This window comes from Rhodococcus sp. B7740 (genome assembly GCF_000954115.1).
In the GTDB taxonomy this organism is placed as follows: Bacteria; Actinomycetota; Actinomycetes; order Mycobacteriales; family Mycobacteriaceae; genus Rhodococcoides.
Map to the genome: position 1 here is coordinate 2,361,017 of NZ_CP010797.1, position 57,671 is coordinate 2,418,687.

A 57,671-nucleotide genomic window follows, 5' to 3' on the forward strand; every position below is an offset into this window, starting at 1 on the left:
CCACAACCGGATTCCGACGCTGTAGGAACCGCGGGTTGTCCGAGCGATGCCTCCCCATTTGACCAGCTCTGCCAGATACCGGTGCGCGGTGGCGTACGGAAGGCCGGTGGTCGCGACGATCTGCGCCAGAGTCTGCTCCGGCCGTTCCTCACTGAAGGATTCGAGGATGGACAACGCTCGGGCCAACGAGCTGGGGCTGGGCGTCATCGCGAGTCCTCTCGATCGGGCCGACAGTGTCGAGTTTTCCATATGCCGAGAGGTGGCTTTCTTCCGGGACTGGCCGAACAGCAGAGTGGTCCATGACACACACGAGGGCCAGCTGTGACGAGCATCTGCTCGCGCGCCCCGACCGATTCGGGAGAATCATGACCAAACCGACCAGCACACCACGCCTCGGCGACCACTCCGTCGTCGATGCGAACACTGCCGCTCCAGTCCGCAAGAACCTCATGCGAGCAGCATCGGCGTTCCTGCTCCTGATGGCAGTCACTCTGACCACACTGTTCACACCGATCTTCGACGGCCACATCGGCGGTGTCGGCATCGCGTACATCGTCGGTTTCCTCGACTTCGTCGTGGTGCTCGTGATCGCCGCGGTGCACTGCGTGGAGAACAACAAGCAGGCAGCGGAGGCGACACGATGAACGACAGTGGAATGTCGCTCGCGGTTGTCGCAGGAATCGTCCTCGCGACGCTCGGCTTGGCGGCCTACGCGGCACGACGAAATTCCGGCACCGGAGACCATTACGTTGCAGGCCAACGAGTCAGCGGATTTCAGAACGGCTTGGCACTGGCCGGTGAACAACTCTCGGCCGCATCGCTTCTCGGTATCACCGGAGCAGTTGCACTGACCGGGTTCAGCGGCTTCTACCTTGCGATCGGAATTCCAACGGCATTCCTGTTGGTATTGCTGGTCGTGGCCGAGCCGCTGCGCAACCTCGGGAAGTACACCTTGGCGGACGTCGTGTCCTTCAGATTCGAGGGGCGGTTGCTCAGAGGGTCGATCGCCGTGACCACCCTACTGATCAGCACCATTTACATGATGATCCAGTTCGTCGGAGCAGGCGTGCTGGCGGAACTTCTTCTCGACGTTCCGTTCTCGGTCGCCGTTGTCGTTCTCGCAGTACTGATGACGATCTACATGCTGCTGGGTGGGATGGTTGCGGCGACATACATCCAGGTATTCAAGAGCATGTTGCTCTTGATTCTCGTGTTCGTTCTGTTGCTGTTCGTCATTTCGCGCACAGGGTGGAATCCCCTGGGTCCGCTTGCCCAGGCGGCGGACAGCTTCGGAATCCAGACCGTCAGTTCGCATCGACTCGACGGCGTGTCCGCGTGGAACAACGTATCGCTCATGATCGGCCTGTCCCTCGGCGTCATGGGTTTGCCGCACGTGATGCTGCGGTTCCTGACCACGAAGAATGCAAAGGCTGCGCGGACGTCGGCGCTGATCGCGATGATCATCTTCTCGTTCTTCTTCTTGGTATTGCCCATCTTCGGTTACGCAGCACTCAACACGGTCGGTCGGGACACCATCGTTGCCGACAACAAGGGCGGAAACCTCGCCGTCGCCAGATTGGCCGAAGCAGTCGGCGGGAACGTGCTGCTGGCGGTTCTCGCAGGCGTGGTCATAGCCACTATCCTGGCCGTACTCGCAGGCATTGCGATTGCGGCTTCGGGAGCCGCAGCACACGATCTGTACACCAACGTCATCAAGCGAGGCGATGTCACTCCCGAGCGTCAGCTTCTCGTCGGACGTGTTGCAGGCGTTGCCATATCGATCATTGCCATTCTGCTCGCGCTCGGTGCCCAGAATCTGAACATCGGATTTCTTGCGAACGTCGCGTTCGCCTTGGCCGCAAGTACTTTGACGCCGGTCCTGGTGCTCACCATCTACTGGCGAGGATTCAATCGAGTTGGAGCACAAGCAGCAATCACCGGCGGCTTGCTGTCCAGCGTCGTTCTGGTGATCATCGGCCCCAACGTGATGGGTGACAGTGCGCTCTTCCCGCTGAGCATCCCCGCGATCGTAACGGTGCCACTCGCATTTCTACTCGCACTCGGCGGAAGCGTCGTCGGCCGCTCCAGAACCGGCGCGCGCGGCCGAGATTACGGCGAAATTCTGTCGAAAGCGTTTCCCACTCGAGCCGTTGGCACACTCGACGGCACCGCCAGTGCGGTCGGCAATTCCTGATCACCGCAGAATCTCGAAGCAACGAAACATGAGGAAACATGACGAACGTCCGCGAAGCCACCTTCGACGTCCTGCGTCAGCTCTCGATGACACGTATCTTTTCGAACCCGGGTTCAACCGAGGTGTCCCTGCTGACCGACCTTCCTGACGACCTCGAATTCGTCCTGGGTCTACACGAGGCGTCGGTCGTCGGAATGGCCACTGGTCATGCATTAGCCTCCGGCACAACCGCTTTGGCTATTCTTCACACCACTGCGGGGCTCGGAAACGCCGTCGGAGCACTCGCGACGGCGCGCGTCAACAAGGCACCGTTGGTGGTCGTCGTCGGACAGCAGGACCGGCGGCACCTGGCGTTGGAGCCCTTTCTCGCAGGCCATCTCGACGGGTTGGCAGGTGATTATCCGGTGTGGGTCAATCAGCCTGCCAGGCCGCAAGACGTTCCGGGTTCCATCGCCCGCGCATACTACGAGGCGGAGCACGCGCGCGGGCCCGCCATCGTCATCGTTCCGATGGACGACTGGCTGGAAGACTTCGACACGACAGTCGAACAGGCGAGCCCTACGGCGGTCGTTCGGTCGAGAGCCGTCGCCGAACAGGACCTGGCGGCGGTGGTCGAATTCGTCGAAGCGAGCCTGCGACCGTTGCTCGTCGTCGGTGCGGGTCTCGACACGAGGGAGGGATGGGACGGGGTCATCGCGTTGGCAGAGCGGCTCGGATGCGACGTCCAACAGGAATCCTTCGGATCCAGAGCCGGGTTTCCGCAGGATCATCAGCAGTTTCGTGGCCATCTACCGGCTGGACGAGCACGCTTACGTGAAACCTTGTCGGCCTACGATCTGGTCCTGACCATCGGTGCCCCAGTCTTCAGGCAGTATCCGTTCGAGTCGGGACGCCTGGCACCGGAAAGTGTTCCGATCGTCGTGATCACCGACGATCCAGCCGAGGCACATCGAAGTCCGGCTACCCTCGCGGTTCTTGCCGACCCGGCGCACGCCACGTCTCTTCTGTCTCGATTGGTCGGACCACGCAAGGCCCAAACCATCGACACGCCGTCCCACCCGGTCGAGCCTCTGACACGCCCGATGGACGGCGCGCCACTGCGAGCGGTACACGTACTGCAGTCGCTGGCTTCTCGTCTATCGGCGGAATCTGTTGTGGTGGAGGAAACACCGTCCAGCCGCCCGGACTTGCATCGCCTGATCCCCGCCCGGGCACCATTGGGGTTCCTCAGTGCGGCGATGGGCGGACTGGGATTTGCGATGCCTGCATCGATCGGTGTGAAAATGGCGTCGCCGTCACGACCAGTCATCACGGTCATCGGAGACGGGTCGTCGTTGTACTCGATACAGGCGCTCTGGAGCGCTGCACGGTACAACGTCGGTGTCTTGTTCGTCGTCCTCTCGAACGGCCGCTATGCGATCATGGATCGCCTCGCAGAGCAGGAGAAATCGGGTCCTGCTCCGTGGCCGTCGTTCGAGGACGTATCGATCGGCGGGATCGCGGAGAGCCTTGGATGCCCTGTGACACGCGTATCCGACTTCTCGGCACTGACTTCTGCGCTCGATGAGGTTGTCCCGACTCTCGAAACCCGAAAAACGCCCTTGGTTCTGGAGGTCGCCGTCGCTACGGAACGGACCTTCCAGGCCTGACGGTTCCACGAGATGTACGTCGCCCCGAGGACCCAAATCCTCGGGGCGAACAGCGTTTGGTCCCCCGCGAGCAACTGCGACTGGCGATCGTCACCTGGGTCGGGACCCCTCACCATCGTGTACGTTGCCGACATAAGCACAGCAAGCTCAGGCCGCGAGTCGAGGTCGAAACCATCAGCAGGCCGCACAAGCGGCCTGATTCACCCCCCCCCACACACAGGTCGAACTCGTTCGGTCCCAACGTCTTCCGAGAATCGAACGAGGCGTCTCCGACTGAGCGGCTGCGGGTGGAATGTCGCCTCGAAGCGGGATGTTCAGCGCGCGTCGACTGGACTGCCACCTCAACTTCGAGCAGTTCGTAGGTGGTGCGCACTGCCTGGCCGTTCTCGAGCGCATCGAGCCGAAGACACCCACGGCCATCTCGTCGGCGATCTCGTTCTACGTATCACCGCCGCCCGGCTCCCTGACCTGTGCAATTCCAACACACTCCTAGCCCCCCGTTCAGTCGATCACCCTCAAGTCGGGACGGGTGGTCAACGCGCAATGACAGGATTCATGCCCCGACCATGAGTCGAACATGAACGACCTCGGCGGATGCTGGGCGGGCCCGACTCGAGCCCGGTCGTTCGCACACCGGTCTGCAACTCGACATGGTTTATCGATCTTCGTCGTGCATAGGACGCAAGACGAACCGGCAGGTTGGTCGACGGTCGACACTATCGCGAAACCAGCCCGGCCAGAGGAAATGCGCCGTGGCGGACTGTGGAGTGGAAGTGGGGACGGTTGATCACGAAGACCCGGCGCAACTGTAATGTGTCGCGGCGAGGTGCTCTCCGAAGGTTCACGGGTGTAGCAGACGACGCGGGCAGTGCCTCGACGTCGACCGCGACGCACTAGTCGCCGGACGGGGTCGCAGTCCACTCGCACACCGCGAGTTCTTGGAACCGACGAGGCCGCAAGGCTCGTTACGCCCTGCGGCCTCATGGTGATGCTGTTACGAGTCCGACTCAGTGAGGCCGGCCGTCGACCGCGCCCACAAGAATCGCTGCTGGGTTCCAAACCGCCGATGATCTTGCAGTGGCTCGGTCGAGAATTCGCCGTGTCGGCGGCCGCCTACCTCGAAGTTCGAGAAAGGTCCCGTGTCCCGTGATCGTGCGATCGCAAACCGATTGGTCGCGTCACTGGCTACACGGGAGTCGGTGACCTCGAAGGGCTGGTCGGCCGAGCCTTGCCTCTCGGCACATCAGGCGGAGCGGTCGTAGTCGGCGAAACCGTTGAAGTCGGTCTTCTTCATCGCAGCCAGGCTCAACAGCGACACAGCCACGAACGCGATGAGGTAGACCGAAATGGACATCGAGGTTCCGGTGGTCTCGATGAGCCATTCGGAGATGGCGGGGGCGAAGCCGCCACCGACAATGCCGCCTACTGCGTAAGGAAGGGAGGCTGCGGTGTAGCGGACACGCGGGGGAACAGCTCGGCGAACATCGCGCTCTGTGGCCCGTAGGAGAGTCCCAGCGCGATCGCCAGAACGAACACCGCGAGAGCGAATGCCCCGATGTTTGCAGTGTCTACCAGCAAGAACAGTGGGACGGCCCACGCCGCCATCAGGACATATCCGGCCGTCATGACGGGGCGGCGGCCGAACCGATCCGACCACGAGCCACCGAGCACGGTGGAAACGATCCACACCAGGGCGGCGAGCATCAAGGTGAAGAGTACTGCACTCGAATTCATTTGAAGATTGTTGGTCGTGTAAGAGAGCATGTAGCCGATCACCAGGTAGCCGGCGAGGATGTTGGCGACGAAAGATCCACCGGCGAGGACCATCTTGCGGGAGTGGCCGTGCACGGCTTCGACCAGCGGCATCGCCGATTCGGCCTGGGCCTGTTGGACATCGGCGAATACTGGGCTTTCGGAGATCGACGTTCGCACCTTTAGTCCGACCAGGACCAACGCGACGCTGACGAAGAAGGGCACCCGCCAGCCCCATGATTCGAACTGCTCGGGGGAGGTCGTGATCTGGAGAAGAAAGAAAACGCCAGTGGACAACACAAGTCCGGCCGGTGTGCCGATTTGGGAGAAGATCCCGTAGAGGCCTCGTTTGTTCGACGGCGCGTACTCCACCGACATCAGTGCGGCACCGCCCCATTCTCCTCCGGTGCTCAGGCCCTGAAGGAAGCGGAACACGACCAGCAGGAGCGGGGCGATGACGCCGATCTGTTCATAAGTGGGGAGCAATCCCATTCCAAGGCTGGCCAAGCCCATGACCACGAGTGTTCCTATCAGTGCAGATTTGCGGCCGTACCGGTCGCCGACGTGGCCGGCGATGATGCCGCCGAGGGGGCTGGCGATGAAGCTCGCGGCAACCGACCCGAGGGACACGATGAGCGCGTTGGGTCCGAGCGCACCGAAGTATTGAGTGCTGAAGATCAGTCCGGCGGCGGAGATGTAGGCGAACGATAGGTACCACTCGATCGTCGATCCGATTCCGCTGGCGAATCGCACCTTGAGGAGCTCCGCTCGGGTGGGAATTCGGTGCCCAGAGGTAGCCGAAGTTGCAGGGGTGTCCATGGTTGTCCTCAGAGTTGGGGAGAGCTGGGAAAATGAAAAATAGAAAATGGGAACGGCGGAAGCCGTGTCTCGCCGTCAGTTGCGCGCCGGTAATGGAGCGGGGATGGTGCTGGGACGGTGGAGGTCGATGATGTGCGGAGCCAAGGATGCGACGCTTGCGAGCAAGCGCTCGTCGGTGCCCGTCGCCGAGGAGAACTCGATACCGACGGGCAGCGCGGAGGTGGCTCCCAGGCCGACAGGGATGGAAATGCCCGGCAGGCCAAGGGTTCCCCCGAGATCGCCGTGGCGAATGATCGTCGAGAACGTGGGGACCCTGCGCCGGTTCAGCTCGATGGTGTCGTCCTGGCCGAGGGGCGGAGCGACTACCGGCGTGGTGGGAAACATGAAGGCGTCGATGTTTGTCGACGACATCCGATTCGCGAGTTCATGGCGCAGGTCACCGACAACAGCGAGATTTCGTCGGTAGCTGTGCGCAGTGGTCGCGCCCAGTCCTTCGGCAACCACTCTGCGCACGTCGGGGCTGCTGACAGCGGCGAGAACCGTCTCGATGCCGGGGAGTCCGCGTGAGCGGAGGTATCCGCCGAGTCCATCAGCGGCCTCCCCCCAGACGATCGAAGCGGCGATCGTGTCGGTCAGATTCATGATGTCGTCGATGTCGACGTCGACGAATGTCACTCCTGCGGCCGCGAGGGTGTTCCGGACTCGCTCGTAGGCAGCTTCGACGTCCGGATGCAGATCTTGCCCGTGTGCGGGTGTCAGACCGATACGCAAGCCACGGGCAGTGTCGCGGGCAACGATCGAGGGGCGTTGAGCAAGAACCGAATCGAGGAGCAAGATGTCTTCGATGCTGCGTGCGATCGGGCCCGAAGTGTCCCTGGTGTGAGACAGCGAGACGATGCCCTCGGCGGGGTACCGGCCCACGGATGGCCTGAAACCGATTACGCCGCACAGTGCGGCCGGGATACGAACGGAACCGCCGGTGTCCGTTCCGATGCCTGCCGGCGCGTTCCCCAGTGCCACCGCGGCGGCAGTGCCTCCGCTGCTTCCGCCTGCAGTAAGCGAGGTATTCCACGGATTGCGCACGGGGCCGTGGAGGGCATTGTTGGAGGTTGCCCCGAGCGCGAGTTCGTGCATGACGTTCTTACCGCTGACGTGTCCCCCGGCCGCCACCAGGCGTCGCACAATCTCGGCGTCTTCGACGGCGGTGTTCCCCACCAAGCCAGGGGTTCCTGCGGTCGAATCCGTTCCGGCTACATCGATGCTGTCCTTGACCACCAGGGGGATGCCGCCCAACGGGCCCGAGCACTCGTGGCTGCCAGATGGCGCGGGAGTCGGCAGCGTCGTGGTCATCGTGTTGAACTCGACCACCTCGGTGGTACGTCTACGCAGTCCCGCCGCATAGCTCCGGGCGTCGAGCCGGCCGGTCGCGAGGAGGTATCTGGTCTCGACGATCGTCAGATCGAACAATGGGACACCCGCGGCAGTGCCGGTCGGCAATTCTTGTGCGCCGTGACCGTACATGCTGTATTCCGCCTATCTCTATGTGCTGCTTCGAGGGGTAACCGCTCGTTCCGGGATCGACGTTCACCGGTCACTATTGGTGACGTTTACCACCCGAACAATCCAGCCTCTCACCATACGGAAAATGGCCCCGATCGCTCACCAGGCCACGCTGAAAGAACCGTTTCGGCACCAGCGGGAACTGGGTGTACGAACGCGGTGGTGTGCGTCCGCGTTCGACGCTGTCACCGAGCGGCTGTTTCCTGTCGAGGGAGGAGCGAGAGTTCATTGCCGACGGTGTCCGGGACGGCTGGACGATGGCTGCGATCGCCGCATGTCTGGACAGAGCGGTGTCGACGATCAGTTGAGAACTGAAGCGGCACAGCCATTTCCGTGGTCGTTACAATCCGCATCAGGCCGAGCACGATGCCCGGAGGGCAGCCGAACGCCCGAGGAAAGGCAAGCTCGAGTCGACGCCGTTGCTGCAGGATCGGGACCGTACGATGACTGAGCATATCGTCACATGTGTTGGCGTTGGGGCAGATAGCCATTAGGCACGCGCCCAACGCAGAAGCGCAGTTTCCACATTATAAAAGCGGGTTGACGGCGAACGTGGCGTGCTCGAAGCATTTGACACATTGCAATACGGCTTAAAAATTTCGAATCAAATAGTTTAGCAAGTACATTCATTGCACTCCCTGTACGCCAGGGCGCAGTTCGTACCGAGTTGTGACAGACTCGTGACACCGAGAATTTCAGCCAAGATGCGCAACGCCCTGACCTGCAGAAATATAACCACAGGCACGGCCACGAGAGCCCCGAGGCGGATTAAAATCCGCTGCCTCGTTTGTCCAATCAGATACAGCACAATCTACTGCAGTCCACGACCACCAACGAAATACGCTGCTCAACAGCGAGATTGTGGATCCATATGGACTCCGGTGCCCCCAGTCGGACTCGAACCGACACTGTGCGGATTTTAAGTCCGGAAGGATGGATTCTGATGGACTCCCGTGAATCCATATTTCTCTGCACAACAACAAGTTTCGTACATCCAGGTACATACCAATCCATGCCGGTCTGTACCGACTTGTGTCACTCTCGTGTCAACGGGACCAGCCGATAGGAAGCAGTCGGACCAGGATGTTCCATAACGTATCCACGTGGACTCGGTGCTCGATCTGGACAACACTTCAATTTCTGTTCGCGTCCGACGAGGCCACCGTCTGTGTCAACGAACTCCGCCGACTGTCTCTCGGAAACAGGGGATTCGAAGCCGTCAATCGCGACCGAACGCGGCATTTCCTACCGCCTTCCTCTTGCACCACCACGCCGGAAGTACGCAAACTACAGTAACCGCACCGTCGAGGTTTCTTGACGGTGCTCAAGGTCGTATCCCGGTTCCCCCTTGGTTCGACCACCGCTTGATCCCGGCAGCGACCGCACTACAAGACACGCCTTCGGGATCGGCGCAAAGAACAGTTCCGATTGGCGCGAGTCGCCAGCTTCCCGAACAGGCGCCGGGCAACCGCAATTGGATCCGTTGATAGTGAATCTACGCAGGGCTTCGAACACCTCCTCGCTTCTCCCCCACCCATCTGGCTTAAGTGAACATAGAATAGAAAGTATGACGAAGAACGCGATTGGTACACCGATGGGCTCCGAGGGTGTGATCGTTGGCCACGATTCGGATACCAAGGCCAAGAAGACCCGGGCGCGGATACTCGATGCCGCAGCCCACGTGTTGTCGAAAAAGGGCTATGCGGGCATGCGACTGACCGACGTCGCTGAGGTCGCCGACCTTCAGGCACCCGCGATCTACTACTACTTTGCATCGCGCGAAACCCTGATCGAAGAGGTCATGTGGGTCGGTGTCGCCGCGATGCGTCAACACGTCGGCGACGCGGTAGCCGCAGCCACCGCCGATGCCAGCGCAATGGACCGCATACTCATTGCCGTCGAAGCGCATCTGCGCCACGAACTCGACATCTCCGATTACGCGACGGCGTCCATCCGCAACGCCGGCCAGCTTCCTGAAGGCATACGTGAACGGCCCGAAGCAGAGGCAACGCTGTACGGCGATTTGTGGCGAACCTTGATCAAGGACGCCGCAAGGAGCGATCAAATTCGTGCGGACCTCGACCTGCATATCGCGCACATGTTGGTGATCGGCGCGCTCAACTGGGCTGCGGAGTGGTGGAAACCGGAACGGGGATCCATCGACAAACTAGTGACGATGGCGACATCGTTCGTAGAAGCAGGTTTGGCTCCGCACCCCACCCTGCAACCGACACCCCCGCCAACTACTCGACAGCGGAGGAAGCGCTGAGCCGGTCGCGGCGGGCCGCGTTTCGCTGGTCGGCGAATGCGGTGGCCTCGGTCCAGGACGCAGCCCGTCCGATGAGGCCGCGATACTTCATGATCTCGCTCTGAGCATTGACCGTCAGCGCGCCGACAACAGTGTCGTGCCGTCGATACAGCGCAACCCAGCGCTGATCCTCGCCGGGTGTGCCCTCCACCGCGACGACGTCGTCGCAGACCGGTGATCCGACGAACTGAATTCTGTTGCCGTACCAGTCGGACCAAAAGTACGGCACCGTCGAATATGGAAGCGACAGTTGCGGATTGCAGGCGTTCCGTCCTGCAGCAGCACCTTGCTCGGCAGCGCTCGTCCAATGCTCCAACCGCTGTCGCGTTCCGGTTGCGGCGTTGTACCAATTCGCAACATCACCTGCCGCGTAGACGCCGGGCGCGCCGGTCCACAGGGTCGCGTCGCATTTCACGCCGTTCTGCAAGTTCAGACCGGACTGTTCCAACCATTCGATGTTCGGCTGTGAACCGACACCGACGACAACAAGGTCTGCGTCGAGTCGCCTTCCGTCCATCAGCACGACCCCCTCCACCGTGTCGGTACCGATGAACGACTCGACCCCAGTTCCGCAGATCAGCTGGACCCCGTTCGCATCGTGCAACCGGCCCAACGCCTCACCCATCACAGGTCCCACCGCTCTCACGAGTGGAGTGGGCAGGGCTTCGACAATGGTGACCTCGAGTCCGCGCGAGCGGGCGTTCGAGGCGATCTCAGCTCCGATGAAACCCGCTCCGATCACCACTGTCCGAGCGCCGGCGTCGAGGGCGGAACGCACGGAAGCAGCATCGTCCACGCTCCGTAAGCCATGAACGTTCCCAAGAGCACCCACAGACGGCAGCGTCCGCGCCCGAGCTCCTGTCGCGATGACAAGACCGTCGTACTCGACTGCATCCGATCCCATGCTCACAGTCCGCGACGCTAGGTCGAGACTCGTTGCCGCGCTGCCCAATCGAACGTCGACATGCAAGTCGTCGACCAAGTGCTCGACTGTGCGGAACGCCGCGGATTCGGCACCGTCTAGGAACGCTTTCGAGAGCGGAGGACGGTCGTACGGCAAGTGGACCTCGTCGCCGATCAGAACGATCTCGCCGTCGAAACCATCGCCGCGTGCAGCCTCGACCGCACGAAGGCCGGCGAGTGATGCGCCCACCACCACGAGCCGGCGGGCAACACTCACGACTCAACCGCTTCCGACTCGATGCGGAGCGCCTCGGTGGGGCAGGCAGCCACAGCCTCACGGACCGAGGCCAGTTCACCCTGTGAGATATCGGTTTTCAACAATTCCAGATCGCCGTCGTCGTTAACCTCGAAGAACAACGGCGCAAGCGATTCGCACATACCCAGACCCGTGCACCGCTGGTAGTCGACGTGTACTTTCATCGTGATCTTCTCCTTGGATTGCTTGTCTGTTTGGCTGTGAGGGTGATCAGTCGAGTTCGTTACCCACGATGGCCACGAACGAGACACATGCGCCCGGACGTCCGCCGAGGTTGTGTGTCAGCGCCCTGTGCGGATCGCTGAGTTGGCGCGATCCGGCGTTGCCGCGCAATTGAAGCCAGGCCTCGTAGAGCATGCGCAGTCCGCTGGCCCCAACTGGATGTCCGAACGACTTGAGTCCGCCGTCGATGTTGATCGGCAGGCTGCCCTCGGCGTCGAATTCACCGGCCAGCATCTCTTTCCATGCTTGGCCTTCGGGGCTGAATCCGAGTTCTTCCATCAACACGATCTCGGTCGGGGTGAAGCAATCGTGCACTTCGGCGAGCGAGAGTTCACTGCGCGGATCGGTGATCCCGGCCTGGGCATATGCATCTTTCGCGGACCGCACCACCTCCGGCAGGCTGGCGTAGTCGTAGGACGGATCCATCGCGCCGCGGCCGGGTCCGGACGTGAGCGAGAGAGCTTTGACGTAGATCGGGGTATCGGTATAGCGAAGAGCGTCCTCGGCTCGGACGATCATCGCGGACGCTGCCCCGTCGGATACCCCGGAGCAATCGAAGATCCCCAGGCGACCAGCTACTTTCGGGGCCCCTTCGATGGTCTCCCTGGATACCTCCGCGCGGTACTGCGCTTTGGGGTTCGATGCACCGTTCAGGTGATTCTTGTACGCCACGTGGGTCATTGCCGCACGCATGTCGACCGGATCGACCCCGTGCTTGACGCAGTACGCTGGATCCAGCAGTGAGAATGCCGCGGGCGCTGTCATCGACAGTTCCGGGGCTGTTCCATCGGACGGTGGATCGTTGCGGAGAAGTCCCGAATACCCGGAGTCCTTGAGCTTTTCGACTCCCACTGCCATGACACGGTCGTACGCGCCCGATGCCACTGCGTAGCATGCGTTCCGGAACGCTTCCGAACCGGTGGCACAGAAATTTTCGACACGCGTGACCGGCTTGTAATCGATCGACAAGGGTCTGCTCAAAGTCAGGCCGGACTGGCCCGACCCGACCGTACCGAGCCAGTAGGCGTCGATCTCGTCCTTCTCGATCGGAAGCCCATCGAGGCATTCCTGGACGCTGTCGACGATGAGGTCGTCGGTCGACTTGTGCCAGAGCTCGCCGAACGAGGTGCACCCCATCCCGACGATAGCGACTTTGTCTGCAATACCGTTGCTGCTCATCGAATTGTCTCCTCGACTGTCGGCACTGGGCGGGTGACGGCCGGTGGACGGATCACTCGCGCTTTCCAGAAGTAGTTGTGCACTCCGCCGGCGGTATACATCCGTCGGAACACGAGATCGACCCGGTCTCCGATGGACAGCTCATCCGGGATCGTGTCCGCCACTTCCAGGGCACAGCGGCCGCCACCGTCGAAATCGACGATCACCCCGACGAGCGGGGGCGACGGCGAGTAGGCGAGCCGATCGACGGTGAAGGTGGCGACCGTTGCCTCCTTATCTGAGACCTTCACGGTGGCCATGGCGTCGACGATTCCGCACTCTCGACATACCCGTGCAGGCGGAAGATGCATGAATTGGCAAACAGTGCAACGGCTTCCGTCGAGGGAGAACTTCCAACCGGCACCCCGCGCCGACGGTGGTCCGGCGGGGCGGCTCGGCTCGGGCCTGCGTGGAAGCTCGGGATCGACGAGGCCGCGCCACCCCAGGTAACGAACCTGATCGACCGGCAGTCCGTCGCGGAGCTGGGTTGTCAGCGGAGACTGTTGACGTCGTTCGGGCAACAAGTCGGTCGTGCGGAGCAGTATCGCGTCGCACCCGTCCACCGCGGAAAGAACAAGGACGGTCTCCCCTGCTCTGGCGATGTCGAGTACGGACGCCAGGGCGACGCCCACGTCACTGGCCCCGGAGAATCCCACAGGTGCAACCGTTGTATCGAGCCTTCCGCGGACCCACTTCATTGCGGCCTTGCGGACGACAGTGCTGCCGGATGTCACGACGACATGATCGGCCTGCTCGAGCCCACCGTCACTGAGCGCGCGGGCGGCGGTGTCCACGACGAGACTGCGATAAATATCGGAACCGAATCGCTCTTCCCACTGAGACCCATTGCGCTCGTTGGGTTCTCGCCATCGGTCCAGGAACTCCGCGGTGGTAGAGCTCACCGCCAGGATCTCGGCAATACCAGGGCCCTGGCCGAAGAGCAGGGCGGCGGCGAGGTCTGCGCCCGTGCGTTCGTCGCCGGACCCCGGCTTTCCGACGCGCACGTCGGCCATCGCGACGAGACCACCCTGGCTGAGCGCGCTGCGAATCGCCGCGACGGACGAACGTGCCGTTCCGACCATGTCTGCTGCAGGCACCTGCTCGTCGAGCCCGAGAGCGGCGTGGACGGCGGTGGCGTTGGTCTTGTCCATGTACGCCGGAGTCGATGTACACAGCAGGAGCTGTGTGGGGTTACTACGCGCGGGCGATGTCAGTAATCGGGCAGCATCAACTGCCATAGTGGTGCTGTCCTCGTCGAAGCTCGCTACGATGCGATTGCCTATGCTGCCGGGCGCAAACCGGTATGCGGGCACGTACGTGGCGTAGCCGAGTAGCTCATTCACGTGTAGCTCCTTGATTCATTCACGCCAACGCTGATCAGAGGGGTCCATCAGCTCCCGCAGGTGGTCGTCGGAGATCCAGATGATGGTTTCGAGTTCGAGGGCGTCGAGATAACGGACTCGTCCGCCCCGTAGATCGTCGAGGCGAAGTCTCGGAGAATTGCCCTCTGTGTCCAAAGTGACAGCGACCGATGCGAATTCGTTCTCGACCACCGGTCCCTTGTCCGAGGCGTGATCGCTGGGGTCGACGTCCATCTCGATATGACCGTTCTCGTACCCGCTCATAGTGCTCCTTGTACTGCGTCGTACAACCTGAACTTCTGGACTTTGCCGGTCGCGGTCTTGGGTAGGTTGTCGGTGTCCATGAAGACCACACGCCTGGGCACTTTGAATCGCGCGAGGTTGGCTTTGCAGTGCTCGATGACGCCGTCGCTGTCGATAGTCGAGCCCGGGGTGGTGACCACCACGACCCAGCCGACCTCGCCCCACCTGTCGTCCTGTACTCCGAAGGCGAAGGCCTGCGTGATCTCGTCGTGCTGGACGATGACGTCTTCTACTTCCTTGGGCATGACCAATTCGCCGCCGCTCTTGTAGACCTCCTTACTCCGTCCGGTCAGACGCAGGTAGCCGTCGTCGGAGACGAGCCCGAGATCGCCGGAGAAGACCCATCCGTCGCGCAGCGCTGCGGAGGTCTCGGCTGGTTTGTCGAAATAGCCGAGCATCGCGGTCGGACCCGCGGAGGCGAGTTCGCCGGGCACCCCGGCAGGGAGCGCGGTGCCTGTGTCGGGATCCACGGCTCGGTACTCGCACAGGGCGTCGGTCCCCGGACGGCTCGCTGCCCCAGCGATCTTCGGTCGTCCGACCGTCTCGATCGACAGTTGGAGATCGTCCTCCGGGAACGTGATGGTCATGCAGCCACCGGTCTCGGTCATCCCGTACCCGGTCGATACCTCGGTGATCCCGAAGTCGTTCTGCAACTGCTTCCACAGCCACACCGGGGCGGGGGCGGATGCGCAGAACATGGCACCGAGTGAGCTGAAGTCGTACGTGTGTCGAGCCGGCGACTCGATGAGCGCCACGGCCATCGTCGGAACGCACAAAACGTCGGTGGCGCGGTGCTTCTCGATGGCCTCGAGGTACCGCTCTGCGTGGAAAGAGGTGTGCATGATCACGGCACCTCCGACATACATCGTCGAGATCAGGCCTTCGAGATATCCGAACATGTGATAGCAAGGCAGCGAGAACAGAATCCTGCGGCCGTCTTCGTAGGCCCGGGACAACGCCGAGGCATAGCCCGTTCGAAGAACCGAGTCATGCGTGACGAGTACGCCTTTCGGTGATCCCGTACTGCCGGATGTGTAGAGCAAGTCGGCGATGTCCATCGGTCCGTGGGTCGAGGCATTCGATGCGCCGGGATGGACTCGTCCGAGCTCAGCTATATCGTCGAGCGTCAGCGCATCGTCTCGCCCATCATCGGCCGTCGGGTAGACCGCGACATGCCGAAGCGCTGGCAGTTCCCCACCCTGTGCACGCGGTGTACCGATCTTGGACGAGCCGGCCCAACCGGGTGCGATGTCGTCGAGCATCGCTAGATAGTCCAGGCCCGAGAAGCTCGACATGGTGATCAGAAACGAGCAGTGTGACTGCTTCAGAACGTATTCGAGCTCGTCGCGTTGATACAGGTAGTTGAACGGAATCGCTACGGCACCGGCCCTTGCGATCGCGAACTTCAAGGGAACGAAGTCTGCGTAATTGGCCATCAGCATGCCGACGTGGTCACCCGGACGAACGCCCAACGACGTCAGCCCGTCTGCGAGCAACCGCGATCGCGCCTCGACGTCGGCATAGGTTGAAGTTCTCTCGTCGGTGATGACGAACGGACGGTCCGGATACACCTGTGCAACCTCGTCCAGCCACGCATCGAGGGTACGGGGAGTCCATGTCGGGTAGCGGTCCAGAAGCTGCGCGCGCCGCTCGGTGATCGTTGACATACTTGGTTCCTCAGTCGAATGGAAGGTGACACTGGTCGGGTAGTGGATGATTTGGGGCGATGACATGCGCCGATCAGATGCGGCCTTCGAAGGCTGCCACGCCCGCTTGGCCGGACGGTCCTGCGATGTGGTCGACCACAGCCGCCCGCTCGGCAGCCAGTCCATCGCCGAGACATGTCGTGAATGACAGTGCGACAAGCTCTTTGATTCGAGCAACCGCGCGTCGGTCTCGACCGGCGAGGGCGAGGGCGAAAGCGTCGATGTCGGTGTCGAACGTGGAGGCACCGAGGATGCGGTAGGCGATGCCGAGGCGGACCAGATCGTTAGCATCGAGGGTGTCCCCCGACAGCAGGTGACCGAGCGCTTGTTGGCGGCCGACGATGCGCGGGAGTCGTTGTGTGCTACCGCCGCCGGGGATCCAACCGAACCGGATGTGCGTATCCCTCACCCGCACGTCCGGGTGCACCAGAACGATGTCACTGGCCTGCATCATTTCGAAGCCGCCTGCCATCGCAACACCTTCGACGGCGGAGATGACCGGCTGCCGCATGCCTTCGATGACACCGAGAGCGCGTCCGAATGCTTCGAAGAGGTTCGCGAGTGCATCAGTTCCCTGACTGCGGAGCAACTTGACCTCGTCGAAATCGCCACCGGCAGAGAAGTTTCCGCCGGCACCGCGGATGACGACGACGTCAACCTTCTCTTGTGTCGAGAGTTCGGTCAACGCGGCTTCGAGCTGCTGCGCCAGCGACACGGTCACTGAGTTCATCCTGGACGGACGGTCGAGAAGGACTGTGCCGACGCCGCTGTCGATGGCCACCTGCACGTCCGGGCCGACCCCGGACATCTGCGTCGATGTCATCAGATCAGGAACGCGAGGGTGGGCAGGACCTCGTCGCTGTTGATGAGGTTCACCTTCTTACGGAACATCATCAAAGATCCCTCGGTCCTACGCAGACCGTATGTGACTCGACCCGACCAGAATTCGGTTGCCCGGGGCCGGTGCTCGACGATGACGAAGTTGGCCTCGACAGTGGCCTCGTTCCCGTCGATCGACCGGATCTCGGCGTTGGATATCACTCGACGAGTTTTCGATTGCGGTGTCTGTGCATACCGGTGTCCGGTGCGAAGCTGCTTGAGCCGTGTGGAGATTCGTCGTCGGTGATCGAAGATCACCGAGATGTCACTACCGGGGTCTTCCTCGTTTCCGTGGCCGATGGGAACCCAGTAGATGGCGTCGTCGGCCCACAGGCCTTCCCATTCGTCGTAGTTGTGTTCGTCCGCCAGCCTGGCCTCGCGGTAGATGAACGCTTCCACGTCGCGGATATCCCACTGGGCGTCAGTGCTCGTGTCGGGTGTAGTAGTTGCGGATTGCATCGCCTGTCCTCCTGTCATGTCCTGTGTCTCAGCGTCCGACGAAGGTGGGAGCGCGCTTCTCGCGCACCGCCGCCAGTCCTTCGCGGGAATCGTGTGTGCCGGAGAGTTGCGCTACCACGCGTGCCTCGTCCGCCATGTGTCCTTCGATGGACGCTGCGGCACCGCGCCAGACCAAATTCTTGATCGCGGACATCGACAACGGCGCGCATGCGGCGAGTTCGGCGGCAACCGAACGCGCCCGGGAGAGCAGATCTTCCTCCTCGACGATTTCGCTGATCAACCCGAGGCTCGCGGCTTCGTCGGCTCCGAGAGTGGGGTTGGTCAGCAGAATTCGCATCGTATGGCGGAGTCCGACCAGCTGGGTCAGAATCGTCGTTGTGCCCGCATCGGGTGCCATACCCACGCGGGCGGCGCCCGACATGAACCGGGCAGAGCGTGATGCGACGACGATGTCCGAGGCGCACACCAGGCCCAGTCCGCCTCCTCCGGCGGCGAAGCCGTGAACGGCGGTGACGACGGGCGCACGAAGGTTGATCAGGCCGGTGCCCACGGCTTGCAGCCAGGCACCCACCTCTCTGATGTATTCCGGGAGTGCTTCGCCGCGCGAGGCGAACTCGTGGACGTCGCCGCCCGCGCAGAAGTTTCTGCCCGCTGCGGTGAGGAGGACGACACGGATGTCCTCTCGGGCATGGCACATCATGACAGCGCGGTGTAGCGCCTGAAGGAATTCGAGTGACATTCCGTTGCTGGCTTCGGGGCGGTTGAGCGTGATGTGGGCGATTCCCTGTTCGTCTTGTTCGAGAAGGACGAGGGCGTCTTCGATGAGTTTCATTGCGAGACCTCACTGGTTGATGGTTCGTCGTCGGTCATGACCGTGCGGTAATGCGACCAGAACGCCCGCATCGCGGTCTCGTCGTTGCCGACGCCGACCTGCAAACCGTCGTCGTCGACCCATTCACGGTCGAGTCCGCGCTTGAGTACCAGCCATTCCGGTTGGCTCGCCTGAACGCCGGCCTGGTTGCGCTCGTACATTTCGGTGTCGTCGGCAAGCAGCATTCCCGCCGGCCCCACCGAGGCCATGCTCTGTGAGATCAGGCGGCGGTTGATGTCCGGGGAACCTTTGAACTGCACCGGCGTCGAGTGCTGAATGGTCTCGTCGACCCCGACCGGTTCGATCAGGAAGATAGTGACCTCGGCGATGAACAGGTTCGGGTACACCATGACGTGCGGCGCGCCGTCAATCAGCAGTCGGTCCGTGTCCTCGCCGTGTTTTTCTCGCATCTGCGCGACATAGTCCGGTAGGCGCTCCGGTGTGGTGTCGAACCACATGAGGGGCTTGTCGATGTGCCGAAATTCTTCCCGTTGATCGAGTTCGCTGTGGCCGTTGCCGAGTGCCCGCACGACGGATTTCGATTTCTCCGAATAGAGGTGGCCGAGGGCGTGACCGCTGACGCTGATGATGGATCCGTGAACGAATTGCGGGTGATAGCCGTCGGTCTCGTTCTCGACCAACATTTTCCAGTTAGCGCGGGCACGGTGCTTCATCCATGTGCCTGTCAGCTCGATCTCGCCGGTCGGTGACAACGCCGCGAGCCTGTCCATTTCGCCGGCGGCAGGACCGAGGTGCTCGATGAGCGTCGGACCCTCCGCTGCCATGCTCGCGAAAATGAACCCCTGATAGGTATCGACACGTGCTGCAGAGCCGAGGCGCAGATCCAGCTTTCCCTTGCCTCCGTAACCCTTGAAGTACGGATATCCGAGCAGTTCACCGTCGTTGCCGTATGTCCACCCGTGGTAGGGGCAGCGGAAGGAGTTCGAGTTGCCCTGGTCGTCCTCGCATACCAGGTTTGCGCGGTGTGCACAGCGATTGAGCAAGACATGAATCTCGCCGTCTTTCGCGCGGGTGACCACGACCTCGTCTCTGCCGAGATGTCTGCGGATGTAGTCGCCTGGCTGCGGGATCTCACTGTCGTGTCCCAGACATACCCACGTCGTGGCGAAAATCCGTGTCATCTCTTCGGCGAAAATTGCGGGGTCGGTGTAGAGGGACCCGTGCACGCGGTCAGGTTCGATGAGGTGTTCGTAATCGACGGTCACGTCGTCTCCAAGTCGGTTGGAATTATTTACTTTAATTTAGATTCAAAACTGACGGGTGTCAATGCTCGTCCGCCGACGCGATACGCCGCTAAGCGCGATCCTCGCCGGAACCGACGTCGGTGACGTATCGACCGCGTTCTTCGGCCGTACCTTCCTTCCAGAAAAGGACGGTGATCAACGTGAGCACGCAACCGAGCAACATGTAGCCGCTCACCGATAGCGAGGTGTTCGTGCGCTCGATGAGCCACCCCGCGATCAGGGGAGCGAACCCGCCGCCGACGATCGCACCAACTGCGTACGAGAGCGACGATCCGCTGTACCGCACCTCGGGCGGGAACAATTCTGCGTACGCCGCGGCTTGAGGTCCGTAGGTCAGTCCGAGGCCGACCGCGAGACCGAACACCGAGACCAACATCAGTGCGATCGACCCGGTGTCGATCAGCAGGAACATCGGAAAGCACCATGCACCAAGTGCGAGGGTGCCGATCAAGTACACCCGGCGCCGTCCGAGAGTGTCGGACAGGCGCGCGCCGATCAGAATCCACACACCCCACGACAGCGCTCCCACGAGTCCCACCAGCAACATTTCCACACGCGAGGCCCCCAAGGCGTTGGCACCGTAGGAGCCGATGAAGGCAATCATGATGTACCCGCACAGGTTGACGCCGATGAACAGGCCCGTAGCGATCACCAGTGCGCGGCGATGCTCGCGAAGCAGCACCACCAGCGGCGCTTTGCGGCGAGCATTGCGACGCCGGACCTCTTCGAATACTGGACTCTCGCCTACACCCGCGCGCACCGCGAATCCGATACCGATCAGAACGACGCTGAACAGGAACGGAATTCGCCATCCCCAGGAAACGAACTGCTCCGAACTCATCAGCGACGCCGTCACGAGCAGAGCAACGTTGGCCAACACCAGACCCAGCGCCGCCCCGAGTTGCGGGAACGATCCGTAGATCCCACGGCGACCGGGTGGGGCGTATTCCACTGCGAGCATCGCCGCGCCGCCCCATTCGCCGCCGGCAGAGATACCCTGCAGGAACCGGAACACCACGAGAAGGACAGGTGCTGCGACGCCTATGGCGTCGTACCCCGGTAGCACGCCGATGAGGGTTGTAGATGCTCCCATGAGTATGAGGGTTGCCACGAGCATGGCTTTGCGACCGATACGGTCGCCGAGGTGGCCGGCAACGATGCCTCCCAACGGCCGAGCGAAGAAGCTCACTCCGATGGTGGCGAACGATGCCAGCAGCGCAGACGAGGACGACAGCGCAGGAAAGAAGACCTGACCGAACACCAATCCTGCTGCGGCTGCGTAGATCAGGAAGTCGTACCACTCGATGGTGGTGCCCACCAGGCTCGCCCAGGCTGCGCGGCGGACTTGTGTGGGTTCGATCGATTCTGTGGACGACGATGGAGCGGTGGAGTGTTCAGGCGCGTGGGCCATAATGGTTCCTCTCGAAAGGGTTGCCTGCGTGGGTGAGTCGGCTCTAGAGAAGGACGTCGGGCTGCTCGTGCACGATCTTCTGGTAGAGCGGCTGGAAGCTGAACCACGCTGCTCGCGGGGTTCCCATCGTGTCGCGCACGGCCCGCGCGTCTTCGGGATCCGCGGGGATCGGGGTACCGACGGATTCCGCGAGGAACTGAGCGTGCGCGGAATGCTCGAAGGTGATGAACCACCACGCCGCCTCATCCACCGTCTGTCCCACTGTCACGACACCGTGGTTGCGCAGTACCGCCGCCCGGTGCGGACCGAGATTGTGCGCAATGGCCTTGGCTTTGAGTTCTTCGAGGGTGACGCCGGTGTGGTCGGTGTGCAGAACATGATCTTCGAAGAACATGCAGCCTTCGTTGGTCAAAGGCTGCAACGGTCGGTCCAGCGAGGACCACGCACTCCCATACACACTGTGCGCGTGGGCAGCAGCAACGACATCCGGCCGCGCAGCATGAATTTCGGAATGGATGCGGAATGCGGCGGTGTTCAGAATCCCGTCACCCTGCACGACGACACCGTTGTGGTCGACGAGGATGAGATCGCTCGCACGGATCTGTCCGAAGTGCAGTCCGAACGGGTTGACCCAGAACCGATCCGAGTACTCAGGATCGCGCGCGGTGATGTGGCCGGCGACTCCCATGTCGAAGCCGTGCAGAGCGAACGCACGCAGTGCAACAGCGAGACGTTCCTTGCGGTCTCTGCGTTCGTCCTCGAGCGATTCGAACGCGGGAGGTTCGGCGAACATCATGCCGCGGGGTGAAGTAGTCATACCGACTCCTTGTTGGGGGTGCCTCGGGTGAGTGCCCGTCGAACGCACGGGGCGGGAGTGCTCGGCGTCCGCGATGTGCGTCCGGTCACTTCTTTCGATTCGAAATTAAATTAAATTTGGTGTCGCGTCAAGCCCCGTCGGACTTCGGCGCCGTGCGCTTGATTTCCTCTGAACGGAGCTCCGCGCGCAAAAGGCCTGCGAACGGTTCCGGGATCAGCTGTCGAAACGGAGCGACGGTAACGGATTCGAACAGTCCTGCAGTGCAGTATGGTTCGCGGTCGATCCAGGACCGGACGTCGTCGAGCGAGTCGGCACCCACGACGAGCGTCATTCCGCCCCACCCACCGTGATCGTCCTCGAAGCTGCCACCCCAGCGAACACGATCTCGATGCTCGATCATGAACTTCAGGTGCTCGCTCCGGGTGGCCTCGCGTATCGAGTCGGCGCGGGGCGTCTTGGTTGCCATCACGACGAAGGACATCGCATAGCGACAATCAGGGGTCTTCGTGTGCACGGGAGCGCTCACGATAGGCGTCTGCGCACGGTGGCGAAAATTTCTGCGGCCGCGGGATGTACGACGTCACGGGTCACCCGAACATCCAGCACGACCACGCCCTGGGGGTCCGCCAGGATCTGCGGCAGCAACTCCAGGTCGGCTACCTCGCCGATCACGTGGCCTGTCGCGCCGAACCCCTCGGCCAATCGGGCGAGGTCCGGGGTTCGGAACAGAGCCGTGCTCGGGTCAAGCCCTTTGGCGTTCAGGCTGTGGAACTCCTGGCCGTAGCCGCCGTCGTTCACCACCACTACTGTGAGCGGAATATCGTGACGCACAGCCGCGTCGAGCTCCTGCACGCTCATCATGAACCCGCCGTCGCCCACGAACAGGGTTGTCCTGCCCAGTCCCGCTGCAACGCCTATCGCAAGACCCAGCCCTTGACCGATTGCACCGAAGTCCGGGGAGAAGAAGAACGTGTCGGCCGATGCAGGGCGAATGTGGTTGCAGACGAACCCGGTGAAATGACCTCCGTCGGTCACCACGACGCGGTCGGCGGGCAACGCGCCATCGATCGCGGACAGTGCACGACGCGGGTCGAGCGCGCCGTCGTCGACGTAGGCCGAAACCTCATCGCGCGCAGACGAATACCACGCAGTCCTGGCCCGGCTCGGAAGCCGGTCCAGCAGATCCACGCACGTGAGCGCAGCGTCTCCGGCGCACACCACGTCGGCGGTCGGCCCGTGCACTCGGCCAGAGGCATCGGCCTCGATCAGTATCAGCTTCGTATCGTTCAGCAACTCACCGGACCGCGTGGTCCAGGCACTAAGGGACGTGCCTACCGCTACGACTGCGTCGGCCTGCACGAATGCCGTGCGTGCCTCTTCCGATCCGAACCCGCCACTCGTTCCTACTACCGCTGGATTCCCTGAAAGAAACCCATGTGCGAGAACGGTTGTCGCGACGGGGGCGCCGAGTGCAGCCGCCAACCGTGCGACGGCGTCGTCCGCTCCGGCTGCCACCGCTCCCCTACCGGCCAACACCAGAGGTCGTTCAGAGTCCGCGAGAACGGCTGCTGCACGGGTGATGTCCGTCGCCGATGCGCGGGCAATGGCAGGTGTGCGGACCTCGCGCCAGGATGCAGCGGTGTCGGGCACGATATCGAACTGAATGTCCGTCGGCATGTTGAACACGACAGGGCCAGGGGTGCCGGTCATCCTGACCAGTGCTTCGTGTAGATCGTTCATCGCAGTTCCCGCAGACTCGAGCCCGACAGTGATGCCCGCGGTCGCATCGCCGAACGCAGTTTGATCGAAATCTTGAACGTGAGTTTTGTTGGTACGCGGGGTGTCACCGGCCAACAGCAGGATGGGAGACTGCCGGCGTCGGGCGGCAACGAGCGAGGTGCCCGTCTGTGACAGACCCGGTCCGTGCGTCACCGAGCACAACCCGAGACGCCCGGTCCGGGCATAACCGTCGGCCATCGACACGGCGTGCTGCTCATGGCGAGCATGCACCACATCGACTCCCAGATTATGGAGGGAGTTCAGCAGGTCGAGGTTTCCGTCACCCATCACGCAGAAGATGCGCGTGGCGCCGTGGCTGACCAATGCGTGGGCAAGTTGTTCGTGGACTTTCACCGAAGCCGAACCTTTCGTATGGGGTAGATACCTCGAATGTTAGATGAGAACATGTTCTCGTGTATCTAGAATGGATCTGTCGGTTGGTTCGATCGTTTCGCTCCGCCGGTTCGGGGCGACGTCGAAGCCGCGCCCGTTGCAAAGTTCGCTATTTGAATCTATGTTAAATTCAAATAATGCCGTCGACGTCTCGAGGTAAACACGACATGGGTCCCGCTCTTCTGATCGACGACAGTCTCGACGGTCGTACCGTTGTTCGCCTGAACAGAACCGACACGCGCAACGCGATCGACCTGGACATGGTTCGAGAACTGCACGAGGTCTGCTCCGAACTGGAGAGTCGACCACGTATCGCGATCTTCGCGGGCGAAGGACCTGCATTCGCTTCAGGCGCGGACATCGAACAGCTTCGAGCGCGACGTCGGGACGACGCTTTGGCCGGAATCAACTCCAGAATTTTCGACCGAATCCACGATCTCCCAATGCCGACCATTGCGCTCCTACACGGATACGCCCTCGGCGGAGGCGCGGAACTGGCCTACGCGTGCGACTTTCGAATCGGCGCGACGGATCTGAGGATCGGCAATCCGGAGGTCGGGCTTGGCATAGCAGCCGCAGCAGGTGCCGGATGGCGGCTCAGGGACCTCGTGGGATTGGCACTCGCCAAGGACATGTTGCTCACCGGCAAACTCTTGAATGCGCAGTCCGCGCTGGCGTCCGGCCTACTGAACCAGGTGGTCGAGCCTGCGATGCTGCTCGACGCAGGCCACGAACTCGCCGACAGAATTTCCGCTCAGTCGCCCACAGCTGTCCGGTTGACCAAAACCATCCTCGCCGCACCGCCTGCAGCACACCCCATCGTCGACGAGTTGGCGCAGGCCATTCTCTTCGAAACACCCGAGAAAGCCGAACTCATGGACGCGTTCTTGTCGACTCGGAGGCGAACATCATGACCTCTTCGCTCTCGACGACCCCCACAGACCTACCCGGCCATGTCGTGGTGATCGGCGGCGGACGCATGGGCACAGGTATAGCCCACGTGCTCCTCGCTCGGTCGGTCGCGGTGACCATGGTGGAGAGCAACCCAGCTCGCCTGTCCGATGCACAACACGCCGTCGCGAAGTCTTTGACGAAAGCGGCCAGTTCTACCGAAGCCCAGCCTGACGTGGACGAGATGCTCGCGCGGCTGAGTCTGGTCCAGTCTCTGCCGACGAACCATCCAGCCGGGCTCGTCATCGAAGCCGTTCCGGAATCGATGGAGGCGAAGAGGGCGGTACTCCGAATGGCCGAAGAAGTCTGTCCCACTGCCTTTCTCGCTACGAACACCAGTTCGCTGTCCGTCGGCGAGATGGCACAGACACTCGAGCGCCCCGCCCGGCTCATCGGCTTACACTTCTTCAACCCCGTTCCCACCAGCTCTCTCATCGAGGTCGTCGTCGGCGCGGAGACCGAACCCACCCTCGTCCGTGCGGCCGAACGGTGGGTCGCTGCCCTGGGCAAGAGCGCCATCACGGTCAACGACTCCCCCGGGTTCGCCAGTAGCAGACTCGGCGTCTCTCTTGCCCTCGAAGCGATTCGGATGCTCGAACAAGGCGTCGCCAGCGCCCACGACATCGACACCGCCATGACCCTGGGCTACCGGCACCCCATGGGGCCTCTACGTACGACGGACATAGTCGGACTCGACGTGCGCTTGGCGATAGCCGATCACCTTGCGCGCACCATCGGGCCCGCGTTCGAGCCGCCGCAGCTATTGCGAGAGAAAGTCGCGTCCGGCGAAATCGGACGAAAGGCCGGCCGCGGGTTCTTCTCGTGGTGATCTCTTACCCGTTCATTTTCAGCAGGGAGTCGACATGGATCTAGATCTGGCACGGCGGCCCGTCATCGTCACCGGCGGCGCCTCGAACATCGGGCGCGGGATCGTTCACGCCTTTGCACGTGAAGGCGCACGGATCGTCCTCTCCGACATCGACGGCCCGCAGGCCGAACGGGTCAGGCTCGAGGCCCTCGAACTCGGTGCCGCGGCTGTCGAACTGGCGATCGGTGACCTGGTCGAGGACGGGCGTGCCGAGAAGATTGCGCAAGACACCGTCGATCTGTGGGGTGGAATCGACGTGCTGGTCAACAACGCAGGATGGAGCAGGCCCGGTTTCCTGGCGAAAGACACCGACCGCTCGGGATGGCAGCGAGCTGTCGAAGTCAACCTGTTCACGGCGATATCGATGACGCAAGCGGTGTTGCCCACCATGACGCACGCCCGCAGCGGCTCGATCATCTTTCTCGCCAGCGAAGCGGCGTTCGGACAGATCCGCCAGGGCGTCTACGGTGCGACGAAGGCGGCGGTCGTCGCGCTGTCGCGGACGGCCGCACGCGAACACGGCAGACACGGAATCCGGTCCAACGTCGTGTGCCCCGGTCTGGTCGTGCCGGACGGCCCCGAGGCGGTCGGGCCCTCGAGCCTGTGGGCCGTCGGTGTCGAGGAAGTCTTCACCGAAAAGCAGTCGCAGTACTTGCTGGACAGCACCCCACTACAGCGCGCGACGACGGCAGAGGACGTCGCGAACTCGGTGCTCTGGCTCGCCTCCGAGCGCGCGGCACGGCAGGTGACCGGGCAATTGTTCTCCGTCAGCGGCGGCTACACGATGCCGTGAGGCGGCCCTACGCCTCGGTTCGGTCGCTCCTCTCCCAGGCACCCAGTACGGCAGCAGCGAGAGATCGCGCTATCTTCCTGCTTGACCAGCCCTGTTGCGCCAGGTCGATGACCACACGCTCGTCGAAAATGGTGATCCACATCAGCACCTTGAAGTCGACGTCGTTCGCGGAGAGGACACCGTCGGCCGCCAGCTCCCCGACCACGGGCGCAAGGGCGGATCGCAGCGCTGTGGTCGGCGGATCGTCGTCCGCTATCCGTTCGAGGAACCCAGCCGAACTGCGTATCCGTGTGGCAGCCCGTCCCCAATCGACGGCCATGCGCGCCCAACGCACACACATCGCGTCGAAGCGTTTCTCCCCCTGGCCGGGAACGGCCGCGAGCTCGGTGACCAGTTCGTCGATTAACCGGTAGTAAAAGTCTCGATGGGCGTCCTGCACATCGGCGAAGTGTCGATACACCGTAGCCGTCGCCACCCCCGACGCTCGCGCGAGATCCGGGAGGCTGAATCCGACGCCCTTCTCCGCCAGCAACGTCCCTACGGTGTCCAAGAGCATGTCTCGGGTACGGGCCGTGTCGCGACGAAGCGACACGGCACCGTCAGATCCCTGCATTCTAGAGCGCACCCTCACACTGTAACGCGGTTCTAACACAAGAAAATGTTTTCATCTACAGCGCTTGCGGGAAATCTGCTGTGGCCCTACTCTCACCAGAGATGAGAAGAACTTCCCGCATTCGGGATCTCTCAATCTGCCCGTAAACCACAGCGTTCGGAGAGGCATTCCCTGATGAAAGTACGAGTACTGAGCGGCATAATCGCTCTGTCCGTTTTGATGTCCGCGTGCGGATCCGGGGCGGAGGAGACCGGATCCGACGACACAGTCGAGATCGGGATCCTCCAGATCGCTTCGGCCGGCGTTCTCGACGAAACCGTCGCAGCCTTCGAAGCCGAACTGACACAACAACTCGCGCCACGCGAAGTCAAATTCGATCTCAAGAACGCGCAGGGTGATCAGTCTTTGATCACCAGCCTCGCCAGCACTATGGCCGACAGCGACGCCGACGCCTTCGCGGTGATCGGCACACCCCTCGTCATCGCGCTGGCTGGTCAAGAAAAGCGCCGCCCTGTCATCGCGTTGGCCATGGGCGACCCAGTCGGGTCCAAAGTCGCCGACTCTCTCGAAGCCCCCGGTGGAAACGTCACCGGCAGCGTCGATTTCGTCGATCCTGCCCTGCCTCTCGAACAGATCATGTCGATCGAGCCTGCACCGAAGACCATCGGCACAATCTACGATCCCTCGAACCCCAACATGCAAGCGTGGATCGACGCGTTCCGCGAGGCCGTCGCCGAGTATCCTGGGCTCGAAATAGTCGAGTCCACCGTCTCCGGTACCGCCGATGTATCCGCAGCCGCACGCAGTCTGGCCGGCCGCTCGGACATTCAGATCATCGGACCCGACGTCGCCGCATTCGCTGCCATGGACGTCATCGGAGCAACCGCCCTCGCCAACAAAATCCCCACCTACGTCATCGCGGGCGACCCGACGGTTCCGGGCATACTCGCATCCGTCGGTACGGACTACCCGGCAAGCGGTCGCCGCGCAGCCGACGCGGCTGCCGAGGCCATCAACGGCACCGACCCGGGCACGATCCCGTTCAGCCTGCCGGAGGGCATCGAGTTCACGATCAACCAGCAGACCGTTGATTCCCTGGGAATCGTTCTACCCGAGAGTATCTCGTCCAGCGGACAGGTGAAGTGATGGATCGCATTCTGCTCGACATGTTCGTGACCGGGCTCCCTTTGGTGCCGGTCGTGTTGGGAATCTACATGGTCTTTCGTATCAAAGCGGACTTCGATCTCACCGTCGAGGGCAGCTTCGTCACAGGCGGGGCAGTGTGTGCAATCAGTCTCGGCAACGGCGTCGAGGCCTGGGTGGCAATACTGTTCGGAGTCGTTGCCGCCGCTGCAGCAGGGTTCGTCACGTCGATTCTTCACTTGCTACTGAAGATTCCAGTTCTGCTCGCGGGACTCATCATGAGCATCGGACTGTTCAGCGTCAATCTGCACATCCTCGGCCAGCCCACCGTCTCCTTGGCGCTGGACGAGACGATCTTCAGCCCGTTCGACTCCTTCGACGCCGGAGCTGCAGATCTGGCAACGATCGCGCTGATGGGTACGGTCATAGCACTGACAATGGCCGCCTTCGCTCTGTTCCTCAAAACCGAAACGGGTCTCGCCCTCCGCGCGACCGGCGACAACAACAGGATGTCGCGCAGCCAGGGCGTCAACGACAAGTTCATGACCGTCCTGACATTGGTCATCGCGAACGGGCTGGCAGGCCTCGGAGCCGGATTGGCCGTGCAGCACCAGAGTTACGCCGACGTCAACATGGGACTGGGGACGTTCGTCGCCGGCGTAGGCGCAGTACTGCTGGGCGAGCTGATGTTTCGTCCATCCGGCTCGAAGCTTCTGCGTATTGTGCTGGCCGTTGTCGTCGGCACCCTCGCCTACCGTTTGATTCTCGTCGCCTCGCTCCGTTTCGGCTTGCCTGCAAGCGATCTCAAGGGCGTTATGGCACTGACCCTCGTGGTGGCCATTGCCTTCGAACGCTATATGGGGCCCGTCGCCGGCCGATTCCGCGTCAGACGAGAACCGGTCCCACCGGCCGCCCGAACCCGAGAGAAGGTCAACTGATGCTCGAACTGCACGATATCCATCTTCGATACAACCGCGGCAGCGCCGACGAAGTCCGTGCACTGCAGGGACTTTCCGTCACTATCCCCGATCGCCAGTTTGCGACAGTCGTCGGGACGAACGGTGCCGGAAAGTCCAGCCTGATCCAGGTTCTGTCCGGCTCCGCGCGGCCCACCTCCGGGAAGGTGATCCTGAACGGCCGCGACGTCACCAAGCTGCCCGACTATCGACGAGCAGGCTTGGTCACCCGTGTGTTCGATGACCCCCGCGCGGGCACAGCACCCGGTTTGTCCATCGAGGACAACCTGGCACTGGCCCTGACCAGGGGACGACGGCGTGGACTTCGGCTCGCCCTCTCGGGTAGCAGACGCGACACCATGCGAGAACGATTGGCCATGCTCGGCCTCGGCCTCGAGAACCGCCTCGGTGATCGAATCGGGTTGCTCTCCGCCGGTCAACGTCAAAGCGTCACCATGATCATGGCGGCACTCAGCACGCCGGAAGTACTTCTTCTCGACGAGCATCTGGCCGCACTCGATCCCAAGACCACGGCCACCGTCTTAGGCATCACCACCGACCTGGTGCGTGAACTCGGGTGCATGACCCTGATGGTCACCCACAACATGGAACACGCCATCGCGCTCGGTGACCGACTGCTGGTGATGAATGCCGGCAAGCTGATCGCCGACTTCGGTGGAGAAGAGAAAAAGAATCTGACCGTCGACCGAGTCGTCGACGCCATCGCCGGCGCCGGTGGCGTGCTGTCCGATCGATCCCTGCTCGCTGAAAGGACCCCCTGATGAGCGTCGATGCTACTTCTACCCGTCATCCGGCCGAGGCCACACCAGTGCCCAACACTGGCGCACCCTTCGCCACGCTCGGTGAAGCATTCGACATCGCGCGAGACAGACTCAGCTCCGATGTCTGGGACTTCGTCAGCGGGGGCGCAGGCGATGAAACCACCCTCCAAGACAACCGGACCGAGTTCTCTCGGTGGCTGTTCCGTCCCCGGACTATGAGTGGCCTGAGCATGCCCAGCACCACAACGAGCCTACTGGGAATGGAACTCGACCTACCGGTCCTCACCGCACCGTTCGGCACCGACGGTCTGTTCGACGCCGAGGGCCACCGCGCCGTAGCGAGAGCAGACGCCCGTCAGGGCGCATTGAGCATCGTTCCTGAAGCCGGAACGTTCTCCCTCGAAGACGTCCGCGACGCCGCACCGTCCGCGGCTCGCATCGCTCAAGTACACCCGATGGGTGATCCTCGAAACTTTCAGCGCATGCTCGAACGCATCGCCAATGCCGGTTACAGCGCGATCTGCGTGACCGTCGACTGCCCGACCGGTGGATGGCGAGAGCGAAACCTGCGCAATCGGTTCGAGATCGAACCGCGTGTCATCAGCGGAAACTACCCGGGATCGGACAGTGACGAGCTCTCGGAAGTCTTCGGTCAGATATTCGCAAGAAACGCCGACGTGTGGAGCTGGGAGGAACTCGCCGACGCAATGCGACACACGGCACTCCCCTGGATCGCCAAGGGAATTCTCACCGCCGAGGACGCCCGGCGGGCCGTCGACGCCGGCGCCGCCGCTGTCATGGTCTCCAACCACGGGGGCCGTCAACTCGATGGCGCGCCCTCGGCGCTGGCGCAACTGCCCGAGGTCGTTGCCGCGGTGGGGCGCGATGTCGAGGTCATTCTCGACAGCGGCATCAGACGCGGAAGCGACGTCGTAAAAGCCGTCGCCCTCGGCGCCAAGGCAGTCGTGATCGGCCGTCTGGCGGTGGTTGCGCTCGCGGCAGCCGGCGAGAACGGTGTCGAGCACGCTCTTCGATTGCTGAAGGAGGAGATCATCACCGTGCTCACCCTCGTCGGGCGAGGATCGATCGCGGAACTGAACAGCGACGCAGTCACTAGGCGGGTGCCATGATCCGCCATCGAGGTCAAAGTCCGCAATTCCCAGGGGCCATCGAGCATGACGGCCTTGTGGTCACCTCGGGTGTCGTGTCGACGCGAGCAATGGGCGGCACCGACATCTCTTTGTCCGACGAAATGACCGACGTACTGGACGAATTGGAGAGCATTCTGGTCCGTGCCGGTAGCGCTCTTGAGGATGTGCTGCGGATCGAGGTGTTCTTGTCGAGTCGTGATGCGTTCTCGACGTGGAACGACAGCTTTGCTGGGCGGTGGCCTGATCTGGACAGTCGGCCTGTACGGACCACGCTGATTTCGGAATTTGCCGTGGCGGGCATTCGAGTCGAGGTTCAGGCCCTCGCAGTCAGGTCAAGATCATGACGCCGGTCGCCGGGCTTGACCAGGTAATGCCTGACCTCGAGCGCTTGCTGTCATTCGACACCACGAGTTCGAACTCGAACCTCGAACTCCTGCGATACGTCGACGAGCGCTGCCAAGAGTACGGAGTGCCGACCGAGTTCATCTACGACGAGTCTGGGCGCAAAGCCAACCTGCTCGTCACCGTGCCCGCTGCTGATGGTCGCACTGCCGGTGGCGTGATGTTTCTCGGGCACACCGACACTGTGCCGATCGAAGGCCAGGCGTGGACGCACGACCCCTTCAGCCCGACAGTGCATAAAGGGAGGATCTATGCCCGAGGCGCCGCCGATATGAAAGCGTTCTGCGCGTGTGCGGTTGCTGCAATCCCGGTTTTCGCTCAGGTGACGAGGCTCAGCGAAATTCCCCAACCGCGCTCACCGAAATTCCCCACTCGTGAGCGAACTTCACTGTAGTGGTTGGCGGGTTCCTGTGGTGGCTTTGCGGAGCTTCTCCGATCTGGCGTTGTGGTCTCGGAGACGGTAGGAATCACCGTCGAGGTTGAGCACGACGGATCGATGCAGAAGCCGGTCGAGCATGGCTGCTGCGACGGTGTTGTCACCGAGCACTTCACCCCACGATCCCACGCCACGGTTGGTGGTCATCACGATCGACGTCTTCATATACCGTTGCGAGACAACCTGAAACAACGCCGACGCTGCCTCGCCGGGCAACGGTAGGTAGCCGAGTTCATCAACGACGAGAAGTGTCGGTCCAGCGTAGAACCGCATCGTCGTAGCCCACCTTCCTTCGAGAGCGGCTCGATGACAGCGGGCAGCGAGATCAGCTGCGGTGGTGAAATACGTTCGATAGCCGGCATGAGCTGCGGCACGCGCCAGCCCGACCGACAGATGCGTTTTGCCGACCCCGGGCGGGCCGATGAGCAGCACATTCGTCGCTGTCTCCAAGTATCGGCAGGTCGCCAACTCCTCGATCAACTTCCTGTCGACACCAGCGGCTGCGTCGTAGTCGAAGTCCTCGAGCGATGCCGGTGTCGGCAGGCACGCGAATCGGAGTCTGCCGTTCAGTCGGCGGGCTTCGGTGGCCTCGACCTCGATCGAGAGCAACCGGTCCAACGCCGCGGTCATCGACAGTTCTTCGGCGGCTGCTTGATCGAGGACCGACGGCAGCGCTTCGGCGGCGTCGTGAAGTTTCAGGACAGCGAGATGCCCCCGCAGGCGTTGGTAAAGGCTGGCTGCAGCGGCGGTGTTCGGGGCCGGTAACCGGTCGGCGTTCGTGGCAGCTTTCTGGTCGGTCATGACAGGGTGTTCCTTCCGTGTGCGGCGCGTTCATAGATCGACAGGTCGTAGATAATCGCTCCTGCGGTATCGGATTCGGTTGCGTGACTGTCGTTTTCCGATCTGTCCGCTGCGTCGGGATATGTTGCACTGGTTGTTGTTCGGAGCTTCTCTGCAGCGGCGAGTGCGTCCGGTCCGGGCGGAATACGTTCCTTGCGGCGGTGCGGACGTCCGGTGTTCGCGCCGGCCATCGCTGCTTGCTCGAGGGCGTAGATGTGGCCGTGATCGCGGACCATCGCCCCGGTCCCATCGGCCGCCAGCCGGTGCCGGGCGATGGCGATACCCGAGGTGGTGACGATGTCGATGACGTCGGTCCCGAGAACGTGGGTGACGGTGACCTGCGCGGACGCGAGCTCGGGCGGCACTGAGTAGCGGTTGCCGCGGTAGGACACCAACGCCTGCCGGGATACGACTCGATGAGTGGACAGGATCGCGGGATACGCGGACGGCGGCATCGGATGCAGTCCTTCGGCGGTGGCGATCGTCGCTACCGAAGTTTTGCCGTCCTTCGTCGGCCGCAAGCGAGTATCGCCGCGCAGACTGCAGAACCGATCGAGGCTCGCTTGGGCTTGCTCGACGCTCAGATCGTCGGAGAGATTTCGCCACCACCGCTGCGCTGCAGTGTGATTGGACTTCTCCACTGCACCTTTGCGGTTGCCGCGCCTCGGTGGGCAGATCGCAACGGAGACACCGTAATGTTTCGCGACGCCGGTGAAGCTGGCGGTGACCCGGCCGGACTCGGGGTGGCAGACTGTGGCCATTCGGTCGAACCGCCAGACTCGGCTGATCCCGCCGAGGCCTCGGCAGATCCGGTCGAGTCCGTCGACGACATGTGGTTGGGTCATGTTCGGTGCGAGGACGCCGCGCCATTTGCCCGAACACGCCAGAGTTCCGACGAACAGGTGGGCCATCGATCCCCAGCCCCACGAGGCGGGTGGGTTGGGTAGATCGACCCAATCCCATTGTGTCTCTTCCCCTGGCGGGTGTTCGATGACCGCGTTGGGTCTTTCGGTGGCCGTCAGGCACGCTTGGCAGATCGGCCGGAGTTTGAGTTCGCGGATCTTGCGGTGCAGCGTTTGATACGACATCAGATAGCCGAGGTCCTCGAGTTCGTCGCAGAGCGTGCGGACCCACAGGTGTGGGTCGTCGATCAGACGTGCAGTGACGTAGGCGAGGAACACCTCGAATGGGTCCGGTGCGCTGCGTTTACGCACCCCGGGAGTGGTGGTGCCGTTCAGGTACGACCTGATGGTCTTGCGGTCGCGGCCGGTGTGACGCGCGATGTCCGCGATCTTCCAGCCTCGTTTGTGCAAGGCGTTGATTTCCACATCTTCCTCCTGTGTAAGCATGAGGAGCGGGTCTCCTTCGGATAGCTGGTGCGTGGTCAGAGACCATCAGCTTCGTTGGAGACCCGCCCTCGTTGGCGGTGCCACACGGGTGGGGAATTTCGATGAGCGCTAGTGGGGAATTTCGATGAGCGCCGTCACAGGCACCGTTGCGTCAACCAGTCCACGTCGTACTTACTTACGATGAGGAGACGGGGTGCCACGGGGCGAAGAAAATCGCGGAAGTACTTGCACAGCGCGGACTTAGGCCTGACCTGTGCGTCGTAGGGGAACCAACGTCGATGAGTCTCATCCGGTCGCATAAGTCCGGCACCATCACACGTGCAGCGTTTCACGGTGTCGCATCGCATTCGTCGCTGACGAACCAGGGATGTAACGCCATCGAGTACGCAGCGCGGGCTATCGCGTTTCTCCGCTGCATCGCTGACGAGTTCAGAACCGAACGGGAGCAGGACGACTCGTTCACGGTGCCGTACACCACTGTCAACGTGGGGACCGTCCAGGGCGGATTGGCGGTCAACATCGTTCCTGAGAGCTGCGAGTTCGAGTGGGAGATGCGCACCGTTCGTGCCGAGCACCACCGGGAGATCAGCGCCCGGTTCGACTCGTTCATGAACGATCTGAAGATTGAGATGCAGAGCGAAAACGCCTCTGCCCAAATCAATTACGAGGTTCTAGCCGATTTTCCCGGACTGGCTCCCACATACGCTGCGCAGGAGCTGATCGACGCCATGGGATACATCAGCGAGTCGACAGGAGTCTCCTACGGCACCGAAGCTGGGTTGATCAGTGACCTCGGGGTGCCGACAATAGTGTGCGGACCCGGCAGTATCGAGCAGGCTCACCGGGCCGATGAGTGGGTCGAGTTGGCGCAGGTGCAACAATGTTTCGATTCGATGCTTGCCCTTCGGCAGTATCTCGTCGCCCCAGTGGCATCTTCCGTCACGCGAGCGGAGAGTGTGGATCTTGTCTGATCCGTGAACACCGAGGACTGTGTCACGGTGACGGTGACACAGTCCTCGATCTACACGAGCGGGCAATCCTTCGTTGATGCCCAGCCACGGACGACTCGATGACGGTGAGGCCGGAATCGATCACCCACGCGCGGCTTCGACCTTGCACTCGGTCATGAACAACCTGCGCTTGCGGGATAGAAGGACATCCGCCAGCGGAACCGTCGGTCCCGCTATCTCGGGGTCCACTATGCGGGGGCGGGGGGATTTCACGATGGCCGAGCCATCGCTGGATTTGCTGTAGCAGCGTCGACACCGACGCAAATATTCTCTACCCGACTACAGCACGGCTCGCTCTCCGGGCAAGCACCGCGCCAACTCGTAACGGACCATGAACCGGCTGCACTGAATCCGCTGGCCGCGTCTTCGTTTCGGTGCAAAGTTGATGAGTTCTGCACCAGCATATGTTGGCTGGTTATGACAATCTCGTAACACCGAGATACGGCCAGACGCACCCTTCCCGCACGGAATGCAAACTTGGCGAGCCAGGTGCCAAGGTAGCGACGGAGTACGCTCGCTACCCCGATTCGGTGAAGATGGTGCCGGAAAGAGCAACTTGCGTTGGCAACTTCCGAGAATGCGCAGTCGGGGCCTACATCTCGGGCGCTTGGGGCCGACATGTATGCGAACCCTGTTTCACTACAACCGTTTCTCTGACTGACCCTAAATGTCGCGGGTATAGACGAGGTCGTCAGGTCCGCCAGATCAGTTTGTGACTGCTCGTGACACCGAGCCACCCGCAGAGACGACCATTCAACGCAAAACCAGTCCTGAGCTGCACGAATGCCAAGTTACGGCAACGGAGAACGAACATCCTGGCGCGGATCTGAAATCCGCTGTCTCGGTTGTCCACTCAAATCCGTGGTGAGCCGCCGAGGTCCACGCTACCACCCTAAATGCATTGTCCTGGTACAAAAATCTGGATCCATATGGACTCTGGTGCCCCCAGTCGGACTCGAACCGGCACTGTGCGGATCTTAAGTCCGGAAGAGTGGACTTACCCGCACTCCAATGGATCCAGTTTTTGTTGTTTTGCAACGCTTTTCGGCCATCAGAGTCCAGCCCGGTCCGATCAGGTGTGTACCCAGTTGTGTCACTCTCGTGTCAACGAGACCTCCGGCTGGGACCGTCGTGCATCCATGTGCACGATGACGTGCCGCAGTGGACAGATCACCGTCAACTGCGCTTAAACCGTATTTGCCCGCAGCCTCAGTAACTCGCCGTTCTGTGTCACCGAATGCCCTGGGCGAGAACACCGCAAACCCCCGTCCGAGCCGAGCTGGGGCCGGGGTCACCGACATCGATTCCGGCAAGCCTCTACCCAGGTTCACACACATTCAGATCGAGACATCACGCTCACCGCCCAGCTCCCCCGGTTCTGAAATATTGTGTCGCTTTAAGTTCCTCGGTGTACCCCAGAAGGTTCCCGACATGTCGAGCCAGTACCTTCGGCACTTGACTGGGCTCGGCGAAGTGAAACGCAGGCCTAAGGTTCGCGTGGTTCAGTCGACGGGTCGTGAATGCCGCGTGGAGTGCTCCCTCAAAGGCGTGGGCGTCGTCGGAGAAGTACAACGCGTCCACATCGAACGGGAACTGTAGCGAGGCGCTTCCCGATTCGCGAACCCAGTCCATCGGTTCGGGCCGCAGCGCCATCCCGATCTTGATCACATCCGGGCCGACTGCACCTAAGTTGCTGATCGCGTACGCGTAGCCGGTGCAAATACTGGTACGCCGATTGTCGTTTTGTGCGATGGCGCGGTCGAGTTCGCCCAGCTTGTCTCGAATACGCTAAGCCTAATCATCGGTGCGGTCAGCCAGGCCGCCTACCAAAGACTGCGTGAAGAAGGTCCCGCGGAGCACGCGCGTTTCCTCGGGCACATAACTCTGGTCTAGACAGAATGGACCTTTCCTGCAAACCGCCTGCAAAGACGGAGACCTCTCCTCGGTGTGGCCAACCATTGACCCCGACTACCGAATAGCACTCGCTATCCGCTGGGTCGACGACAACACCGCCGACATGGACACCCACGTGCGGAACCGTGAAACCGTTGCCGCCGCGCTCGCCTTACCGCGCCCGACGCACTCCACTCTGGCCAACGGAATCTGGCAGCGCACCCAACCGAACATCATCATGCCGCTCGTCATGCACCACCGGGACGGGACAATGGATGCTTCACGCCTTCGAAGTCGACGACGCTCCGCCGATGGAGGAACTCAGCCAACGATGCCCCCACACACCCGGCTGCAAAGCCGTTCCCGACACCCACGGTGGTCATAACCGGCCTGTCAGGTCGCCCGCGAATCCCTTGATTGGGGCACCTCAGACCACGTCGGCCTACGCTCCACCTGCGCCTCGGTTTTGTTTGCAACGGACGGTGCCACGGTGACGGAGACCAGTGGGCAGACACGTTCCGTTGCCGCTCCCGTCTCACATACCCCCAGACTGGACACTGAGGGTTTTCGCGATCTCAAACAGCAATCCTTCTAAAACTCGGCATACGCAAGCAGGTGGCAGGTCCCAGATACTCGGGCCACCGCGTTCCGAAGACGCGAACGCATAAGTCATTCGATGGGGCCATCACACGCCGAGAATCAAGTGATCAAGTCTTGCGCTCTTACATCAGCATCGTCAGTACGGAAGGGGCCGAGCTGCCACCACCGCCACGTCCCGTACCCGTAGCGGATACAGGGCCTCCTAAGCCTCGACTTGAGCTGTAGAGCCTGGCAGTGCGGGCCAGCGTGCCGCATGCAAGGTCGCGCACACAACGATGCGACACTCACCGCGCGGCACCACCTCGCGACCTTCGACCGCAGCAATAGGATTCGTTGATGGCACCAGAAGAATCGCAGACGCGTCAGACCGATGAGGCCGATGTCCCCAGGCTCCGAAGCTTGGGTCCGACATACGAAGCAGCCTTGCACGGGCGCCACGTCAGGGTACTCCTTGAGGTATTGACTGACACAGCCGACAATCCAGCTAAGAACATCGCACTCGCCGGACATTACGGCAGCGGCAAGAGTAGTGTCGTCCTAGGATTGCAAGCGGAGTTGGATCAAAAGAAAGTCAGCTGGATTAACCTGTCGCTGTCGAGCCTCGGGATCCACGAGAACAGTCAGTCCCGTATTCAGGCCGACGGTGCACCTACACCCTTGACTAATCTGATTCAGAAAGAAATCGTTAAGCAGCTCTTATATAGAAAAGCGCCAGCCGACATGCCAGGATCGCGTTACTTCCGAATCGACTCATTTCGGCCGTGGCCGGCGATTGCTTGGGCGGCAATTGCAGGAATTACGGTAATAGTGACTTCAGTACTACTCGGTATGGTAAAGCGAGTCAAAAATACGGCTCCAGAATCCTTGACATCGAATTACGAGTGGTCGCCCTGGGCGATAACATGCGCAATTGGGATTTTTGTGGGAATCGCCTGGTTCTTTGGTTTGCGCGCACTTCAAAACCACGTGCGAGTCGAGAGCGTCTCAGCAGGCGGGGCAGCTGTCTCACTTAGCGCAAAAGACAATTCCTACTTCGATGAATATCTTGACGAGATCGTGTACTTTTTTCAAAAAACGAAAACTAAAGTTGCAATTTTTGAGGATTTGGACCGATTTGAAGACCCCCATATATTCGAGACTTTACGTGAACTGAATACTGTGCTTAACAACTCCGAGCAAGTCACGTCTAGGCCAGTTAAGTTCGTTTACGCCGTACGGGACAGTATATTTGAGATACTAAGGCTAGATAGCGGAACGGCCTCGGAAATTTCCGGGGCAAGCGCGTCCGCATTGGAATCCAATCCGTCGGCGAACAGAACTAAATTCTTTGACCTGGTTGTGCCAATGGTTCCGTTCATCACACATCGGTCAGCACGCGATCTTCTAGAGGCTGAGTTCACGGGGCAGCGACAAACGCCTTCACCAAACCTCGTGAGATTAGTCGGAATGCACTTGACCGATATGCGCTTGATTCGCAACATTCGAAATGAGTTCGAGATATATAGAGCATCGATTCTTGGCGACAACGGACTTGCAGGGCTAACTGTCGATAAATTATTTGCAATGATGGTGTACAAGAATCTGCATTTGAACGACTTTGAAGCCATCCGGCTGGGTACTAGTAACATCGACGCTGCCTATAGCCAGTTTCGCGAGATAATCCACTACCAATCCGAGTACCAGACGATGCGGAGCAAGAATGCGTTAGACCTGCTTGATTCGGACGCTTCGTGGACACGCCGCGCCGAAGCAGCTGGCCAGCGACTTCAGAGTACGCTTTCCCTCGTTGCACGAGCTTCCTGGGGAACATCTGACTTCGTGGTTCGCATCGATTCTAGAGACTTCGCTACTTCAGACCTCACCTCGGCTGAATTTTGGAGAACCCTAAATAGCACCCCCACACAATTGCAACTTATCCGACCCGGATACGGACGCTCCACGATCTTGTCTGCCGAAGACCTCACTGCGCTCGCTGGAGATGAGGCCGGTGGACTTACTGAGGCCATTGCTGGCGACCGAGCAACGCTTGAGCGTACGTCCCGTTCCGCCTTATCGACAAAATCCTATGTCTCGAAGGCCACGATGGCCCAGATGATGGCCAGAACCGACCTCGTGAAGCCAACCAGCGACGGTCACAGCCAGAATCTCGACGAAATAGTTAAAGATCTTGTATCGCCTCTAGCGCACAGTCTTATGAGAAGCGGATACATCGACGAGAACTTCACCCTCTACTGCTCTGACTATCACGACGTAGCAATCAGCACTAGTGCAATGAATTTCATTCTGCATTTTGTACAACCTGATCGCGCAGACCACCACTTCAGTTTTGATCAATCAACTTCGATTGAGTCAGTCTACAACGAAATGGGCAGCCGCTTCCTCGCAAGCGAGAGCGTATTTAATATCGACGTTTTTGATTACTTTCTGTCCGCTCATACGCAACGCCTCGATCTCGCGCTAGAAAAACTGCTGACTCGCATTGATTCCGATTCGAGATTTTTTGACATTTACCTCGCCGAGGGAACAGAAGCGATCTCACTGGTCGAACTAGTGGCAGGCACGTGGAATGGAATTTTTGTGCACTTAGTTGAGCGACTTGAATTAGATCAAGATAGGCTTGTCCAATTCGCCGGTGCTGCCTTAGGCTCTTCCCGTCATGAAGTTGACTACGGATCAACCACCGAAGTCGCGAACTTTATTGGAGATCATTATTCTAAAATGGGAGTGTTTATAGACGTTGTTAGTGAGTCGGAAGCCGTTAAAGTGGTGGAGATTACTAGGCGCCTTGGCGCACGAATCGGTGATCTACGCCCGCTACACAGCACGCAACGCTCGGCAGTGATAGACGCACACCTCTATCCCGTGACGCGGACGAACCTGGTAGCTGCAGTCGGTGACCAACGCGGGTTGGCTTTGGATCTGCTCGAAAATAATGATCCGGTGTACCGCCACGTTTTGGAGAATATAGCCGACTACCTGGCAGTACTAGCACCTAATGAACCCACCGTCACAGCGCCTGACCGATTCACGTCACTACTGAACGACGTTGCCGAATCACATCAATCGGCAGTGGCCTCCGTTGCCGAGCGTGCTACATCGGAGTGTGTAGTAGTGAACATCATGGAGCTAGAGCCTGCGGCTTGGCACGCGGTGGTAGCGGCGGGCAGGCTGCTTCCCTCGATCCGCAATGTTTACTCCTATGTAGAGACATTTGCCATCACAAGCGAGCTTTCTCGATACTTGAACGGTATTACCCTCATCGATCCCGAAGAGGTAGAAGAGCAGGATCAGATCAGTCTCGCAGTGGAGTTCATAAACGCGGCCGATCTCGGTGTCGACGTGACTATTCGGCTATTGAGGCAGTTGACACTGCCCCGGCATCTTGACCCAGCTCAGTTTACGAATGAGGGGTTGATTCTTGTCCCAGCTCTGCTCGAGGCCGAGATCATCCCTGATGCCGCCGAAACATACTCAACTATCAGCGAGCAACCGTTTTCACTGAAAGACGACTACTTCGCCGCCTCCTCGAACCTAGCTTTGTATGCGTGCGATCTGCCGCTGACGTCCGACGATCTCACCAATCTCATCAGAAGCCGCCGAGTGCCATTGGCGGTCAAGCGAGCAATCACGGGCAACGTCGAGTTCGTGCGAATTCGACTATCGCGACAGAGCGCTATCGAGATATGCAAGTGGTCAAGAAAAGGAAATCTAATTTCAATTGATCTGCTAATTCTACTCGTTGAGGCCGGCGCTCCGGCCAACTTGGTGTTGCCGCTTCTGGTACCGCACTTAGCAGACATCGACACTGACGCGCTGGATCACATCTTGCAAGGATTGGGCGAAACCTACGAACCGTTGACCAGACTTGGAACTCACCGGCCTCGGCTGAACGAGCACGACGGGACTATCGAACTTCTAACAGAGCTAAAGCGCCGCGATCGAGTGAGTTCATTTGGTGACGTCAGATTCGGTGCCGGAATACGCGTGTACATGCGCCGATGACTAAATACAGCACTGATCGATACCGGACACGTTCCCGCCTAGAAGGTAACGGGGATTACGTGCTCACGTGGGGTGCTTGAGCTGGCGCGGCAGAACAGAACTCACGTCCTGCTTTCGATTGGACAGCCACCGGTTGTAGTGCGGCTTGCACAGTCCCCGCGTATTCGACTCTCTCTCGCAGGACGATTCGGTGCACGTCGTTCCTGCCCGGAGGTGTCCTGCATAGTGCGACCTACACAGTTCCTTCGCCCGTACCGGTCTGTCGCAATCTGCTGCGGTGCAGTGCGAGGGCCGTTCGGGCCGGACGGGTAGATCCGTGCTCCCATACTTGCGAAGCCGCCACCTGTGGGTGCTGCAGACACCGCTGCTCTCTACACGACGGTCGCAGTCCTCGACAGAGCAACCGGGCGGAGGCGGGATCGGACCGAATAATCGCCACTCGGCGAGAAGCGGCTCGACCTCGTCGGGATCGCGCTTCCACGATGGAGGCCTGTTGCCCTTCTTGATATTGCACATCTTGTGAGCTAACGCGAGGTTTACGGGGTCGTGTGTGCCGCCCATGGAGATTGGCAGGACGTGGTCGACCTCGGCCGCTAGCGGGTGCGGCTTGACTGCGTTCTCGGGTACGAAGAGACCGCAGAGAGAGCACGCATCGCCATCCCTGGCCCGTAGAGCGTTCGCGGACAGGTAGAGGGATGCGCTTCGGTGGCGACAGTCGTCGCAGAGGCGTTTAGAGACTGGGGTCAGCCGTCGGCTCGAACCGTTGGCGGGAGCGAGATAGTCGATGCGCGTTCCGCATTGGGCGCACGCCCCGAACGTCGCAGCGTCGGCATGGCGACGCGCCATGCCGCGACAGACACTGGAACAGAACGCCCCGGTGGCATCGGCTCCGACCAACTCTCCGCACCAATCGCACGGGCCGTTCACTGCACGCTTCGGACGGCCACCGATCGGTCGGAGGGGCGTGCCTGCCGTTCGTTGCTTGAGGTGAGTCGAGCAAAGCCCGCGGCCGGTCACCGCGCGGTCGCAAGCGGGCCCAGTGCACCGCGGCCTGCATTCCGGACCGCACCACCTTCGTCCCCTGGGTTGGCCGGTCAGGTCAGACCCGCACCCGCGGCAGAGACGTTCCATGTTATGCCCGCTCACGAAGCGACTGTGATGTATTGCGCACCGACCGCGAGTGGACGATGGTCGCTGGCAGCCGGACTCGACGCAGTGCTGTGTCGGTGACTCCGCGAGCTCCTCCGCGCGGGATGGAGCGCTGGCGAGTGCACCTAAGCGTTGGAGCTTTGAATAGTGGCGGGGACACCTGCCGCGGGCTTTGACGAAGCGATCGCACCCCGCGACAGCGCAGATTCGGCCGTTGTCGCGATTCGTGCCTCGAGCCTTGTCGTAATGACGTGTGCACAGTCCCTTCGCGGCCGCGGACCGCGTGCACTCGGTGTCAGAACATTCAACCGGCTTGGACTTCTCGACCGACCCCGTCCGCTGCAGGCGCATCTTGTGCATATGGCATAGGCCAATAGGACCGCTCCGCTGCCGTCCGCAGTCGGCCACGTCGCACGTGCCGCCTTGCCTGGACCTGCTTCCAGCGGGATCGCCATACTTCCAGAGTGCCTGATAGTGCTTGTCGCAGAGGCGATGTCTTTTACTCGATACCTTACGTCCGCATTCACCCACCACACACAATCCGGCAGACTTCCCAACCATCACAGCATTCTAGGTGGTCGGACTTCGCACGGAGCGGAATCACAGCGAGCGAAGGTTCGCTATGTCTACTTTAAATGGCGCAGCCCCGACGCCACTGGACGGAACGAGAGCCGTGCTACCGGGTCGCGATGCACAAGCGAGCCATCTACCTTTCCTGCTACGACAAGCACCATGAGAACCCTCCGCTCGTGATTGGCGGGGTCGACGAAGAATTCGACAAGTACAGCCGCATCTTCGAGGAGATACAGGCCGAGTCCCGCGCCACCGTTAAACAGCCTCCCTGATTTGCACACACAGTTGTGGTCCTATCCGAACCACGGTGCTCCATCGGTCCGGTGTCAGCACGCAGCTGCCGCCCTGGGACCTGTGGTCAATTTTCGACCTACGGCGGGATTCGCACCCCGGTGCTACCGTGCGGCCGGGGCACTCACGTACTTTGTCCGAATGGACCGGTACCGCTCAGACGTCGACTCCGTATCGCCAATACCTGTTGATCTTGAGCATCAGCTTCGCAGCCCTTTAGCCCCACAGAAGGCGTTTCGTTACCCGATTGTGCGTTGGTCCAAATGGCTCAACGATCTGGACGGCATCGACGAGGTTCTAGCGACTTTGCCGGCCGCACTCGACCGTTCCATCGCGGCTGAACGAATCGACGTGCTGCTCGACGACGACAAAACCGCGGCAGCGTTCGTGGTCGCGATGATCTGGGGCCACGGTTCATCTGGATACGGCCCCTTTCGCACTGCACGAATCTTGACCGGAACCGCTGATCCTGCCGGTGAACCACTCTCGCCCAATGTACTCGAAGAGCTCAAGCGCTCAGTCGACATTGCGCACGACGGTGGCGCGGTGTCGGGGTATCGGTACCTGAACAACGACGGGAAAATCACCGGGCTCGGACCGGCGTTCTTCACGAAATGGTTGTACTTCGTCACCGCTCGCGGCAATCCAACATCTCCAGACGCAGCTCCGGTCCTCGACGCTCTAGTCATCGAATGGTTGCGCCGACATGCGCACGTCCGCATCCGCAGCGGACGCACCGCGGACTACAGCGCCTACATCGACCACCTCGCTGCGTGGGGCACCGCGACCGATCACACTCCAGTCGAAGTCGAAGAACGCATCTTCCGCCTCATCCGAAACGACGGAACACCCCACGACAGCACCACCGAGAACGACGAACGGACGAACCATGACCAGCCCCACACCCCCGCCCGGATGGCACCCAGACCCGAGCGAACCAGGACTGATCAGATACTGGGACGGGAATAAGTGGACCGAACACACACAACCTGCCACCGGGCCCACAGCAGAGGAACCGGCTCCCACCGACGCAGGTGCACCCGGCCAAACCGACCGGGCAGGCGTACCCCGCGCGGTCAAGATCGTCGGCTCAATAGTCGCCGCATTCATTGTGATCGGCGTGCTCGGTGCCGTCTTCGGCAATGACGAGACCTCCGACGATTCTCAGGCCGCCGCACCATCGACGACGTCGACCGTCGCGGCACAACAGCCCTCCACGCCCGCTCCCGCTGCATCCACGCCACCGGCAACCACCACCATGGAACAGACCACGACCACCCCTGCAGCCGCTCCCCCGTCGCCCGCGACGTATTCATCCGACCCGCGATGCGCCGCCGCCGATCAGTCACTCGTGGCTTTGGTCGCCTCCGGCTTCTCCGAATCCGGGCTTGCCCTTATCAACGGCACCGTCATCGACGCCGGCGACTACACCTACGTCGGCGGAACCACTATCGACGCTTCGGGTCGAATGGAGAACCGATCCGATGTCTGGGTCGTCGCAGACGGAACCGTGTACTCATCGACAGGAGGAGCACGAAACACCACGAACTGGCCCCGAGCAAGCTCGGAGTTGAACGTCTCCCCCGGCGACCCCGACGTGCAGGCCGTTGACGCCTGCGTCGTGGACCTCACCCGGTAAGGCCGCAGTCTGCACGAGACGTTACTGGCGCAAAGGAGACCCACCGGTCGCACCGCTTGTCAGCTCGTTCGATGCAACAACACTCCCGGGTCGCCGCCGGCCACCCACACGGCTACGCGACCGCGACCCGAAACGTTGGAGCGGTGGCCGTCCACGATTCCGAGCACGCTCTGACCAACCCGCCGCACACCGCAGCCTGACGGTGAATGTGGTGAAGCCGTCGTCATGCCGCCGCGTTGATCCGGCGGATGCCTATTGGGGCCGAACTACTGCGCTGCGGTTGCGATCCGAGCGGCGACCGCTGGCGAGATCGTCGACGTAGTCACCGCCGAGACGGCCTCGACAGCCAAATCGGCGGCACATGGGCTGGTTTGGAAGCCAAAACGACTCGCCCAACCCAGGCCACAGATTGGAGCTTTGGAACGAAACCCGTGCCGAACTCGCATTTCGACATGGACGGTGCGGAACTGCGAAACCCTTGGCTCCCCTCGACCCCCAAAAACCTCGTTGCAGGCGTATCGGTGACTTCGCGATCCGCTGCTTCGCAGACGGCCTAGCGGTCAAATTCGCGCATTATTTCATCCAGTTTGTACCGAGTTGTGTCAGCGTCGTGTCATCGAGCTCCTGCAAACGGCAGTCTCGGAGCCCTACGAACGCGCACTGACCTGCGGGAAGACCTGGTCTGACGGAAACGTCGTGTCAACGACCAAACGGACTCCAGATCCGCTGCCTTACTTGTCCATTCAAGATCGCAACAGTTCACCAAGGTCCACGATGCCTGCCGAAACCTGTTATTTGGACTAGGCTTTTGAGTCCATATGGACTCCAGTGCCCCCAGTCGGACTCGAACCGACACTGTGCGGATTTTAAGTCCGCTGCCTCTGCCAATTGGGCTATAGGGGCCACCGCCGGACTCTCGCTCCAGCGGTGACGATCATATCGGGCTGCTACTGGGCCGGAATGACCGGCGGCACGAAGTCGAAGGTCATACCAAGAAGCCACACGAGCAGCAGGACCACCGGGAAGTGGAAGATGAACTGCAGGAACGTGAATCCGATCAGATCTCGCGCTCGCAGGCCCAGGACGGCCAACAGCGGCAGCATGAAGAACGGGTTGATCAGATTCGGCAACGCCTCGGCCACGTTGTAGATCTGGACGGTCCAACCGAGGTTCATCTGCACGTCCGTCGCCGACTGCATCACATACGGCGCTTCGACCAGCCACTTGCCGCCACCCGAGGGGACGAAGAGCCCGAGTACGACGGTGTAGATCGCGATGACCACCGCGAAGCCGCCGCCGCTGCCGATGTCGGTGAAGAAGTTCGCGAGATGCTCGGAGATCGTGACGCCTCCCCGGCCCTCCGCCTTGGTCAACATGGCGGCCATCGCGGCGTACAGCGGGAACTGCACCAGGATCCCAGCGGTCGCGGGCACCGCTTTGCTGACCGAATCGAGGAAGCGCCGCGGGGTGCCGTGCAGCACGAGCCCGAGCATCAGGAACACCAAGAGATAGCCGTTGAGACTGCTCACCACAGACAGCACTGGCAGCGTCAACAGCTGGGAGACAAGCCATCCCAGGGTCATTGCGCCGACGAAGAGCGGAAGAACTCTGCTGTACTCGAGCCACTCGCCCGGTCGACTGCGCGGAGCAGGCTCGGCGACGGTGTCGTCGAGATCGACCTTCATGTCTGCGGCAGTCTTGATCGCGGCACCCTTGGGGGCGGACACATGCGCGATGACGACCGTCAGAACGATGATGATCACGCACATCAGCAACGACTGCCACGTGAAGATGGTGGTTCCGAAGTCGAGTACACCGGTGACCGAAAGCAGCGTCGCCGGAAGCGAACTCGCCGTCGCCTGCAACTGCGCGGCCGAGGAAGACATTCCCAGCGCCCACACGGCCCCGAGTCCCATGAACGCCGCAGCCCCCAGTGCTCGGTAGTCCGTCCTCAGATCGTCCCGCCGCGCGATGGCTCGGGCGAGCAGACCGGCGAACACCAAGCTCAGACCCCAGTTCAGGAACGACACCGAGCAGGACAGCAGTGCCACGAAACTGACTGCGCTGCTTGAACTCTTGGGCACCTGCGCCAACCGTGTGATCAATCTGGCGACCGGTGGAGAGGTGGCCACGACGTAGCCGGTGAGAACGACCATCGCCATCTGCAGGGTGAAGGCGGTCAGGTCCCAGAAGCCGTTTCCGAACGCGTCGACCACATTCTGCGGAGACGACCCGTTCGCGAACGCAGCGACAGCCACGACCACCACACCGACCAGAGCGAAGATGTACGCGTCGGGAAACCACTTCTCGGTCCCCTTGGCGAGCGCTTGCGCTACGCGGGCCAGCCCTTTCTCGGCCGGTGCCTGGTCGGCCGCAGCCTGTTCGGCGGGTGACGTCATCGGTGGTCCTCACCTCGAAGGAAGCCGTGACGTGGGCCACAGCACCTGTAAGGCTTCACCGAATGACGCAGCGATGCAACCGACATCGCCGCAGACCGCCTCTGCAGAAATGCAGATCAGATCTTGATGGACATCGCGATGCCGTCGAGGATGTCGTGCTCACTGACCGTCAACGAGCTCACGGCACCGCGTCGCTCGAACTCCTCGGCCAATACGCTGCACACGATCGCACCGCCGCCGATGACGTCGACCCGTCCGGGGTGCATGGGGCCCAACGCGCTTCGCTGCGTATGCGTCATGCCGATCAGTCGCTCGCACACCTCGAAGAGCTGATCGAACGGCACTCGCGAAAGATGCACGGCGTCCGCGTCGTACTCGGGCAGGTCCTTGGCGATGGCCGCGATGGTCGTCATCGTGCCGGCCACCCCCACCCAGCTCGACGCGTCACCGATCGACACTTCCTCGAACGCCTCCGCCAACTTCTCGCGGGCGTACTCACGCGCACCGTTGATCTCGTCGACGGTGGGCGGGTCACTGTGCAGGAACCGTTCGGTGAGGCGTACGCAGCCGATGTTGGCCGAGAACGCGGACTTGACGCCCTTGGCGTCGCCCAGCACGAGCTCGGTGGAACCGCCACCCAGATCGACGACCAGGAAAGGCCCTGCCGCAGGGTCGAGTTCACCGACTGCACCGGCGAACGACAGTCGCGCTTCCTCGTCGCCGGTGATCACTTCGGCCTCGGCACCGGGGATGACCTTGCCGAGCACCTCACGCACCATCGAGAAGAAGTCCTCTCGATTGGACGCATCCCGAGTGGCCGAGGTGGCGACCATCCGCACTGCTGTGGCCCCGGTCTTGCGAATGATCTCCGCGTACTCGACCAATGCCACGCGGGTGCGCTCGATCGCCTCGGGTACGAATGCTCCGGTGGCGTCGACGCCTTGCCCGAGCCGTACCACTCGCATCTCGCGAGCGACGTCGGCGAGCGACTTACCGTTGTTGTCTGCGACGAGCAGGCGGATCGAGTTGGTGCCGCAATCGATTGCTGCAACCCTGGTCATTGCTTCTCCGCACGTAGTTCTTCGATGGTCGGCCAATCGGCCGGAATTGCCTTGCCGCGCAACGAGTTCTCGGCTGCCAACGCAACCGACTCGTCACCCAGCGGGTTGACGCCCGGGCCCTTGGCCAACGAGTGCGCGATGAGCACGTGCAGGCACTTGACGCGATCGGGCATACCGCCGCCGGTGAAATCCGTTCCGAGAGATTCGATCTCGTCACGCTCGGCCAGATACGACTGATGGGCGCGCAAGTATGCCGCGGCCAGTTCGGGATCGGTACCGAGACGCTCGGTCATCTCCCGCATCACCCCGGCCGATTCCTGTCGACTGGCCTCGGCCGTCAGCCGCGGATCCGTCAGATAGAACAGAGTGGGAAAAGGCGTGCCGTCGGGCAGCTTCGGGGCGGTTTTCACCACACCCGGCCTGCCGTCCGGAGATCGGTACGCGATCTCGAGTACGCCACGCGGTTCACGTCCGAGCTGCGCTGCGACCGCATCGAGATCTTCCTGCGAGACTGCCGAGGAATTCACCCGACCGGTCCTCCTTCTGGTTCTGGCACCGCCGGCGCGGCCGGTGCAGGTTCTGGCTGTACGAGTGGCATGGGTGCGGACGTCGGCTCCGGGGGTTCGTTCGATCCCTGCGGCTGGACGGCGGTGTTCCACAGTTCGGTGAACCACGGTCCCGTCGGCGTGTTGTCCACGGCGAGGTCCGCGGAGCTCGGCGAATAATCGCCGGGCAACTGCACCTGATACGGCGTCTCCCCCGGCATGACGAAACGCAGCCGTTCGCGAGCGTCGGCCGCAATGCGGGACGGCTCGTCGAGCTGCGACTTCTGGGTCTGGAGCGCGTCCACCTCATCTTGCAGGGTCTGACGCTCGGCCAACACGGACTCGAGCTCACTGCGTTGCGAGAAATACGTGCGCAGCGGCACGGCCAGCGTCAACGCCAGCGCGCACACCACGACACCGAGGATGACGGCCCGGCCGGTGGACAGCCCGAAGAACGTCCGCTCGGGCATCTTGGGTCGACGAACACCGACGCGCCGGGGCGCGGCCTTGCCGCCGACCACGGCGTCGCGCGCCTGATCCGAGGGTTCCGGTGGGGTGGCCTGCCGGCCGGAGGCGTTCTCCTCGCGAGAGACGCCCCCGGCCTTGGACCGACTCGATGTGGAGGACCGGCCGCGGGGTCGGGGATCACGTCCACCTGGACTGGTCCCGGACCTGCCGCGCCGTGCCATCATTCACTCTCCACTTCGTGCCATACGTGCCTGTTCGCTATCCCTCGTAATTGAACCGGGGGAAAGACAACTCGCCGGCGTAACGCGCCGCGTCGCCCAGAGCTTCTTCGATACGCAGCAACTGGTTGTACTTGGCCACGCGCTCGCTTCGAGCCGGAGCACCGGTCTTGATCTGGCCGCTGCCGACGGCAACTGCCAGGTCAGCGATGGTGGTGTCCTCGGTCTCACCGGACCGGTGGCTCATCATCGTCTTGTAGCCGTTGCGGTGCGCCAGATCGACGGCGTCGAGGGTCTCGGTGAGCGTGCCGATCTGGTTGACCTTGACCAGCAGCGCGTTGGCCGCACCCTTGACGATGCCGTCTTCGAGACGCTCGGGGTTGGTGACGAACAGATCGTCGCCGACGAGCTGAACCTTGTCGCCGATCGACTCGGTGAGGGCAACCCAGCCGTCCCAGTCGTTCTCGTCGAGCGGATCCTCGATGGAAACCAGCGGGTAAGCGTCGACGAGCTCACCGTAGAAGGCCGACATCTGCTCGGCGGACTTGGTCTCGCGCTCGAAGGCGTAGCCGGTGCCCGCGGTGTAGAACTCGGTGGCCGCAACGTCGAGCGCGAGGGCGACGTCCTGTCCGGGCTTGAGGCCGGTCTTGCCGATGGCCTCGAGGATCAGGTCGAGGGCAGCCTTGGTGCCGGCGAGGTCGGGAGCGAAGCCACCCTCGTCACCGAGGCCGGTGGACAGACCCTTGGCCTTGAGTACGGACTTGAGGGCGTGGTAGACCTCGGCACCCCAGCGCAGCGATTCCTTGAACGTGGGCGCACCGATCGGCGCGATCATGAATTCCTGCACGTCGACGCCACTGTCTGCGTGTGCGCCACCGTTGATGATGTTCATCATCGGGACTGGCAGGATGTGGGCGTTCGGGCCGCCGAGGTAGCGGAAGAGCTCGAGGCCGGTGGACTCGGCCGCGGCCTTGGCGACGGCGAGCGAGACACCCAGCAGGGAGTTCGCGCCGAGGCGAGACTTGTCGGGCGTGCCGTCCAGATCGAGCAGGGCCTGGTCGACGGTGCGCTGCTCGATGGCGTCGAGGCCGATGACCGCCGGTGCGATCTCGTCGAGGACCGCGTTGACTGCCTTCTCGACGCCCTTGCCGCCGTAGCGGTCTCCGCCGTCACGAAGCTCGACGGCCTCGTGCTCACCGGTGGATGCGCCGGAGGGAACGGCTGCACGGGTCAACGTCCCGTCGTCCAATGCGACCTCGACCTCAACCGTGGGGTTGCCACGGGAATCGAGGATCTCGCGAGCTCCGACCTGCTCAATGATGGCCACGAATGCTTCTCCTAGTAACGGGGACCGGCGGACTGTGCCGGGTGCAAGACTAGCCGCTTCCCCGTACCTCCCGCGATGCACGGAGATCTACGGCCTGGTGCCCACCGAGTACGCGGCCGCTCGATCGCGCACGTCCCGCAGATACTGACCCGACAGGTTGTATGCCATCAACGCCGTCTCCCAGCCCTGCGCCGTCCGCAGATCACCGCCGCGGGCGCAGAGGTAACGCGCCGCCGTCAGCGCGGCGTCGTCGATGTTGTCCGGATCTGCGACGCCGTCACCGTTGGCGTCGACGCCCCATTTCTTCCAGGTCTCGGGAATGAACTGCATGGGGCCCATGGCCCGATCGAACTCGGTGTCGCCGTCCATGACGCCACCGTCGGTGTCCGGAATCTCGGCGACGCCCGGTCCGCCGTCGAGTGGGATTCCGCGAATCGGCGGTGCGACGAGACCGTCGGGTGCCACCGACGAACCCTGGTACGTGCCGTGGCGACTCTCGATGTATCCGATGCCGGCGAGCGTCGTCCATGCGATTCCGCAGTCGGCGTCCGTCTCGGTCATGATCGCCGCAGCGTGCCCGTACGACGCCAGGGCGGTCACCGAGATGCCCAGCGCGTCGGTCTGGGGTTCGGCCCAGGCGAGCAACAAGTCGGCCGTGCGTCCGGGCGCGTTGAAGTCGATGGCCGGTACTTCCGTGCCGGGTCCGGGCGGGATGCCCTCGGGAATCTCGCGTTTCGGTTCGCCCGTGCCGCACGCCGTCAATGCAAGAAGAAGCGACGCTGTGGCGAGCACGCAGATACGGGAGATCACCACTCCATCCTGCACACGCAAGGTAATAGAAAGCTAAAGGCCGAGATAACCCCTGGTCAACGCGTGTTCGGGTTGGGTTGCAGGGTGTATGTTCTGGTCAGCCTTCAGTCATGAGGGTCGCCTACCCTTTGCGAGGGAAGGCGTACCAATGTTCGACGCATCACAGGAGCATCACCCGTGTCCACAGTCGTTCTCGCCGTCGGTTCAGCGCCGTCGATCGCCACCCAGATGTTCGGTAGTGGCTTGATCGGCCTGCGCGAAGGGCTCGAGACCGGCATCGTCGTGATGATCCTCGTCGCGTTCCTCGTCAAAGCCGAACGACGCGATGCGCTCAAGTGGGTCTGGCTCGGAGTCGGCCTGGCCGTCGCCATGGTCGCCGCCATCTTCTTCGTGATCCACTACGGCACCTCCACCGTCACCGGACTGACCGCCGAAATAATCGCCGGAGCCGCCTCGCTCGTGGCCGTCGTCATCGTGACCGCGATGGTGCTGTGGATGCGCACCGCCGCCAAGAACATCTCCGGCGAACTGCGGGCGAACATGGAGAAAGCACTCACCGTCGGCCCCGCCGCAGTACTCACGCTGTCCTTCTTCGCCGTCGGGCGCGAAGGCGTCGAAACCGCATTGCTCATGGTCGGCTACGCCGAGAACACCAACGGCAGCCTGTGGCCACTGCTCGGACTCCTGCTCGGCATCGTCGTCGCCGCCGTGCTGACGGTGTTCCTGTACTTCGGTGCCGTCCGAATCAACTTCGCCGTGTTCTTCAAGTACACCGGCATCTTCCTGATCGTGGTGGCCGCCGGAATCCTCGCCTACGGCATCCGCGCACTGCAGATCGGCGGCATTCTGCCCGGCGGCAGCGCAGTCGCCTTCGACATCAGCGCTCACTTCGACGCCTCGAGCTGGTACGGCACCGTGCTCGGCGGCATCTTCAACTTCCGTCCCGAGCCCACTGTTTTCCAGGCGATCGCGTGGGTGCTCTACATCGTGATCGTGTTGTTCCTCTTCCTCCGCCCGGTCCGCGTTCCCGCGGCTCCCGAGCCTGTACTTCAGAACTCCTGAAAGGCACCACCACCATGCGTCGTTCCACCTTCGCCCTGGCCGCAGTCGCGGTTCTGCCGATGGCATTGGCCGGATGCACCGAAAAGTCCTCCACCGAGGCCGCATCGGGCGATATCGCCGTCACTGCGACGGACTCCTCCTGCGATGTGAGCGCATCCGAGGGCACCACCGGCAACTCGACCTTCCAGATCACCAACAACGGCAGCAAGGTCACCGAGTTCTACGTCTACGGCGAGGGTGACCGCGTCATGGGTGAGGTGGAGAACATCGGACCCGGCCTGACGCGTCAGCTCATCGTCGCCCTGCCCGACCCCGGCACGTACCAAACCGCATGCAAGGCAGGCATGGTGGGCGACGGCGTGCGCGCGGACTTCGTGGTGACCGGCGAGTCGGTCCGCTCGGCGGGCGAGGACGGGCTGCTCGCCGAGGCCGCGGCGGGCTACAAGCGCTACGTCGTCAGCCAGATCGACGCACTGCAGGACACCACCACATCGTTCGTCACCGCCGTCAAGAGCGGAGATGTGGCCGCGGCCAAGGCGCAGTTCCCCATTGCGCGTAGCTATTACGAGCGCATCGAGCCCGTCGCCGAGAGCTTCCCCGACGATCTCGACCCACGAATCGACCTGCGTGAGCCCGACGTGGAGCCCGGAGCCGAATGGACCGGCTTCCACCGCATCGAAAAGGATCTGTGGACGCAGGGCCTGCAGCCCGACACGAACGCGATGGCCGATCAGCTCCAGGCCGACATCACCGAGCTCGCCGACAAGATCAAGGCCGACGACTTCACCATCGACCCCATCCAGGTGGCAGGCGGCGCGCAGGGATTGCTCGACGAGGTCGCCAAGACCAAGATCAGCGGTGAAGAGGACTTCTTCTCGCACACCGACCTGTGGGACTTCCAGGCCAACGTCGACGGCTCGCAGGCCGCCATCGCCGCCGTTCGTCCGATCCTCGACGAGCGCAACGCCGAACTGGGCACTGCCATCGACGCGCGCTTCGCCGAACTCGATGCCGAACTCGCCAAGTACCGCAGCGGCGACGGTTTCGTCTTCTACGACACCGTGACCGAACCGCAGCGTCAGGAACTGTCCAACAAGATCGACGCATTGTCCGCCGAAGTGAGCCAGGTGCAGGGTGTCGTTGCCGGACAATAAGACTGGGCAATTCTCCCGACGGCGCCTCTTCGGTGCCGTCGGGACCGGTGCTGCGCTCGTCGGAGTCGGCGCAATCGCCGGACATGCGACGGCCTCCGGTGCCGAGGTGCCCGCGTCGGATGTCGTCGAATTTCGTGGAGACCACCAGGCCGGCATCGTCACTCCGGCGCAGGATCGCATGCACTTCGTCGCGTTCGACATCACCACCGACTCCCGCGACGACTTCGTTGCGCTGCTGAAGAAGTGGACACTGATGGCCGAACGCCTCACCAAGGGTGAGGAGACGTTCGACGGCGGCGCGGTCGACGGTGGCCAGTACAACCCGCCGTCGGACACCGGCGAGGCGCTCGGCCTGAGCGCGTCATCGCTGACGTTGACGATCGGATTCGGGCCTTCTCTGTTCGACCGATTCGACCTGGCCTCGAAAAGACCTGCGTCACTTGCCGATCTGCAACACTTTCCGGCCGATAATCTCGACCCCCGCCGCTCCGGCGGTGACCTGTGCATCCAGGCCTGCGCCGACGACCCGCAGGTTGCCGTACACGCCATCCGCAACCTCGCCCGCGTCGGCTTCGGCACGGTGTCGGTGAAGTGGTCGCAACTCGGCTTCGGACGCACCTCGTCCACCTCGACCACCCAGGCCACCCCGCGAAACCTGTTCGGCTTCAAGGACGGAACCGCCAACCTCAAGGCCGAGGACCCGACGCTGCTCGACGAGAACGTGTGGGTCGCTTCCGAGGACGATCAGGAATGGATGGCAGGCGGCTCCTACCTCGTGGCCCGACGCATCCGCATGCTCATCGAATCCTGGGACCGCACCACGCTCAAGGAACAAGAACGAGTGATCGGGCGCAGCAAGGGAACCGGCGCACCGCTGGGTCAGAAGGACGAATTCGACGCACTCGACTTCGAATCCCAGGGGCCCGAGGGCACCTTCATCGACAAGACCGCCCACGTGCGCCTGGCGTCCAAGGAAAACCTCGGCGGCGTCCAGCTCCTGCGTCGCGGATACAACTTCACCGACGGTTCCGACGGCTTCGGACACCTCGACGCCGGACTGTTCTTCATCGCCTACTGCCGCGACCCACTGACCCAATTCGTCCCGATGCAACTGGCCCTCTCCCGCAAGGACGCCCTGAACGAATACATCCAACACGTGGGGTCCGCGGTATTCGCCTGCCCACCCGGCGTCGGAGAATCCGAATACTGGGGTTCGACGCTGTTCGAGTAGACCGGTCCCCGCGTCGGCGTCAATGGACCCTTGCATGCGTCTGGCCGCTGCAATGGTCCATTCACGCACGACCCGGCCTGCGTCGATGGCGCATTGCACACGTCTGACCGCTGCAATGGTCCATTGACACAGGCGGGCGGTGAGTTAGTACGGTCGGCTCGGTCCATACGTCGTACATCATCGTCATCGACTTCGGGAGCACACATGGGACAGCTGGTTCGGGTACAGAACTTCACCATCTCGAGCGACGGAATTGCTGCGGGGCCGGACCAAAGCTTCGAGAACCCGTTCGGTCTCGACCATCTGGCACTGATGAGGTGGTACTTCGCCACCGCCAGCTTTCCTGGAAACGCCGGTTCGGGTGGTAGCCGCGGACTCGACGACTACTTCGCCCGCGACTTCGCCAACAACATCGGTGCCGAGATCATGGGGAGAAACAAGTTCGGACCCCAACGCGGACCGTGGGCGGACCACGAATGGCAGGGCTGGTGGGGCGAGGAACCGCCGTTCCACACCCCCGTCTTCGTCCTCACCCACCACGCGCGACCATCGATCACACTGTCCGACACCACGTTCCACTTCGTCGACGGCGAGCCCGCCGAGGTTCTGAAGCAGGCAAAAGAGGCCGCCGACGGTAAGGACGTGCGACTCGGCGGTGGCGTCACCAGCATCCGAGAATTCCTCGACGCCGACCTCGTCGACACCCTGCACATCGCCGTCTCGCCCATCGAATTCGGCTCGGGCCTGAAGCTGTGGGACTCCCCCGACGAACTGAACGACAGATTCGAACACGAAGTAATCCCCAGCGGCAGCGGCGTCACGCATCATCTGTTCTGGCGCAGGTAGCCGGTCCGGATCGAGGTACGAGGGGTGGCTGGGGATGGGAACCCTCAGCCCCGCAGACCCCAGTGCTCGATCCAGTCGAGTGCAGACATCTCGCCGGGCGCGATGCCGGCGTTGCGGGCCGAGGCTTCGGCGTTGCGGATCAGGGATGCAAAATCCAATACCCGACGCCGAAGCATGTCCTCGGCACTGTCTCCGCCGTGCGAGTGATCGACTCCGATGTGTACGACGCGAAGGCCGTCGGGAATCAGTTCGTCGGGCAGGCCTGCCTTGGTGGCGCGGCCGATCACCTTCTGTGCCAGTGCCAGTGACGGCTGAGACAGGGCGATTCCGTCGACGCAGGATCCGCGCGCCTTCTCCGAAGCCTTCTGCTCTTCCCAGGCTCGCTCCTGCTCGGCGATGTCGATGGGGCCGTTGCCCGTTCGACCGAGGTGCGGGCTGCGGTGGGTGAGTTTGGCGACGAGTCCCGCAGCGACGTCGTCGACGTCGAATGCGTTCTCGGCAGCATCCTGAGCAATTCTGGAATGAAAGAGCACCTGCAGCAACAGGTCTCCGAGTTCTTCGCGCAGGTCCACCAAGTTGCCCGCGGCGATGGCGTCGAGCAGCTCGTACGTTTCTTCCAAGAGGTACCCGCGCAACGACTCGTGGGTCTGCTGCGCTTCCCAGCCGCCGAGTGTGCGCAGCCGATCCATCAACCGGACCGCCGCGATGAGGTCGTCACCGGGGAGCTTCTCGGCGGCGATGATCCGTTCGCCGAGCCCGATCCGTTCCTGAACGTCGGGGTTGGCCGGGTCGGTGCTCACCAGAACAGCGTCGACGGCGTCGGGCGCAGCGGTTCCGGAGAACAGCCACCGCACTCGAACCGGCACTTCCTCGGTGAATTGCACGGGCTCGCCCAGAAATTCGACGGCGTCCACCGGGACCTGC

The 57,671-nt window shown here is 62.0% G+C and carries 51 protein-coding genes and 1 tRNA gene (2 of these 52 running past the window's edge); 22 read left to right on the forward strand and 30 right to left on the reverse strand.

Features of this window, described 5'->3' with window-relative positions; translation table 11 throughout:
- A protein-coding gene (locus NY08_RS10770; protein WP_045200169.1) for an IclR family transcriptional regulator crosses the window boundary here: on the reverse strand, window positions 1-207 show its 5' portion. It extends 531 nt beyond the left edge of the window; 207 of the gene's 738 nt are visible here — the first part of the coding sequence; the start codon lies at window positions 205-207; its stop codon lies off the left edge, out of view.
- Between the two features lie 158 nt (window positions 208-365).
- Between NY08_RS10770 and NY08_RS10775 the strand changes: the two genes are divergently transcribed.
- Genes NY08_RS10775 through NY08_RS10785 form a run of 3 tightly spaced genes read left to right on the forward strand, consistent with a single transcriptional unit; the run spans window position 366 to window position 3,843 of the window.
- Window positions 366-644 carry a hypothetical protein gene (locus NY08_RS10775; protein ID WP_045200171.1) on the forward strand — a complete coding sequence of 93 codons (279 nt, stop codon included), beginning with the start codon at window positions 366-368 and terminating at the stop codon, window positions 642-644.
- A complete protein-coding gene (locus NY08_RS10780) occupies window positions 641-2,194 on the forward strand; it encodes a solute symporter family protein (RefSeq protein WP_045196329.1) in 1,554 nt (517 codons plus the stop codon). Before NY08_RS10775 ends, NY08_RS10780 begins: the two co-directional genes overlap by 4 nt.
- 38 nt (window positions 2,195-2,232) lie before the next feature.
- Window positions 2,233-3,843 carry a thiamine pyrophosphate-dependent enzyme gene (locus NY08_RS10785; RefSeq protein ID WP_045196330.1) on the forward strand — a complete coding sequence of 537 codons (1,611 nt, stop codon included), beginning with the start codon at window positions 2,233-2,235 and terminating at the stop codon, window positions 3,841-3,843.
- Window positions 3,844-5,265: 1,422 nt separating this feature from the next.
- On the opposite strand, the gene NY08_RS10795 is transcribed toward NY08_RS10785, so the two are convergent.
- Window positions 5,266-6,414: an MFS transporter gene (locus NY08_RS10795; RefSeq protein ID WP_235387167.1), complete on the reverse strand. Its 1,149-nt coding sequence runs from the start codon at window positions 6,412-6,414 to the stop codon at window positions 5,266-5,268.
- 75 nt (window positions 6,415-6,489) lie between these two features.
- The gene (locus NY08_RS10800; RefSeq protein WP_052683765.1) at window positions 6,490-7,935 is read right to left on the reverse strand and encodes an amidase family protein; all 1,446 of its coding nucleotides are present in this window, start codon (window positions 7,933-7,935) and stop codon (window positions 6,490-6,492) included.
- A 203-nt stretch (window positions 7,936-8,138) separates the two neighbouring features.
- On the opposite strand from NY08_RS10800, the gene NY08_RS26715 reads away from it, so the two are divergent.
- Both NY08_RS26715 and NY08_RS10810 read left to right on the forward strand, forming a co-directional pair.
- Window positions 8,139-8,282: a helix-turn-helix domain-containing protein gene (locus NY08_RS26715; protein ID WP_442970838.1), complete on the forward strand. Its 144-nt coding sequence runs from the start codon at window positions 8,139-8,141 to the stop codon at window positions 8,280-8,282.
- 1,259 nt (window positions 8,283-9,541) lie between these two features.
- Entirely contained in the window at window positions 9,542-10,243 is a 702-nt protein-coding gene (locus NY08_RS10810) for a TetR/AcrR family transcriptional regulator (protein WP_045196336.1), read from the forward strand.
- Here NY08_RS10810 and NY08_RS10815 read toward each other — a convergent pair.
- The 14 genes from NY08_RS10815 to NY08_RS10880 all read right to left on the reverse strand — a co-directional run bounded on the left by NY08_RS10815 (window position 10,218) and on the right by NY08_RS10880 (window position 24,146).
- Window positions 10,218-11,462 (reverse strand): NAD(P)/FAD-dependent oxidoreductase, encoded by a 1,245-nt coding sequence (locus NY08_RS10815; RefSeq protein ID WP_045196338.1) that lies wholly within the window; start codon window positions 11,460-11,462, stop codon window positions 10,218-10,220. The genes NY08_RS10810 and NY08_RS10815 overlap by 26 nt on opposite strands.
- Window positions 11,459-11,665: a ferredoxin gene (locus tag NY08_RS10820; protein ID WP_045196340.1), complete on the reverse strand. Its 207-nt coding sequence runs from the start codon at window positions 11,663-11,665 to the stop codon at window positions 11,459-11,461. Before NY08_RS10820 ends, NY08_RS10815 begins: the two co-directional genes overlap by 4 nt.
- A 46-nt stretch (window positions 11,666-11,711) precedes the next feature.
- Window positions 11,712-12,902, reverse strand: coding sequence for an acetyl-CoA acetyltransferase (locus tag NY08_RS10825; protein ID WP_045196341.1), 1,191 nt, complete (start codon window positions 12,900-12,902; stop codon window positions 11,712-11,714).
- Window positions 12,899-14,284, reverse strand: a complete 1,386-nt coding sequence (locus NY08_RS10830) for an OB-fold domain-containing protein (protein WP_045196343.1) — start codon at window positions 14,282-14,284, stop codon at window positions 12,899-12,901. The genes NY08_RS10825 and NY08_RS10830 overlap by 4 nt, the downstream gene beginning before the upstream one ends.
- A 15-nt stretch (window positions 14,285-14,299) precedes the next feature.
- A complete protein-coding gene (locus tag NY08_RS10835) occupies window positions 14,300-14,536 on the reverse strand; it encodes a hypothetical protein (RefSeq protein WP_045200176.1) in 237 nt (78 codons plus the stop codon).
- Window positions 14,537-14,562: 26 nt separating this feature from the next.
- Window positions 14,563-16,272 (reverse strand): class I adenylate-forming enzyme family protein, encoded by a 1,710-nt coding sequence (locus NY08_RS10840; protein WP_045196345.1) that lies wholly within the window; start codon window positions 16,270-16,272, stop codon window positions 14,563-14,565.
- 73 nt (window positions 16,273-16,345) lie between these two features.
- Window positions 16,346-17,134: an enoyl-CoA hydratase/isomerase family protein gene (locus tag NY08_RS10845; RefSeq protein WP_235387168.1), complete on the reverse strand. Its 789-nt coding sequence runs from the start codon at window positions 17,132-17,134 to the stop codon at window positions 16,346-16,348.
- Window positions 17,134-17,667, reverse strand: coding sequence for an aromatic-ring-hydroxylating dioxygenase subunit beta (locus NY08_RS10850; RefSeq protein WP_442970825.1), 534 nt, complete (start codon window positions 17,665-17,667; stop codon window positions 17,134-17,136). The genes NY08_RS10845 and NY08_RS10850 overlap by 1 nt, the downstream gene beginning before the upstream one ends.
- Before the next feature lie 10 nt (window positions 17,668-17,677).
- Window positions 17,678-18,481, reverse strand: a complete 804-nt coding sequence (locus NY08_RS10855) for an enoyl-CoA hydratase/isomerase family protein (protein ID WP_045196346.1) — start codon at window positions 18,479-18,481, stop codon at window positions 17,678-17,680.
- Window positions 18,478-19,746, reverse strand: a complete 1,269-nt coding sequence (locus tag NY08_RS10860; RefSeq protein WP_045196348.1) for an aromatic ring-hydroxylating oxygenase subunit alpha — start codon at window positions 19,744-19,746, stop codon at window positions 18,478-18,480. Before NY08_RS10860 ends, NY08_RS10855 begins: the two co-directional genes overlap by 4 nt.
- A gap of 88 nt (window positions 19,747-19,834) precedes the next feature.
- Window positions 19,835-21,103 carry an MFS transporter gene (locus NY08_RS10865; RefSeq protein WP_235387170.1) on the reverse strand — a complete coding sequence of 423 codons (1,269 nt, stop codon included), beginning with the start codon at window positions 21,101-21,103 and terminating at the stop codon, window positions 19,835-19,837.
- Between the two features lie 136 nt (window positions 21,104-21,239).
- Window positions 21,240-22,061 (reverse strand): class II aldolase/adducin family protein, encoded by an 822-nt coding sequence (locus NY08_RS10870; protein ID WP_442970827.1) that lies wholly within the window; start codon window positions 22,059-22,061, stop codon window positions 21,240-21,242.
- Window positions 22,062-22,140: 79 nt separating this feature from the next.
- Window positions 22,141-22,539 (reverse strand): YciI family protein, encoded by a 399-nt coding sequence (locus tag NY08_RS10875; RefSeq protein WP_144407347.1) that lies wholly within the window; start codon window positions 22,537-22,539, stop codon window positions 22,141-22,143.
- Window positions 22,536-24,146, reverse strand: coding sequence for a thiamine pyrophosphate-binding protein (locus NY08_RS10880; RefSeq protein WP_082073766.1), 1,611 nt, complete (start codon window positions 24,144-24,146; stop codon window positions 22,536-22,538). The genes NY08_RS10875 and NY08_RS10880 overlap by 4 nt, the downstream gene beginning before the upstream one ends.
- A gap of 206 nt (window positions 24,147-24,352) precedes the next feature.
- On the opposite strand from NY08_RS10880, the gene NY08_RS10885 reads away from it, so the two are divergent.
- From NY08_RS10885 to NY08_RS10895, 3 genes are read left to right on the forward strand one after another with little or no spacing between them, the layout of a single operon-like run.
- Window positions 24,353-25,099, forward strand: a complete 747-nt coding sequence (locus NY08_RS10885; RefSeq protein WP_200893186.1) for an enoyl-CoA hydratase/isomerase family protein — start codon at window positions 24,353-24,355, stop codon at window positions 25,097-25,099.
- Window positions 25,096-25,965 (forward strand): 3-hydroxyacyl-CoA dehydrogenase family protein, encoded by an 870-nt coding sequence (locus tag NY08_RS10890; RefSeq protein WP_045196358.1) that lies wholly within the window; start codon window positions 25,096-25,098, stop codon window positions 25,963-25,965. Before NY08_RS10885 ends, NY08_RS10890 begins: the two co-directional genes overlap by 4 nt.
- A 34-nt stretch (window positions 25,966-25,999) precedes the next feature.
- Window positions 26,000-26,797, forward strand: coding sequence for an SDR family NAD(P)-dependent oxidoreductase (locus NY08_RS10895; protein ID WP_045196360.1), 798 nt, complete (start codon window positions 26,000-26,002; stop codon window positions 26,795-26,797).
- 7 nt (window positions 26,798-26,804) lie between these two features.
- On the opposite strand, the gene NY08_RS10900 is transcribed toward NY08_RS10895, so the two are convergent.
- Entirely contained in the window at window positions 26,805-27,410 is a 606-nt protein-coding gene (locus NY08_RS10900; RefSeq protein WP_045196362.1) for a TetR/AcrR family transcriptional regulator, read from the reverse strand.
- A 174-nt stretch (window positions 27,411-27,584) separates the two neighbouring features.
- On the opposite strand from NY08_RS10900, the gene NY08_RS10905 reads away from it, so the two are divergent.
- From NY08_RS10905 to NY08_RS10930, 6 genes are read left to right on the forward strand one after another with little or no spacing between them, the layout of a single operon-like run.
- On the forward strand, window positions 27,585-28,556 hold the full coding sequence (locus tag NY08_RS10905) for an ABC transporter substrate-binding protein (RefSeq protein ID WP_200893187.1): 972 nt from the start codon (window positions 27,585-27,587) through the stop codon (window positions 28,554-28,556).
- Window positions 28,556-29,491 carry an ABC transporter permease gene (locus NY08_RS10910; protein WP_045196363.1) on the forward strand — a complete coding sequence of 312 codons (936 nt, stop codon included), beginning with the start codon at window positions 28,556-28,558 and terminating at the stop codon, window positions 29,489-29,491. The genes NY08_RS10905 and NY08_RS10910 overlap by 1 nt, the downstream gene beginning before the upstream one ends.
- Window positions 29,491-30,291, forward strand: a complete 801-nt coding sequence (locus NY08_RS10915) for an ABC transporter ATP-binding protein (protein WP_045196364.1) — start codon at window positions 29,491-29,493, stop codon at window positions 30,289-30,291. Before NY08_RS10910 ends, NY08_RS10915 begins: the two co-directional genes overlap by 1 nt.
- A complete protein-coding gene (locus NY08_RS10920; RefSeq protein ID WP_052683767.1) occupies window positions 30,291-31,421 on the forward strand; it encodes an alpha-hydroxy acid oxidase in 1,131 nt (376 codons plus the stop codon). Before NY08_RS10915 ends, NY08_RS10920 begins: the two co-directional genes overlap by 1 nt.
- Window positions 31,418-31,786 carry a RidA family protein gene (locus NY08_RS10925; RefSeq protein WP_082073767.1) on the forward strand — a complete coding sequence of 123 codons (369 nt, stop codon included), beginning with the start codon at window positions 31,418-31,420 and terminating at the stop codon, window positions 31,784-31,786. The genes NY08_RS10920 and NY08_RS10925 overlap by 4 nt, the downstream gene beginning before the upstream one ends.
- Entirely contained in the window at window positions 31,783-32,238 is a 456-nt protein-coding gene (locus NY08_RS10930; RefSeq protein ID WP_052683769.1) for a M20/M25/M40 family metallo-hydrolase, read from the forward strand. The genes NY08_RS10925 and NY08_RS10930 overlap by 4 nt, the downstream gene beginning before the upstream one ends.
- Here NY08_RS10930 and istB read toward each other — a convergent pair.
- On the reverse strand, window positions 32,230-33,081 hold the full coding sequence (gene istB, locus NY08_RS10935; protein ID WP_045194497.1) for an IS21-like element helper ATPase IstB: 852 nt from the start codon (window positions 33,079-33,081) through the stop codon (window positions 32,230-32,232). The two genes, NY08_RS10930 and istB, sit on opposite strands and share 9 nt — an antisense overlap.
- Window positions 33,078-34,469 carry a Mu transposase domain-containing protein gene (locus tag NY08_RS10940; RefSeq protein ID WP_045194499.1) on the reverse strand — a complete coding sequence of 464 codons (1,392 nt, stop codon included), beginning with the start codon at window positions 34,467-34,469 and terminating at the stop codon, window positions 33,078-33,080. The genes istB and NY08_RS10940 overlap by 4 nt, the downstream gene beginning before the upstream one ends.
- A gap of 146 nt (window positions 34,470-34,615) precedes the next feature.
- Between NY08_RS10940 and NY08_RS10945 the strand changes: the two genes are divergently transcribed.
- A complete protein-coding gene (locus tag NY08_RS10945) occupies window positions 34,616-35,440 on the forward strand; it encodes a M20/M25/M40 family metallo-hydrolase (protein WP_082073768.1) in 825 nt (274 codons plus the stop codon).
- A 1,395-nt stretch (window positions 35,441-36,835) separates the two neighbouring features.
- Here NY08_RS10945 and NY08_RS10950 read toward each other — a convergent pair.
- Window positions 36,836-37,147 carry a GIY-YIG nuclease family protein gene (locus NY08_RS10950; RefSeq protein ID WP_052683771.1) on the reverse strand — a complete coding sequence of 104 codons (312 nt, stop codon included), beginning with the start codon at window positions 37,145-37,147 and terminating at the stop codon, window positions 36,836-36,838.
- 1,161 nt (window positions 37,148-38,308) lie between these two features.
- Here NY08_RS10950 and NY08_RS25135 point away from each other — a divergent pair.
- Entirely contained in the window at window positions 38,309-41,974 is a 3,666-nt protein-coding gene (locus NY08_RS25135) for a YobI family P-loop NTPase (protein ID WP_144407348.1), read from the forward strand.
- Window positions 41,975-42,037: 63 nt separating this feature from the next.
- Here the strand turns inward: NY08_RS25135 and NY08_RS26720 are convergent, their stop codons facing one another.
- Window positions 42,038-43,684: an HNH endonuclease signature motif containing protein gene (locus tag NY08_RS26720; RefSeq protein ID WP_144407349.1), complete on the reverse strand. Its 1,647-nt coding sequence runs from the start codon at window positions 43,682-43,684 to the stop codon at window positions 42,038-42,040.
- 444 nt (window positions 43,685-44,128) lie between these two features.
- Between NY08_RS26720 and NY08_RS10965 the strand changes: the two genes are divergently transcribed.
- On the forward strand, window positions 44,129-44,956 hold the full coding sequence (locus tag NY08_RS10965) for an 8-oxoguanine DNA glycosylase OGG fold protein (RefSeq protein ID WP_144407350.1): 828 nt from the start codon (window positions 44,129-44,131) through the stop codon (window positions 44,954-44,956).
- Complete coding sequence (locus tag NY08_RS25510; RefSeq protein WP_082073770.1) at window positions 44,877-45,626, forward strand: DUF2510 domain-containing protein; 750 nt, start codon at window positions 44,877-44,879, stop codon at window positions 45,624-45,626. Before NY08_RS10965 ends, NY08_RS25510 begins: the two co-directional genes overlap by 80 nt.
- Before the next feature lie 829 nt (window positions 45,627-46,455).
- Here the strand turns inward: NY08_RS25510 and NY08_RS10975 are convergent.
- The 7 genes from NY08_RS10975 to NY08_RS11005 all read right to left on the reverse strand — a co-directional run bounded on the left by NY08_RS10975 (window position 46,456) and on the right by NY08_RS11005 (window position 52,442).
- A tRNA-Leu gene (locus NY08_RS10975) sits at window positions 46,456-46,529 on the reverse strand.
- Between the two features lie 44 nt (window positions 46,530-46,573).
- On the reverse strand, window positions 46,574-48,025 hold the full coding sequence (locus tag NY08_RS10980) for a short-chain fatty acid transporter (RefSeq protein ID WP_045196370.1): 1,452 nt from the start codon (window positions 48,023-48,025) through the stop codon (window positions 46,574-46,576).
- Between the two features lie 116 nt (window positions 48,026-48,141).
- Window positions 48,142-49,086 (reverse strand): Ppx/GppA phosphatase family protein, encoded by a 945-nt coding sequence (locus NY08_RS10985; protein ID WP_045196372.1) that lies wholly within the window; start codon window positions 49,084-49,086, stop codon window positions 48,142-48,144.
- Complete coding sequence (locus tag NY08_RS10990; protein WP_032395686.1) at window positions 49,083-49,613, reverse strand: DUF501 domain-containing protein; 531 nt, start codon at window positions 49,611-49,613, stop codon at window positions 49,083-49,085. Before NY08_RS10990 ends, NY08_RS10985 begins: the two co-directional genes overlap by 4 nt.
- The gene (locus NY08_RS10995) at window positions 49,610-50,323 is read right to left on the reverse strand and encodes an FtsB family cell division protein (RefSeq protein WP_230596801.1); all 714 of its coding nucleotides are present in this window, start codon (window positions 50,321-50,323) and stop codon (window positions 49,610-49,612) included. The genes NY08_RS10990 and NY08_RS10995 overlap by 4 nt, the downstream gene beginning before the upstream one ends.
- Before the next feature lie 34 nt (window positions 50,324-50,357).
- Window positions 50,358-51,644, reverse strand: coding sequence for a phosphopyruvate hydratase (eno, locus tag NY08_RS11000; RefSeq protein ID WP_008718800.1), 1,287 nt, complete (start codon window positions 51,642-51,644; stop codon window positions 50,358-50,360).
- A gap of 87 nt (window positions 51,645-51,731) precedes the next feature.
- Window positions 51,732-52,442 carry a lytic murein transglycosylase gene (locus tag NY08_RS11005; RefSeq protein WP_045200199.1) on the reverse strand — a complete coding sequence of 237 codons (711 nt, stop codon included), beginning with the start codon at window positions 52,440-52,442 and terminating at the stop codon, window positions 51,732-51,734.
- Between the two features lie 240 nt (window positions 52,443-52,682).
- Between NY08_RS11005 and efeU the strand changes: the two genes are divergently transcribed.
- The 4 genes from efeU to NY08_RS11025 all read left to right on the forward strand — a co-directional run bounded on the left by efeU (window position 52,683) and on the right by NY08_RS11025 (window position 56,747).
- Entirely contained in the window at window positions 52,683-53,516 is an 834-nt protein-coding gene (gene efeU, locus NY08_RS11010; RefSeq protein WP_045200201.1) for an iron uptake transporter permease EfeU, read from the forward strand.
- Window positions 53,517-53,530: 14 nt separating this feature from the next.
- Window positions 53,531-54,670, forward strand: a complete 1,140-nt coding sequence (gene efeO, locus NY08_RS11015; RefSeq protein ID WP_045196376.1) for an iron uptake system protein EfeO — start codon at window positions 53,531-53,533, stop codon at window positions 54,668-54,670.
- Window positions 54,651-55,901: an iron uptake transporter deferrochelatase/peroxidase subunit gene (gene efeB / locus NY08_RS11020; RefSeq protein ID WP_082073771.1), complete on the forward strand. Its 1,251-nt coding sequence runs from the start codon at window positions 54,651-54,653 to the stop codon at window positions 55,899-55,901. Before efeO ends, efeB begins: the two co-directional genes overlap by 20 nt.
- Window positions 55,902-56,105: 204 nt before the next feature.
- On the forward strand, window positions 56,106-56,747 hold the full coding sequence (locus tag NY08_RS11025; protein ID WP_045196377.1) for a dihydrofolate reductase family protein: 642 nt from the start codon (window positions 56,106-56,108) through the stop codon (window positions 56,745-56,747).
- A gap of 44 nt (window positions 56,748-56,791) precedes the next feature.
- Here the strand turns inward: NY08_RS11025 and NY08_RS11030 are convergent, their stop codons facing one another.
- On the reverse strand, window positions 56,792-57,671 hold the 3' portion of the coding sequence (locus NY08_RS11030; RefSeq protein WP_045200205.1) for a MazG family protein. The gene runs 35 nt beyond the window's last position; 880 of the gene's 915 nt are visible here — the last part of the coding sequence; its start codon lies off the right edge, out of view; its stop codon occupies window positions 56,792-56,794.

What these genes read in the sequence shown, in the direction of transcription:
- NY08_RS10775 (WP_045200171.1), top strand. Translation starts at nt 366, where the DNA reads ATGACCAAACCGACCAGCACACCACGCCTCGGCGACCACTCCGTCGTC.
- NY08_RS10780 (WP_045196329.1), top strand. Translation starts at nt 641, where the DNA reads ATGAACGACAGTGGAATGTCGCTCGCGGTTGTCGCAGGAATCGTCCTC.
- NY08_RS10785 (WP_045196330.1), top strand. Translation starts at nt 2,233, where the DNA reads ATGACGAACGTCCGCGAAGCCACCTTCGACGTCCTGCGTCAGCTCTCG.
- NY08_RS10795 (WP_235387167.1), bottom strand. Translation starts at nt 6,414, where the DNA reads ATGGACACCCCTGCAACTTCGGCTACCTCTGGGCACCGAATTCCCACC.
- NY08_RS10800 (WP_052683765.1), bottom strand. Translation starts at nt 7,935, where the DNA reads ATGTACGGTCACGGCGCACAAGAATTGCCGACCGGCACTGCCGCGGGT.
- NY08_RS10810 (WP_045196336.1), top strand. Translation starts at nt 9,542, where the DNA reads ATGACGAAGAACGCGATTGGTACACCGATGGGCTCCGAGGGTGTGATC.
- NY08_RS10820 (WP_045196340.1), bottom strand. Translation starts at nt 11,665, where the DNA reads ATGAAAGTACACGTCGACTACCAGCGGTGCACGGGTCTGGGTATGTGC.
- NY08_RS10825 (WP_045196341.1), bottom strand. Translation starts at nt 12,902, where the DNA reads ATGAGCAGCAACGGTATTGCAGACAAAGTCGCTATCGTCGGGATGGGG.
- NY08_RS10835 (WP_045200176.1), bottom strand. Translation starts at nt 14,536, where the DNA reads ATGGACGTCGACCCCAGCGATCACGCCTCGGACAAGGGACCGGTGGTC.
- NY08_RS10840 (WP_045196345.1), bottom strand. Translation starts at nt 16,272, where the DNA reads ATGTCAACGATCACCGAGCGGCGCGCGCAGCTTCTGGACCGCTACCCG.
- NY08_RS10845 (WP_235387168.1), bottom strand. Translation starts at nt 17,134, where the DNA reads ATGACATCGACGCAGATGTCCGGGGTCGGCCCGGACGTGCAGGTGGCC.
- NY08_RS10850 (WP_442970825.1), bottom strand. Translation starts at nt 17,667, where the DNA reads ATGACAGGAGGACAGGCGATGCAATCCGCAACTACTACACCCGACACG.
- NY08_RS10855 (WP_045196346.1), bottom strand. Translation starts at nt 18,481, where the DNA reads ATGAAACTCATCGAAGACGCCCTCGTCCTTCTCGAACAAGACGAACAG.
- NY08_RS10885 (WP_200893186.1), top strand. Translation starts at nt 24,353, where the DNA reads ATGGGTCCCGCTCTTCTGATCGACGACAGTCTCGACGGTCGTACCGTT.
- NY08_RS10890 (WP_045196358.1), top strand. Translation starts at nt 25,096, where the DNA reads ATGACCTCTTCGCTCTCGACGACCCCCACAGACCTACCCGGCCATGTC.
- NY08_RS10895 (WP_045196360.1), top strand. Translation starts at nt 26,000, where the DNA reads ATGGATCTAGATCTGGCACGGCGGCCCGTCATCGTCACCGGCGGCGCC.
- NY08_RS10900 (WP_045196362.1), bottom strand. Translation starts at nt 27,410, where the DNA reads ATGCAGGGATCTGACGGTGCCGTGTCGCTTCGTCGCGACACGGCCCGT.
- NY08_RS10905 (WP_200893187.1), top strand. Translation starts at nt 27,585, where the DNA reads ATGAAAGTACGAGTACTGAGCGGCATAATCGCTCTGTCCGTTTTGATG.
- NY08_RS10910 (WP_045196363.1), top strand. Translation starts at nt 28,556, where the DNA reads ATGGATCGCATTCTGCTCGACATGTTCGTGACCGGGCTCCCTTTGGTG.
- NY08_RS10915 (WP_045196364.1), top strand. Translation starts at nt 29,491, where the DNA reads ATGCTCGAACTGCACGATATCCATCTTCGATACAACCGCGGCAGCGCC.
- NY08_RS10920 (WP_052683767.1), top strand. Translation starts at nt 30,291, where the DNA reads ATGAGCGTCGATGCTACTTCTACCCGTCATCCGGCCGAGGCCACACCA.
- NY08_RS10925 (WP_082073767.1), top strand. Translation starts at nt 31,418, where the DNA reads ATGATCCGCCATCGAGGTCAAAGTCCGCAATTCCCAGGGGCCATCGAG.
- NY08_RS10930 (WP_052683769.1), top strand. Translation starts at nt 31,783, where the DNA reads ATGACGCCGGTCGCCGGGCTTGACCAGGTAATGCCTGACCTCGAGCGC.
- istB (WP_045194497.1), bottom strand. Translation starts at nt 33,081, where the DNA reads ATGACCGACCAGAAAGCTGCCACGAACGCCGACCGGTTACCGGCCCCG.
- NY08_RS10940 (WP_045194499.1), bottom strand. Translation starts at nt 34,469, where the DNA reads ATGCTTACACAGGAGGAAGATGTGGAAATCAACGCCTTGCACAAACGA.
- NY08_RS25135 (WP_144407348.1), top strand. Translation starts at nt 38,309, where the DNA reads ATGGCACCAGAAGAATCGCAGACGCGTCAGACCGATGAGGCCGATGTC.
- NY08_RS26720 (WP_144407349.1), bottom strand. Translation starts at nt 43,684, where the DNA reads ATGGTTGGGAAGTCTGCCGGATTGTGTGTGGTGGGTGAATGCGGACGT.
- NY08_RS10965 (WP_144407350.1), top strand. Translation starts at nt 44,129, where the DNA reads ATGGACCGGTACCGCTCAGACGTCGACTCCGTATCGCCAATACCTGTT.
- NY08_RS25510 (WP_082073770.1), top strand. Translation starts at nt 44,877, where the DNA reads ATGACCAGCCCCACACCCCCGCCCGGATGGCACCCAGACCCGAGCGAA.
- NY08_RS10980 (WP_045196370.1), bottom strand. Translation starts at nt 48,025, where the DNA reads ATGACGTCACCCGCCGAACAGGCTGCGGCCGACCAGGCACCGGCCGAG.
- NY08_RS10985 (WP_045196372.1), bottom strand. Translation starts at nt 49,086, where the DNA reads ATGACCAGGGTTGCAGCAATCGATTGCGGCACCAACTCGATCCGCCTG.
- NY08_RS10995 (WP_230596801.1), bottom strand. Translation starts at nt 50,323, where the DNA reads ATGATGGCACGGCGCGGCAGGTCCGGGACCAGTCCAGGTGGACGTGAT.
- efeU (WP_045200201.1), top strand. Translation starts at nt 52,683, where the DNA reads ATGTTCGGTAGTGGCTTGATCGGCCTGCGCGAAGGGCTCGAGACCGGC.
- efeO (WP_045196376.1), top strand. Translation starts at nt 53,531, where the DNA reads ATGCGTCGTTCCACCTTCGCCCTGGCCGCAGTCGCGGTTCTGCCGATG.
- NY08_RS11025 (WP_045196377.1), top strand. Translation starts at nt 56,106, where the DNA reads ATGGGACAGCTGGTTCGGGTACAGAACTTCACCATCTCGAGCGACGGA.